Source organism: Micromonospora sp. NPDC049102, from assembly GCF_043197485.1.
Taxonomy (GTDB): Bacteria; Actinomycetota; Actinomycetes; order Mycobacteriales; family Micromonosporaceae; genus Micromonospora.
Genome location: NZ_JBICTE010000011.1, coordinates 55,935 through 113,605, shown reverse-complemented (window position 1 = coordinate 113,605; position 57,671 = coordinate 55,935). Strand labels below are relative to the sequence as shown.

The window sequence follows — 57,671 nt, the reverse complement described above, 5'->3', positions numbered from 1 at the left end:
GCAGGTGCAGCCGCTGTTCCGGCCGTAGCAGCCCGTCGGCGACCAGCGAGGCGCAGAGGTCCAGCACCGGTCCGGCCGGGCCGACGGCGTCGGCGCCGAAGCCGCGCTCGGGTGGCAGCAACCACAGCACGGCGTCGTCGCGCCGCCAGCCACGCGCCGGGCTGCCCGGCGAGAGCGAGTGCCGGACGAACGGATGCGCGCCGGCGGCGGCCAGGATCGTGGCCCGGTCGTGGAGCGCCTGGTCCTCGATGATCATGTTGGTCAGCCTAGGAGCCGACGTACCGGCCGACCGCGCCGGGCCGCCAGTGCGCCTCGCGCGCCGCGCCTCGCCCGAGATCATCACAACTTCCGGGATTCTGCTGCTTCAGCGGCGCCGGAGACAGCAACATCCCGGACGTTGCGCGGATCTTGATGAGGGAGCTGCCCGCACCCGCTCCACGGTGGAGATTGGCGAGCCGACCGATTGGGTACATCACGCGACGACCCACTGGGAACCCCCACCGGAGGACCGACATGCTCGCCATTCTCGCCGCCATCGTCTTTGGCTTCGCACTGCTGCTCGACCTGCTCGACACCGACTTCGGCGCGCCCGACCTGTTCAACTGGAACACCCTCGTACTCATCGGCCTCTTCCTGCTCTCGCTCTACCTCGGCGGCGTCGGCAGCGGCCCGCGCGGCGGTGGCGGCGGCCGCTGGTACCGGGGTCGCCGTCCCGGTCGTGGCTGACCGAGACCGATCAGCGGTGGCCCGGTCCGCAGCGCGATTCCAGCGTCGTGGGTCGGGCCCGGTACTGTCTTCGTGATGGAGTCCGACGCTCTCTTCTCCCTCGGTGCCCCCACCGGGTCGCGCGGCGCGCCCGAGGGTCCCGCCGGTGTCGACGGCTTCACTCCGGTAGCGGACGATTCGCCCCTGCCTGTCCGCATGCGGCCCGCCAGCCTGGACGAGTTGATCGGGCAGGACCACCTGCTCGCCCCCGGCGCGCCGCTGCGGCAACTGGTCTCCGGCGGCGCCGGAATGTCGGTCATCCTGTGGGGACCGCCGGGAAGCGGCAAGACCACCATCGCGCACCTGGTGGCCGGCGCCACCGACCGCCGCTTCGTCGCCCTGTCGGCGCTGTCCGCCGGCGTCAAGGACGTCCGCGCGGTGATTGAGACGGCCCGCCGCCAGCGCCGTTCGGGCGGCCCGCAGACGGTGCTGTTCATCGACGAGGTGCACCGGTTCAGCAAGACCCAGCAGGATTCGCTGCTCGCCGCCGTCGAGGACCGCACGGTCACGCTGCTCGCGGCGACCACCGAGAACCCGTACTTCTCGGTCATCTCACCTCTGCTCTCGCGGTGCGTGCTGCTCACCCTGCAACCGCTCGACGACGACGCCGTACGCGGCCTGTTGCGCCGCGCCGTCGCCGACGAGCGTGGCCTCGGCGGCACCCTCACCCTGGCCGCCGAAGCCGAGGACCATCTCGTCCGGCTCGCCTCCGGTGACGTCCGCAAGGCGTTGACCGCGCTGGAGGCGGCGGCCGCCTCCGCCTCGGCCCTCGGTGTCGAGCGCATCGACCTGGCCACCGCCGAGCAGGCGGTCGACGTGGCGGCGGTGCGCTACGACCGGGACGGCGACGCCCACTACGACGTTGTCAGCGCGTTCATCAAGAGCATGCGTGGCTCGGACGTCGACGCCGCGGTGCACTGGCTGGCCCGGATGCTGGTCGCCGGTGAGGACGCCCGGTTCATCGCCCGGCGACTGGTGATCTTCGCCAGCGAGGACGTGGGCATGGCCGATCCCACCGCGTTGAGCGTGGCCACCGCCGCCGCGCACGCGGTGGAGTACGTCGGCCTGCCCGAGGTGCAGCTCAATCTCGCCCAGGCCGTGATCCACCTGGCCACCGCGCCGAAGTCGAACTCGGCCACCACCGCGATCGGCGCGGCCATCGCCGACGTACGGGCCGGTCGGGGTGGTTCGGTGCCCCGGGGTCTGCGCGACGCGCACTACGCCGGTGCCCGCGGTCTGGGGCACGGCACCGGCTACCGATACCCGCACGATGACCAGCGCGGCGTCGTCACCCAGCAGTACGTCCCGGACGACCTGGTGGGCGTCGACTACTACCAGCCCGGCCCGCACGGTGCGGAACGGTCCGTGGCGACGCGGCTGCCGTTGCTGCGCCGGATCGTACGCGGGCTGCCGGCACCACCGGCCCGCCCGGAATCCCCGACCGCCACGCCACCCACGGCGACCGCCGTAGCCGGGTCGTGCGACGGCTCACCGGTAACGCCGCAGGCCGCGCCAGCGCTTGCCGTTCGGAACGGCCGGGCGGCGACGGGTGTGGACGGTCCCGGCACGACGCAGGACGACGGCACGAACGCCGCAGGAGAGGGTCAACAGTGAGATCGCGTGGTGCGGACCGCCCCGACGAGGGCCCGGACGAGCGGCGTGATCCCCGCGCCAAGGGCCGCCGCTGGGGTCGAGGGCGAGCCGAGGCCGAGCCGGAGGAGCCGGTGGCCGGCGAGGAGTTCGGCTGGATCGACGACCTGCGCTCGGCCAAGCAGCAGCGCGGCGAGTTGGGTCCGGACGGGATGCCCGCCGAGCCCGTACCCCCGCGTGCCGGCCTGCCGACGCCGCCGGACGCGCCGCCCGGCCCACGTCGCCCGGACGCCGAGGCCGCCGGGGCGCGCCGCCCGGTCGACGGACCCTGGCCGGGCGAGGCGCCCCCACCCGGTCGTCGCCCGGACGCCCGCCCGCCCGCCGACCGGCCCCCTGTCGAACGGCCGCGTGATGCCGGGCCGCCCGGCGTCCCCGACCAGCCGGCGTCGCGTGGCACACAGCCGGTTCCCGGTGTCGGCCCGCACCCCGCCGCCCCGCCCCGCACACCGCCGGCCGCCCGTCCAGGCGCGGGTGACCCGGCGAACCCCGCAATCTCCCGCCCGGCCTCCGGCGCTCCCACCGGCCCGACGCGACCGCGTCCGACCGTGGGCCCGTCCGGCCCGCCCCCGGAGTCACCGGCCGCGGGTGCTCCGACCGGCCCCCGTCCAGAGGTTCCCGCGCCGACCGGCCGGGCGGAAGCCGTTCCGCCGCTGCGCCGGCCGGACGCCGTACCGCCGGGTCGTCGACCCGCGCCCGATCCGAGTGAGGGCGGCCGGCCGCGCAGCGGTGACGGACTGCCCCCGCCGGCACGGCGTACGACCGAATCGGCGCGGCCCGCCGCCGGCGCTCCCCGCTCGGACGGGCCTGCGCCCGGCGTCGCCGCGCAGGTCGCCGACGGTCTGCGACCCGACCCCGCGATCGCTCATGACCCGCGTACGGCCCGGCGTCGTCCCGGGCCCGTCGACCCGGGGGCACCGGAGCCAGGCCGCCCCGCCGGGGGCGGCCACCGCCGCGCCGCCGAACCGGACGAGCCGGTGGTGCCCCGCTCGGGTAACGCTCCACCGTTGCCCGACGCGACGCCCACCGGCGCTGTCCCCACCGGCGGCACGGCCTCCGATGGCACCGGTCGCCGTCGAGCGGTAGCCGACGAGCAGGACCGACGCGTGCCGACCGGCGCTGAGCCGCAGCCGGACCTGCGGGACCGTCCGGAACGACCGGCCGACTGGCTGCGCCAGGCCGGCCGGTTGCCGCACACCGACCCGGGCCTGCCGGTGGTCAACCGCCGAGGGAACGCCCCACCGGCCGGCGAGCGGCCCGTCGGCCGACGGGCCGCCACACCGCCTGCCGGTGACCTGAACGACCGCTCCGGTGGTCCGCTCGCCGTACCCGATCCGGCCGCGGAGCGTGCCACCGGCCGCCGTGCCGCCGGGCCGCCCGCCGACCCGGGCGCGGACGCGCCCACCGGCCGCCGGGCCGCCCGTGCTCCGGACTCCACCGGCGAGCACCCGACCGGTTCGGTGTCGCAGCCGTCGGTCACTGGTGAGCGTCCCGTCGGTCGCCGGGGTGCCCCGGGGACCGCCCCGGACCCGATCAACCGACGTCGCCGCCCGTCAGCCGAGCCCGCCTCCGAGGGACGGCCCGGCCCGGCGGGCGAGCGCGGCGACGACCCGTACGCCGGTCCGCCCGCCGGCGGACGACCCGCGCCCGGCGTTCCCGTGCGGGGCGCCCGCTCCGGCACGCCCGGCGGTCGGGCCCGGCTCGCGCCCGGTGACGCGCCGGTCTCCGGCGCCGGCCGCCGTGGGCCCGACGGTGCACCCCGACCCGACGTCGCCAACACCGACGGTCCGGCGCGTGCGGCGGTGCCGCCGGGTGCCGGCCCGGACGGTCCGTCCCGGTCCCGCCCCGACGGTGTGGCCCGTGCGGCGGTGCCGCCGGGTGCCGGCGCCGACGGTCCGTCCCGGTCCCGCCCCGAGGGTCCGGCGCGCGCCGCTGTTCCGCCGGGCGGTCCGGACGCCGCGACCCGCGCCGCTGCCCCACCCGGAGTCGATCCGCAGCGGGCGGCCCGTGGGGCGGCACGACCTGGCGTCGGTCCGGATGGTCCACCCCGGCCCGGTACGGCCCGGCCGCGCCCGGACGGCCCGGCGCGCGCCGCCGTCCCGCCGGGCGTCGGTCCGGATGGTCCGCCACGTCTGGATGGTCCACCACGTCCGGATGGTCCGCCGCGTCTGGATGGTCCGCCACGTCCGGACGGTCCGCCACGTCCGGACGGTCCGGCGCGCGCCGCCGTCCGCCCGCCAGGGGTCGACCAGCCGCCCGGCGGTGACGTCCGTCCGGGCGCCGAGCAGGCTGGCCCCGGGTCGCCCGCGGCCGCCCGTGCCGCTGCCCCGCGACCGGCGGACCGCGCTGCCGCCCGGGCCCTGCCGCCGCCTCGCGAGGGTGTGCGCCCCGAGCCCACCGGTGTCGCCAGCGTGCCGCCGTCCGGCCGTCTCGGCGAGCCGGTCGCCCGCGCCGCCGTCGTGCCCCCGGCCACGGCGGGTCCGATGGACCGGCCGCCCTCCGAGCCGACCGATGGGCCGCCGGCGCTGCGCGCGGCTGGCCACGACGGCTCCGACGACGACGATGCGGCCCCGGGCGCCCGATCCGAGCAGCACCGGCAGTCGCGTGAACGACGTCGGCTGCGGGTCGCCGTCCTGGCACTGGTCAGCGTCGTGCTGCTCGGTGCGGTGCCACTCTTCTTCGGCATCCGCACGCTGGGCAGGGACCCGGTCTTCGACAATCTGGACCAGCTCGCCGTGCCCGCGTGGGCCGCGACGAAGACGGTCGACGACGTCAGCGGCAGCCGCTGGTGCCTGCTCGACTGTCGGCTACGCGAGCGCACGGTCACCTCGGAGAAGTCGCCGGAGGAGACGGCGAAGGTCTACGAGGAGGCGCTGCGCAACGACGGTTGGCGACCGTGGAAGGTGAGCCGCTGCCCCGAGCAGGGGACGAAGGGCAGCTACACGTGCTGGCGTCAGGACGAGCTGACGCTCGACCTGTGGGTGCGCGCGCCGGCCTGCGTGCCGCCGCCGGTCGACGGGGAGCCGGCGATCGTGCCGTCACCCGCACCGTCGGCCGCTGCGGGGGAGTGCACCGGCTCGTTGGTGTCGGTGAAGGTGCGCAACGCGATCGACGACGAGCGGACCAGGCCGCAGCCCAGCACCGATCCGTCACTGACCGGGGAGGATCCGTTCCCGACGGTCAGCGGCGATCCGCTGGGCGACGTGACACCCTCACCGTCCTGAGCCGCTCTCCATCACGGACGGTAGGGTCTGGGGCTGGCGGACCCACCCGCGCCCGTCGACGGGCGACGGCCCGGTGGGTTCGGTGGGTTCGGTGGGCACCACGGTTGTTGCGTTCCGAGGACGTCGGGTCCGGCGGAAATCTGCTTGAGGAGGACACGCGTGGGCGACATTTTAGAGGTCGCGGCGCTGATCGCGGCGAGCGCGTTCGCGGTGCTGGTGCTCATCCTGACGCTGCCGATCCTGCGGCTGCGGCACACGGTCGACGCCACCACCCGGATGATCAACGACCTCAACGACCGGACGGCACCGCTGCTCGGCGACGTCAACACCACGGTGAAGAACGTCAACATCGCTCTGGAGCAGGTGCAGACCTCGCTCGACGGTGTGAACCTGCAGTTGGCCAAGGTCGACACGATGACCAGTCACGCCCAGAACGTCACCGCCAACGTCGCCAACCTGGCGACGGTGGTCTCCGCCGCAGCCGCGAACCCGCTGGTCAAGGTCGCCGCGTTCGGCTACAGCGTGCGGCGGGCCGCCGCGAGCCGTCGGCACGCCGAGACCGAGCGCGAGGTGCGCGACACCATCAAGCAGCAGCGGCGGGCCGCCCGGCGCGGCAACCGCTGACCGGCCCGGCCACAGGAGGTAGCACGACATGAAGCGTCTGTTCTGGCTCGGCATCGGCGTGGCCGTGGGCGTGGTGGTGGTCCGCAGGGCGACCCGGACCGCACAGGCGTACACCCCGGCCGGCATCGCCAGCTCGTTGTCGGAATCCGCTGGCAGCCTGGCGGAGTCGGTGCGTAGCTTCGTGGAGGACGTCCGGGTCGGGATGGCCGAGCGCGAGCAGGAGATCCACCAGGCGTTCGTCCAGGGCGAGGCGTTCGACGACCAGTTCGCCGAGCTGCGGGAGTCCCCGCGGATCGGCGATCGAGAGATTTTTCCGGAGGAACACCAGCGATGAAGACGGCGGAGATCAAGCGGCGGTACCTCGCGCACTTCGAGGCGAACGGTCATGCCGTGGTGCCGTCCGCTCCGCTGCCCGCCATCAGCGACCCGAACCTGTTGTTCGTCAACGCGGGCATGGTGCAGTTCGTGCCGTACTTCCTGGGCCAGCAGACCCCGCCGTACCAGCGGGCGGTCAGCGTGCAGAAGTGCATCCGTACGCCGGACATCGACGAGGTCGGCAAGACCAGCCGGCACGGCACGTTCTTCCAGATGAACGGCAACTTCTCCTTCGGCGACTACTTCAAGGCCGGGGCGATTCCGCTGGCGTGGGAGTTGTCGACGAAGCCGGTCGCCGAGGGTGGTTACGGGCTTGATCCGGAGCGGATCTGGCCGACGATCTACCTGGACGACGACGAGGCGTACGAGATCTGGCGGTCGGTGGGTGTGCCGGCCGAGCGGATCGTGCGTCGGGGCAAGGCGGACAACTTCTGGTCCATGGGCATTCCCGGGCCGTGTGGTCCGTCGTCCGAGCTGTTCTACGACCGGGGCCCGGAGTACGGCGCCGAGGGTGGTCCGGCGGTCGACGAGGACCGGTACATGGAGTACTGGAACCTCGTGTTCATGCAGTTCGAGCGGGGTCCGGGCACCAACAAGGAGGACTACCCGATCCTGGGTGAGTTGCCGGCGAAGAACATCGACACCGGCATGGGCCTGGAGCGGATGGCCTCGATCCTGCAGGGCGTCGACAACCTGTACGAGATCGACGAGGTCCGGCCGATCCTGGCGCGGGCGGCGGAGCTGACCGGTAAGCGGTACGGGGCGCACTCCGGGCACGTGGCGAGCGAGTCGCACCCGGACGACGTGCGGCTGCGGGTGGTCGCGGATCACGTGCGGACCGCGTTGATGCTGATCGGTGACGGTGTGACCCCGTCGAACGAGGGTCGCGGGTACGTGCTGCGGCGGATCATGCGTCGGGCGATCCGGTCGATTCGGCTGCTGGGTTGGCAGGACCGGGCGCTGCCCGAGCTGCTGCCGGTGGCGCGGGACTGCATGGCGCCGTCGTACCCGGAGCTGGCGACGGACTTCGACCGGATCGCGCAGTACGCGTACGCCGAGGAGGAGGCGTTCCTGTCGACGCTGCGTGCCGGGACGACGATCCTGGACACGGCGATCGCGGAGACCCGTACGGCGGGTGGCACGGCGTTGTCCGGGGCGAAGGCGTTCCAGTTGCACGACACGTACGGCTTCCCGATCGACCTGACCCTGGAGATCGCGGCCGAGCAGGGCCTGAAGGTCGACGACGAGGGCTTCCGCCGACTGATGGCCGACCAGCGCACGCGTGCCAAGGCGGACGCGCAGGCCCGCAAGACCGGGCACACCGACGTGTCGGCGTACCGGTCGGTGCTCGACGAGGGCGGCCCGGTGACGTTCACCGGCTACAGCGAGGTGGCCCGCGAGTCGCGGGTGCGCGCGCTGCTGGGCTCGGACGGGCGACGGGCGGCGGCGACCGAGGGCGAGACCGTCGAGCTGGTGCTCGACACGACCCCGTTCTACGCCGAGGGCGGCGGCCAGCAGCCGGACCACGGCATCATCACGGTCGGCGACGGTCAGGTCGAGGTGCTCGACGTGCAGCAGCCGGTGCCGGGCCTCATCGTGCACCGGGCCCGGGTGATCCGGGGCGAGGTGCACCCCGGCGACACCGGCTACGCCGAGATCGACGCCACCCGTCGACGGGCGATCTCCCGGTCGCACACCGCCACCCACCTGGTGCACCAGACCATGCGCAATTTCCTCGGCGAGTCGGCGACCCAGGCGGGTTCGCTGAACGCGCCGGGCCGCCTGCGGTTCGACTTCAACACCCCGACCGGTGTGTCGCCGACTGTCCTGCGCGACGTGGAGCAGCAGGTCAACGAGGTGTTGCTCGCCGACCTTGAGGTGCACGCCTTCATCACCTCGCTGGACGAGGCGCGGCGGATCGGCGCGATGGCGCTCTTCGGTGAGAAGTACGGCGAGGAGGTGCGGGTCGTCGAGGTGGGCGACTACGCCCGCGAGCTGTGCGGCGGCACGCACGTGGCCCGCTCGGCGCAGCTCGGTCTCGTGAAGATCCTCTCCGAGTCGTCGATCGGCTCCGGTGTGCGCCGGGTCGAGGCGCTGGTCGGCATGGACGCCTTCGGCTTCCTGGCCAAGGAACACCTGCTGGTGTCCCGGCTGGCCGAGCTGTACCGGGTGCCCAACGACCAGGTCGCCGACCGGGTGGAGCAGACGGTCACCCAGCTCCGCGACGCGGAGAAGGAACTGGAGAAGCTGCGCGCCCAGCTCGTGCTCGGCGGGGCGGGTGCGCTCGCCGCGCAGGCCAAGGACGTGCGCGGAGTGGCGTACGTCGGCACCGAGGCGCCGGAGGGCGCGGCCGGTAACGACGTACGGACCCTGGCGCAGGAGATCCGCGGCAAGATCGACCCGGCGCGACCGGCGGTCGTCGCGGTGGCGGCCCGGGCGAACGGCAAGGCGTCGCTGGTGGTGGCGGTCAACGCGGCGGCCCGCAGTCGGGGCATCGCCGCGTCGGACCTGGTGAAGGCGGCGTTCTCCGGGCGCGGCGGGGGAAGCCCCGACCTGGCCCAGGGTGGCGGACTGCCCGCGACCGAGGCGCCGAACCTCCTGCTCACGGTCGAGAAGGCGATCACCGAGGCGTGATGGACAGTCAGTGTCGACCAGGGCGGGCCATTCGGTCCGCCCTGGTTCGTCGACAGCCCGCGGGTGACCGACGGTGACCGGGTTTACACGGGGCGTTCGCCTCGGTGTGGACGTCGGGCAGGTGCGCGTCGGCGTGTCGCGCTCCGATCCGCACGGGGTGCTGGCCACGCCGGTGGTCACCCTCGCCCGCGACCTCACCGTCGCGCCGGACGCGGTGCCGACCGACATTGCCCAGATCGCGGCACTTGTGGTCGAGCACGAGGCCGTCGAGGTGGTCGTCGGTCTTCCGGTCAACCTGGCCGGTAAACACGGCCCGGCGGCGGTCAGTGTCAAGGCGTACGCTGACCGATTGGTCAATGTGATAGCGCCGATCCCGGTAACGCTTACCGACGAGAGGATGTCGACCGTGGTCGCTTCTCGTAGGCTTGCCGAGCGTGGCGTTCGTGGCAAGCGTCAACGTGCGGTTGTCGATCAGGCGGCCGCAGTGGAGATCCTGCAGAGCTGGCTGGACGCGCAGCGGAGGCGGACGTAATGATCGACGATCTGGATCTTGGGTTCGACGAGCCGGAGCGAGGTGAGAAGGGCCGGCACCGGCGTAGCTTCCGCAAGCGCAAGGGAGGCTCCGGCGGCGGCCGGGGCAAGACGTTCCTGGCTCTGTTGATGGCCCTGGCCCTGCTGGGCGCCATCGGCGGCGGCGCGTTCTACGGGTTCGACCGGATCCAGAACTACTTCGTCACGCCCGACTACGACGGCGCCGGATCCGGTGAGATCACCGTCGAGATCAAGAACGGTGCGTTGCTGGCCGACATGGCCGACGCCCTGGTCGCGGCCGACGTGGTCAAGAGCCAGAAGGCGTTCATCGAGGCCGCCGAGGCCAACTCACGCAGCAAGAACATCCAGCCGGGCACGTACAAGCTGCGCAAGCAGATGAGCGGCGCGAGTGCCGTGACGGCCATGCTCGACCTCAAGAACAAGATCGTCAACGGGTTGACCATTCCCGAGGGTCGCACCAGCAAGAACATCTACAAGCTGCTCTCCGACAAGACCAAGATCCCGGTCAAGGAGTTCGAGGCCGCCGCGAAGGACCCGGAGGGGCTCGGCGTCCCGGACTGGTGGTTCAAGCGCGACGACGGCAAGAAGGTCGTCAAGTCCGTCGAGGGCTTTCTCTACCCGGACACGTACGAGATCCCGCCGAAGGCCACCGCCGAGAGCATCCTCAAGCTGATGGTGGACAACTTCCTCTCGGTGACCGGTGAGATGAAGTTCGCCGACCGGGTGCAGAAGGAGCGCAAGGTCAGCCCGTACGAGGCGTTGATCGTGGCGTCGCTGGCCCAGGCCGAGGCCGGTAACAAGGACGACCTCGGCAAGGTCGCCCGGGTGGCCTACAACCGGGCGTACGGCGAGTTCCCGTGCACCTGCCTGGAGATGGACGTCACGGTCAACTACTACCTGGAGTCGATCGGCAAGCCGACCAAGTCGTCCAAGCAGATGACGGCGGCCGAGTTGGACGACCCGAAGAACCCCTACAACCGCAAGCTGTCCGGCATGATCCCGACCCCGATCAACAACCCGGGCAAGCAGGCCCTGGAGGGGGCGATGGCCACGCCGGTGGGCAAGTGGCTCTACTTCGTGGCGATCGACAAGCAGGGGCACTCGGCCTTCGCCGAGACGTACGCCGAACACCAGCGCAACGAGGCCAGGGCCCGGGAGGCCGGCATCATCTGACGCCGCACACTGCGAAAAGGCTCCCTTTCCGGCGACCGGCGACATCGGTCGCGCTCGAAGGGGAGCCTTTTCGCGTCAGATCGGCTGGCGTGCCACGGTCAGTGGCTCGTGCCCGTCCACGTGCCGGTGCGCGGGTTGAGGAACGTCCACACGCCGTTGCTGTTCTGCTTGCGCAACGCGAACGTGCGGTTGTAGCCGTAGTAGAAGTACCCGGTCTGCGTACTCGTGTCGTAGCCGGTGTTCCGGTTGACCGCGCCGTACGCCTTGCCCCAGGTCTGCGGCCCGACCTGCCCGTCGACGCCGATGCTCATCACGCCCTGCCAGGTCCTGGTCTTGGCGGCGGTGTTGGAGCCGAACTCGCCGTCGATGAAGCTGGTGCCGACGGTGCCGCTCAGGTCGTCGGCCCAGATGATGGCCTGCCACAGCCGCACGATGTTGCCGGCGCGCACGCACGAGCTGGACGTGCACAGCTGGTGGTTGTCCGACCAGCTGCCCGCCGCGCTGTCCGCCCGGGCGGGTGCGGCGGCCACCAGCGTGAGGCTGAAGGCCGCGGCAATCGCGATGAGGACGCGCAGAATCCGTTTGTTCATGGTTCCCCCCTGTTTCCGATCGATCGTCCTACCTCGGAAAGCTTTCACCGACATCGATGGAACGTCAAGCAAATACCATCGCCACCGCCGGTGCTGGCTGGTGCGGTCGTCCGTGCGCTCGGTAGGGTCGAGGCGACGTGTACGAAGGGGCGGACATGACGCGGACCGGGGCGGCCCGTCGGGCCGCGGTACTGGGCAAACCCATCGCACACTCGCTCTCCCCGGTGATCCACACCGCCGGGTACACCGCCGCCGGGCTGACCGGGTGGTCGTACACCCGGATCGAGTGCGCGGCCGCGGAGCTGCCGGATCTGGTCGCGGGCCTGGGCCCGGAGTGGGCCGGGCTGTCGGTGACGATGCCGGGCAAGGAGGCGGCGCTCGCGGTGGCCGACGCCGCGTCGCCTGTCGCCGTCGCCGTCGGCGCGGCCAACACGTTGGTACGCCGACAGGACGGCTCCTGGTACGCGGACAACACCGACGTCGGCGGCATGGTGGACGTGCTCACCGAGGCCGGCGTCACCGCCGGCGCGGCGATGACCGTGCTCGGTGCGGGCGGAACGGCCCGCGCCGCGCTCGCCGCCGCCGCACGGTTGGCCTGCTCGTCGGTGACGGTGGTGGCCCGTCGGGCCGAGGCGGTCGAGGGCCTGCGACCGGTCGCCGAGGCGGTCGGCGTTGCGGTGAGCGCCGGCGCCTGGGTGGACGCCCGTCGCCACCTCGCGGCCGACGTGGTCGTCTCCACGGTGCCGAAGGGCGTGGCCGACAGCCTCGCCGGTGAGGCGGACTGGCACGCCGGCGCGGTCTACTTCGACGCGCTCTACGACCCGTGGCCGAGCCCCCTGGCTGCGTCCGCGCTCGGGGCCGACGTGCGGGTGATGTCTGGACTGGATCTCCTTCTGGCTCAGGCGGTGGGCCAGTTCGAACAGTTCACGGGCGTACGCGCCCCGGTCCAGGCCATGCGCGCCGCGTTGAAGTCGGCCCGGCCCGACTGACACCCGGAGGTCCATTCTCTCCTTCCATCGACGACGGGCACATTCGTGTCGCGTGCGCCCGTGGGCTGCACGTGTGTCGGGTGCTCTCAGCTTCGGAGCGAACCGGTGAATATCCGGGCTCGCCGTGAACCAAGACCGGATCTTGTTCGTTTGGGGGCACGGCGATCTGGCTCTACGGGTGGGGGTGAGTGGGGATGAGTCAAGCGGGTCTTGATGGCGGGGCAACCGCCTGGGTGTTGGTGTCGGCCGTCTTGGTGCTCTTGATGACGCCAGGAGTGGCTTTCTTCTACGGTGGCATGGTTCGCGCCTCCAACGTCGCCGGCACCGTGATGCAGGGTTTCATGACGATCGGTGTCGTCACGGTCCTGTGGTTACTGCTCGGCTACTCCCTGGCCTTCGGGCCGAGCAACTCGTTCGTCGGCGGGTGGTCATTCGTCGGGCTCACCGATCTCGCGGCCGAGGTACCGGGGATCGACCTCGCCGGGGTACCGCCAATGGCCTTCGTGCTGTTCCAGATGATGTTCGCGGTGATCACCCCGGCGCTGATCCTCGGAGCTGGGGCGGAGCGATGGCGTTTCAGTGCCTCGATGATCTTCGTCGCGCTCTGGTCTCTGTTGGTCTACGCGCCGGTGGCACACTGGCTGTTCTCGCCGCTTGGTTGGGCGCACCAGCTCGGCGCGCTCGATTTCGCCGGTGGAGCGGTGGTACACGCCAACGCCGGTGCGGCGGCGCTTGTCGTCGCCGCGCGTCTGGGGCGTCGGGCTCGCGCGGAACACCGTCCGCACAATCTGCCGATGATGCTGCTCGGCACGGCGCTGCTCTGGGTCGGCTGGTTCGGCTTCAACGGGGGTTCGGCCCTCAGCGCCAGCGGCCTGGCTGTGCTCGCGGTCGTCAACACGCAGGCGGCCGCCGCAGTGGCGATGATCGCCTGGGCCCTCGTGGAGCGACTTCGGTTCGGCAAGCCGACCACGCTGGGGGCCGCGTCCGGGGCAGTGGCCGGCCTGGTCGCGATCACTCCGGCGGCCGGGTACGTGACGCCTACGAGTGCGCTGCTGATCGGTCTCGTGGCGGGCGTCCTGTGCCACTTCGCAGTGGGGCTCAAGGCGCTCCTCCGACTCGACGACGCGCTCGACGTTGCCGCCGTCCATCTGGGCGGCGGGTTGATCGGCGCGATCTCGGTCGGCCTCTTCGCCACCGCTTCGGTCAATCCTGGAATAGCGAACGGCCTGTTTTACGGGGGCGGGTATCGGCTGCTCGGAGTGCAGGCGCTGGCCGTCGGCGCGGTGGTGGTGTACTCCGCGGTGGTTTCCTTGATCATCATGGTCTTCGTGTCGCGGATTCGTGGCAACCGCATCGGTGGCCGCGCGGAGAGCGTCGGGTTGGACCTGTCACAGCATGGCGAGACCCCGTACGTGTTCCCGTCGACGCGGCAGCCGGCGGTCCGGTCGTGACCAAGCCAATTGCCCTTCGCCAGCGGCGCGGGCCATGGATCGCAGTCGCGTTGCTGCTGATCACCGTCCTGACCACGGTGTACGCGATGCTCGCCGTGCAGTCGCGCCGCCAGCTCGACGCCGACGCAGCTCGGGTCACGAGCGAGCAGCAGGGGGTGCGCTACCTGCGGGCAACCACCGACCTGATCAGCGAGTTGACCCGACTCAGGGCGCAGACGGTGCGCAATACGGTGGTCAACCCCGGCGCGCTCCAGCGGGCGGTCGTCGAGCTCGATGCGCTCGACGGACGCGAGGGCCAGGCGCTCGGCCTTGGTCAGCGTTGGCCCGGATTACGTCCGAAGGTCAAGCAGCTCATGGACGACAAGCCGACCGGGCGTCAAGCGCTCGACCGGTACAGCGAGGTACTCACTCTCGCGGTGGACATGGCCGCCAAGGTAGTGCGTCTCGCGCATCTGAACGGCAGTACGGACAGCTACGGAAACTACCTTGCCGATGCGAGCTTCGTTCAGTTGCCCATCGTGCTGACCGGCGCGAATTCGGTGGCTGACCAGGCTTACCTCGGCGACAAGTCCGGGTCGACCGCGGTCGCCATCGCGGTGACCCGCGCGCAGGTGGCGGCTGCGGCCGCCGCGATCGAGGCCGGTCTGCGGGTCGTGACCGAAGCCGCTGGTCACGCTGCGCTGATCGAGCCCCTCGACTCGTTCCGCGACACCGTCAGCCGGTTCGGCGACACTGCGCTGGCCGGTACGGCCGGGAAGAAGGCAGTCGCTGCCATTGCAGTACAGCTGCAGGACGCGAGCTTGAACGTGGCCGACGCGATGTCCATCGAGCTGGATCGGCTACTCAAGGACACCGTTCGCTCCCTCGACAGGCTCCGGCAACAGCAGATGGCCATGGTGATCGGCGGGGCATTGGTCGGGCTGCTGTTCTTCTGGTGGGCGGTGCCCGCCCGCGAACGGGAGTCGGGCGACGACCGGGACGAGGAGGTTGGAACGCAGCCGATCGCCGATATCGCGTCCCTGTCCGTCGCGATGCCGGAGGTTGATGCTCGGGAACTGCTCGCAACCGAAGAACTGCTTCGAGTCGGCCGCGGGGTACGACCTCGAGCGGATGACGAAGAGTTGTCAGATGCTTAGTGGACTCCGCATTACGCAGCGACTCAGTCTCCTCTCGCTGCTGTCGGTGGCCGTGGCGCTGTGCGCCACCGTGCCGCTCGTCGCGCGGGGCATCGACCAGGCGCGCTCGGCTGCCGTCGTCGCGGACAGTGCGAAGACTGCGCGGTCGGTGAGTCGGCTGATCCGGGACCTACAGCGAGAGCGCCTGCTCGTCGTGGGACGGCTCGGCGGAGCACCGGTCGGTCACGATGCGCTTCCTGTGCAGATGCAACAGGTGGACGACAGTTGGGAGAGCGTGGCACGTGCGCTGCCGTCCACCGCCGGCACCGAGCTCCGTACGGTGCTAGACCAACCGGGTCGCCTGCAAGAGCTTCGCGTCCCTGCTTCAGTGGACGCCCGCGACGCGGCGAAGCTCGTCCGTGGCTACGACGACCTGATCCGGGCACTGCTCGATGGTCTACGGCTGACCGCCTCAGCAGGTGTCGACGCGTCGGGGCTGCGACGGACGGCGGCGGTGGATTCCCTGCTGCGACTGGACGAGGCGGCCAGCCAGAGCCTCACCGCGGTGCTACTCGAGCTGGTGAACCCGAGCGAAGCCCAGCGGTGGGCGGCCTCGGCGGAGTCAGCGGCGCTGATCTATCGGGAGATTTTCCAGCAGCAGGGGGACGCGCACCACCAGGCGTTGGTAGCGGCGGCGGACACAGGACCAACGTTCGGGCGAGCACGAGCGGCGGTGGCCGCCGTGACGAGTCGTCGCGCGTCAGCACAGGTTCCTCCGATTAGTCGACAGACGTCGATGATTGAGGCTGCGCTCTCCACTCGGCAGGAGGTCCAGGACGAGATCACGCGCGATACGACGCGGCGAGCGGCGGACGCCGCAGTCGCTGCCCGTCGCGCCGCCGGCCTGGAGGTCGGGGTGGTCGTGGGACTGCTGGCCGCGATCTGGCTCTTCGCTGTCGCGGTGAACAGGTCTGTGGCACGGCCCCTGCGGCGGATGACGCGCGCGGCCAACGCGGTAGCCGACCTCGCTGCTCACGAGATGACACGAATCAACGAGCTCGAGTACGACGAAGAGGAACTTCAACCGAAGTTCGCCGCCGTGATGCTGCGGTCGGCGGACGAGATCGGCGAACTCGCATCAGCGTTCAACCGGGTGCAGGCGACCGCGGCGCTGCTGTTGCAGCAACAGGCACTCAACCGGCGCAACGTATCGGTGATGTTCGTCAACATCGCGAACCGCACTCGCAGTCTGGTTGAGCGGCAGGTAGCTCGTATCGACCAGTTGGAGCGCGACGAGTCCAATGAAGAGCGGCTTGCCCAGTTGTACCAGTTGGACCACCTGACAAGCCGGCTCCGGCGGGGGACGGAGAGCCTGCTCGCGATTGCCGGTCGACGGGACGATGAGCAGTTGGATGCGCACGTCCCGACACCTTTGATCGACGTCATTCGCTCCTCGATCGGCGAGATCGAGCGTTATGAGAATGTTCACCTGGAGTCGGTGGCCAATACGACGGTGGCGGCGGGCGCCGTGGCCGACCTGACCCTGATCCTTGCCGAGTTGCTGGAAAACGCGACATCATTCTCGCCGCCGTCCGCGCCGGTCGTCGTCTCGGCGAGCCTGACTCCGGAGTGCATGATTCGCATCGTCGACTCCGGTATCGGCATGAGGCCGGCCCGGATCGTCGAGGAGAACAGTCGACTTGTCTCGGTGGGACGGCCTGACGTCGCGCCGACCACCATGCTCGGATTGATCGTGGTGGGGCGACTGGCCCGGAGGCACGGGATGACGGTACGGCTGATGCCGTCGCCGGTCACCGGGGTGACCGTCGAGATCACGGTTCCGCAGCACATGTTGCTGCACCTGAACGTCGATCAACCGGCGGCCCGGCCGCGAGGAGGGGCTGAGCCCGCGCCGGTGCGACGGGCAGCGCAGAATGCCCCCGCCCCCGCCGCCGTGGGTGTCGAAGCGTCGCCCCGACCGCTGACCGAGGCGTTCGGTGACCGTGCCTTCAACTGGTGGACTGGCCGGTTGGACGCTGCTGCCCAGACGCCTGGCCAGCACGTTCCGTTGCCAACTGTTCCGCGTGGTGGTCAGCCGGAGACGGCGCCGCCCCTAACGGCAGCAGAGTCGGAAGCCACCGAAATGCGTGCTGGGCTGCGGCGACGCCGGCCGGGTGCAACCCAGGCGACCCTGGATTGGGATGGTCCGGCCCGGTCCGAGCCCGCAGGTTGGAGCGGGCAGCACGAAACTCTGCCGTACCCATCCCGACGTCCGGAGGCGGAGCGGGCCGAGTTGGACGAGATGGTCCGTGCGGAGGCGCGAGCTACGGGCGCGGTCGAGCCCGGTCGGCGTGGGCCAGGTCGTGACGCGCAGACGTCAGCCGGGTGGGCCGCGGATATCGGGCCGTTGCCGCCGCGCGTTGCCGCGTTCTCGACGGCTCGGGGGACCGCGCAGGTCAGCCCCGGCGGTTTGCAACGGCGTCGCCCGGGAGAGCATCTCAACCTGCAGTTGGCCGAGGAACTCAGCGCCGACACACGCTATCGGGCGGCAGAGCTACCCGCCGAAAGGCTGGGCGTGCGGCGTGATCCCGAGGCCGAACGGGCAGCACTCGACGACTTTCACGATGGGCTCGCTCGGGCGGCGACCCTCCACAACAACCGGAGCGGACGATGACAGCAGGCGGGCACCAGACAAGCAACGAGGCGCAGCAGTTCAACTGGCTGCTCGAGAGGTTCGCCAGCGATACCGCAGGCGTCCTGGAGGCGATCGCGGTCTCCTCCGACGGGTTGCTCGTGGCGCTCTCCGCCACCCTCTCTCGCACGGACGCCGACCGACTCTCCGCCATCACCTCTGCCCTCTCGAGCCTGGCGAGCGGCACCTCACGTGTGTACGACCTCGGCGCCACGAACAAGGTCATCATCGACATGCAGCGGGGCTATCTGCTGGTGAGCGCTATCAACACACGTTGTTCACTCGGAGTGCTCGCACAGAAGGACGCCAGCCTGGGCAACCTCGCCTATGAGATGGCGGTCTTCGCCAATCACGCCGGCCCGGTACTCACGCCGCAGCTTATCGACGAACTGAAGCTCACGGTCCGGGCCTGACCGGGGTGGTGGCAGACGGGGCTCACGAAACGGCAGGAGCACGACATCGCCAGGTGTCCCGGGTAAGGCCTTATCTGTTGACCGGCGGTCGAGTACGCCCCATGGGGGTGACGTTGAACGTGGCAGCGCAGGTGATGGCCACCCGGGACGGCCTGCTAGGGGCGTCCCGCCTGCACTACGAGCATCGGGACATCGTGGAGTTCTGCAGGCAGTGGGTAGCCATCGCGGAGATCTCCGCCCACGTCGGGCTGCATCTCGGAGTCACGCGAGTACTGGTCGCAGACCTGATCGCGCTGAAGTTTCTCACCACCCGCGGATTGGACCTCCCCGAGGACCGGCAGACGCAGATCATCGAAAGGGTTATCCGTGGACTTACCGCAATTCGCTGACCCGGCTGCCGAAAGCGCCCGGCCGCCCGTACCGGTGAAGATCGTCATCGCCGGTGGTTTCGGAGTGGGCAAGACCACTGCGGTCTCTCAGGTCTCCGAAGTTCCCGTGCTGACCACCGAGGCGCCGATGACCGAGGCTGCGGCCGCACTCGACCGCGCCGAGGAGGTGCCAGACAAGACGACCACGACGGTTGCGCTGGACTTTGGTCGCATCACCATCGACGACGAAATCAAGCTCTACCTCTTTGGCACGCCGGGCCAGGACCGTTTCGGTTTCATGTGGCGCGATCTGACCGAAGGGGCGCTCGGCGCTCTGGTGATCGTCGATGCGCGTCGCCTCGACGACTGTTATCCGGCAGTCGACTACTTCGAGCGAACCGGCATTCCCTTCGGGGTGGCCGTCAACCTGTTCGACGGCATGTTGACCCATGATCTTGACGATGTGCGGTGGGCTCTGGCGGTCTCCGACGACACGCCGCTGATCACCTTCGACGCCCGCGACCGTGGATCGGTGCTGGATGCGCTGCTGGTGGTGCTGCGCCGCAGTCTGACGATGCCGCGGCGGGCGGGCCTACCGGTCGACGTTGCGGGCCCGTGAGTCAGGGCCCGGTGCTGCCACCCGCCGCCTCCGGGAGCGACTCGCCTTCCGCGGGCTTTCTTAGCTGACGGTTAAGACGCGCTTACGGGAAACTGTCCTACCGACGACATGCCCTGGTCATCGATACGCTGCTGACGGTTGTCGCACCAGACACAGGGAGTTCTCCTTGACCAGGCATGGACTGCACCGCATCACCCGGTTCCGCAACGGCCCCCGACGCAAGGCGATCGCCATCGGCGTCGTCGGCGGTTCGGTGGTGGCCGGCATCGTGGCGACCATGATGCCCCTGTTGGCCAGCGACGACCTGTCGATCCGCGCGGTGGCGGACACCACCGCGACAATGGTCTCCCAGGACGGCGACAACTCCACCAAGGGAACCCTGGCGACCTGCGCGGCGCGCTGCGACGGCAACCCGCGCGGTGGTCGAGAGGCGGTCGTCGAGTTCACGGTGACCACGCTCCCCGCCGCCGCCGTCAACGTCCGGGCGACCCTGCGCATGCACGCATGGCAGCAGTTCGCCGCCACGGTGACCGCGCACGCCTCGTCGGCGAGCGCCCGCGAGGCGCGGCCGGTCCCGGCGAAGGCGGGAGCCGTGCTGGACACCCTGTCCGGTGTGGCCAAGGGCGCCAACGAGTGGGACGTCTCCAAGCTGGTCACCGGCAATGGCACCTTCACGGTGTCGCTGGCCCAGACCGGCCTGGAGACCCGCGTCTACTGGGCCTCGGTCGAGAACCGCAACACCGACCTACGGCCCAGCCTGGTGATCAAGTACGACCTGGGCAGTGGACCGACGTCGGCGCCGACCACGCGACCGGCGCCGCCGCCCTCGCCGACGGTCGCGCCGACGACCGCAGCACCCCGGCCCACGCCGACGGTCGCCCCGACCCGTACGCCGACGCCGACCGGGAGCCCCACCCTCCCGTCCGGCAAGTGCGGTCAGGTGTCCGACACGCTCGTGCCCTCCTGTGGCGCCTGGTGGGGGATGTACTCACCCGCCAACGCCGGCAGCGGCTGGGACCACGGTAAGGCGATCACCGACGTGGAAGCCCAGGTCGGGCGCAAGTTCGACATCGTGCACCGGTACCACGACTTCTCCAACGCCGGCAGCAACGGGGCGTTCCCCGACGCCTACGAGCAGGAGCAGATGCGCCAGGGCCGGCTGATGTTCTTCGCCTGGGAGTCGCGCGACTTCTCCGCCGGCACGACGCTGAAGTGGTCCGACATCTACAGCGGCCGGCAGGACGCGACAATCGACGCGGTCGCCGGTCGCATCCGGGCCGCCAAGGTGCCGGTGTTCATGGGCTTCGACCACGAGCCGGAGGACGAGCCGGGCAAGGGGAGCGACGCCGACTTCGTCCAGGCCTGGAAGTACGTGTACGAGCGGTTCGCCAAAGCGGGCGCCGACAATGCCGTCTGGGTGTGGACGATGATGGGTTGGTCCGGTCACTACTCGCGGTACGCCGGCCTCTACCCCGGTGACCGGTACGTCGACTGGGTGGCCTACGACCCGTACAACTTCCACGTCTGCAACGGCAGCACGGTGTGGAAGAGCCCGAGCACGACAGTGGACGGCTTCTACCGGTGGCTCGACGAGAACGGCATCGGTGCGGGCAAGCCACGGATGCTCGCCGAGTTCGGTACGAACTTCGACGCCAAGGACCCGGGCGCGAAGCAGCGCTGGTTCCAGGAGTTCCCGGCGGCCCTGAAGGCGCACCCGAAGATCAAGGCCACCATCTACTTCAATTCGCCGGGCATGACGACCCGCACGGCGACCTGTGACATGACGATGAACCACGACGCCTCCGCCGTGGCCGGGTTCACCCAGGCCGGCAAGGACGACTACCTGCGGCAGCCGACCGGGGGGAGTCGCTGACACGTGTGACGACACTGTGAACACAGCCGCCGTTCATCGGAGATCTACCGCTGATCTTCCGGCGTTCTGTCGGCTAGCAGATTCACGCACCGCCCAATCGGCGGATGCGCCTACCAGGCTGGGCGAGGCACGCTACCTCGGGTTCTCATCCATCTTGGAGGCGTAGCGTGCCCACACTCTCGCACTCATGGCGTTTGTCAGGACGACGTCGTACCCGGGCGGGGGTGGTCGCGCTGGCGGTCGCCGCCGCCGTGCTCAGTACGCCCACGGCCTCCTCGGCGGCGGTGGTACCGGCCCCCGGAACCGCGACCCTGGTGTCGGGGAATCCCGCCGACATCACCCCGCACGCCCGCGACGGTGAGACCCGCGCTTTCGCGCAGGTCGGCAACACCGTGTTCGTCGGCGGCAGCTTCACCCAGCTCCGGCAGACCGCCACGTCCGCGTGGGTCACGCAGCGCTACCTCTTCGCGTACGACCGCACCACGGGCACGATGTCCACCAGCTTCCTGCCGGTGCTCGACGGCGCGGTCAACACGCTGCTGGCGGGGCCCGGCGGCACGCTGATCGTCGGCGGCGCCTTCAAGAACGTCAACGGGGTCTCCCGCAAGAACTTGGTGGCGCTGAACCCGAGCACCGGCGCGATCATCGACAGCTGGGTGGGCCGCTCCGACGGCGGCACCGTCCGGGATGTGGCGCTGTCGGGCAACCGGCTCTACGTGGCCGGCGCGTTCAACTGGCTCAACGGCACCGCGCACGCCGGTCTCGGCCGGCTGAACGCGACCACCGGCGCGGTCGACCCCACGTTCTCCGTCGACGCCACAGTCGGGCGCAACAGCACCACCTCGTACGTGTGGACCATCGACGTCAGCCCCGACGGCAACACCCTGGCGGTCGGCGGCAACTTCACGCTCCTCAACGACCTGCCGCGCAACCAGATCGCGCTCGTCGACGTCTCCGGCACCCCGACGGTGCTGGACTGGAGCAGCGAGAAGTACGTCGCGCCCTGCGCGGCCCCGACGACCTTCGTGCACTACGTGCAGGACATCAAGTTCGGCGAGGACGGCACCTGGTTCGTGGTCGGCAGCAACGGCGGCGGTGGCTGGCCGACCGCGTACTGCGACGCGCTGGCCCGCTTCGAGACCGCGGCGCGCGGCACCGGTCAGGTCGGCACCTGGATCAACTTCACCGGCAACGACACCATCACCTCGGTCGAGGTGGCCGACAACGTCATCTACCTTGGTGGGCACTTCCGCTGGTTGAACAACCCGAACGCCAGCGACAACGCCGGTACGGGCGCGATCGACCGGCTCGGCATCGGCGCGGTCACCCCGGCCACCGGCATGCCGGTGAACTGGAACCCGCGTCGCAGTGGCAGCGCGTCGATGCCGTCCGGCACCACCGCCTGGGGCTCGTCGGTGCCGGTGCTCTGGCGCGGCTCGGACGGTCTCTACTTCGGGCACAACTCGGACGGCATGGGCGAGGAGTACCACGGGCGGCTCGGTATGTTCCCGCTCGCCGGCGGTCGCACCTTCACGGCGAAGAATCCGCCGAGCGGTAGCAGTGGCTACCTCTACCTGGGCACCGGCGCGGGCGCCGTGTCGAAGGTGCCGTTCGACAGCGCGACGCTGGGTGCGGCGACCACCGTCAGCCAGCCCACGTACACCGCGTCCGGCGCGACCTGGCGGGTCGACGATCGGATCTACTGGTCGCACACCGTGGCCGGTACGCCCACCGGTAGCCGGATCGACGTCTCGTTGTTCAACGGCGGCGCGATCGGCTCGCCGTGGGAGGCGTCCGGCTACAACGACTGGTTCAACCCGGCGGCTCTCACCGGCGCCTTCTACCTGGACGGTCGGCTCTACTACACCCGTACCGGCGCCAACGGCCTCTACTACCGCTACTTCGAGATCGACGGCAACTACCTCGGCGCCACCGAGTTCGCGTTGCCGACGAGTGGTGTCACCTGGTCGAGCGTGCGTGGCATGGCCTGGGTGGACGGTCGGATCGTCTACGGTGCGACTGACGGCGGGTTGCGCAGCGTCCCGTTCGACCCGACGGCCGCGCCGACCGCTGTCGTCAACGGCACCGCGACGACGCTCATCGCCGCAGCGACACCCGACTTGTCCTGGTCCGTCCCCTCAATGTTCTTCTCCGTGCAGTGACGGTCAACCAAACGTAACGGAGGATCGGTAGATTGTTCACGTCTGGTCGGCGGCGGTACCACCGCCGCCGGCCCCGCGATGTGGGGAGGGATCGTTGGTCGGCGGCGCTGGATTCCGCGCGAAACGGGCGGTCCACCTGGTTTTCGCGCTCAAACGCGCCTGGTACAGGTTGCGTTACCGGCGGTTGACCCTCGGGCGGGACGTGCAGATCCGAGGCCGGATCAGGTTGCGCAGGGGCGTACGGGTCAGCATCGGTGACCGTACCCGCCTCAACAAGCTGGTCCGCTTCGCCGGCCCCGGCGAGGTACGCGTCGGCGCCGACTGTCTGCTCAACGCCACCTGGATCGGCACCTGGACGTCGGTGACCGTCGGGGACCGGTGCCTGCTGTCCGACTGCGAACTGCTCGACAACGATTTCCACAACCTGCCGCCCGACCAGCGACACGCGCCACCGGGGCCGGCCACCCGCGCCCCGATCGTGCTGGAGGAGAACGTGTGGGTCGGCGCGCACGCCCTGGTGCTCAAGGGGGTCCGTGTCGGCCGGGACAGCGTCGTGGGCGCGGCAGCGGTGGTGCGGACCGACGTGCCGCCGGGCGTCGTCGTGGTGGGCAATCCTCAACAGACGGTGAAGAAGTTCCATGACTGACGCGACACCCGCCTCCTGGCCACCCGCCTCGTCGAGCCCCGACGCCACTCGTGTCGTCACGCTCTCCGACCTGCTGCGGGTGCCGATGCACCGGCTGCGCCTGGTGGCCGCCGTCGCCCTGGTCGGCCTGCTCGCCGCCCTGGGCTACGTGCTGCTGGTGCCGGCGGCGGTGACCGCCAGCGCGGTCGTGGCGGTCCGACCGGTGGTCACCGACGCCTTCACCCCCAGCGGCGCCGGCGCCGACCGCGCCGTCAACATGAACGTGGAGAGCGGCCTCGCCACCGGCACCGAGGTGGTCCAGCGGCTTGCCAACGCCCTCGGTGCCGCGCCGCGTGACATCCGCAACGGCCTCGAGGTCGAGGTGCCCACCGGCGGGCAGATCCTGCGCTTCACCTATCAGACGCACGACCCGCAGCGGGCCGTGCAGGGCGCCAACCTCGCCGCGCAGGCCTACCTCGACGTGCGACGCGCCATGTACGAGCAGCAGCGTGCCGAGATGCTGCGCTCCTACGACGCCAGCATCACCAAGGTCGTCGCCCAGCAGGCGGCGGTGCAGAAGCGCGCGAGCAGCGCCAAGGGCACCGCCGCCGGCGATGCGGCACTGGCCGAGCTGTCCGGCATCAACAACCAGCTCACCCAGCTCAACGCGGCCCGCACCGAGATCGCGGCGGTCGACATCAACCCCGGCTGGGTCACCCAGACCGCCGAACAGGCGCTGGTGACCTCCGCCGGGCATCGACCGCTCTACCTGGTCGCCGGCCTGCTGGGCGGCGCGTTGATCGGCGTCGTGCTGGCGTACGCGTGGGAGTCCGCGGACCGGCGGGTCCGCTCGGTCACCGACGGCCGTGAGGCCACCGGCCTGCCACTGCTCGGCACGGTACGCCGGCCGCCGTTCCGGGGCAGTCCGCGGGCGGTCGACGCGGACATCCGCTACGTGGCGATGGCGGTCACCGAACGGGTGCGCCAGCCGGCCCGGGTCGCGCTGGTCACCTCCCGCGAGGACGCCACGGCGCTCACCGCCGGGCTGGCCGTGGCGCTCGCCGCCGACGGTCGGGAGGTCTTCGTCGCCGACGACAGCGGCCGCGTCGAACGCCTGCGCGCCGGCGTCCTCGCCGACCGTGGGCGGCTGCCCGTCGACCCGTCCCGACCGCTGGTGCCCAAGCCACGTCCGGCCGGCACCCCGGCGGCGAGCGGTGCTTCCGCGGAGAACCCGGCACCCCGGCGGCCCTCCCCGCATCCGCCCGGTGCACGTCCGTCCACCGATCCGGACGCCACCCTCACCCTGCCCCGGGTGGCGTCGGCCCGCCCCGACAACGGAAAGCCGGCCTCGGCGGACGAGGTGACCGTGGGGGTGGGCAGCGTCCGCTTCGGCACCTGGCGGCAGGGCGCCGACCATGGCCTGGTGCTGTTCAACGCGCCGCCGGCGGAGTCCGACGAGCGCGGCGTGGCGGTCGCCCGGCAGGGCAGCGCCGTGGTGGTCATCGAGCGGGACCGCACGCGTCAGAGCGACCTGCGGCGGCTCGTCGAGCGGCTGCGTGCCGCCGGAGTCACCCCGCTGGGCTTCGTCCTCACCCGCAACGGCCGGGCCTGACCGGTGTCGGTCACCCGCGCCCCGGCGACCGAGCAGCCACCCGGCGGCACACCGAGCGCCGCCGTGCCGCCGCCGACACCGACTCCGGCCCGGTTGCCGCTCTGGCCCCTGGCGTTGATGTTCGGGCTCGTGCCGCTGTGGTGGTTGCTCGGGGCGTTCTACCTGGGCTGGCCACTGCTGGGCGCACTGCTGCTCGCGTTGCTGCTCGCCCGGGGCCGGGTGCCGCTGCCTCCGGCGGCCGGCATCTGGCTGCTGTTCCTGGCGATCGTGGTCGTCAGCGCCACACAACTTCCCTCGCCGGCCTCGCTGCTGACGTTCGCGCTGCGGCTGGCCTTCTACCTGACCGCGTTGGTGGTCGGCGTCTACGTCTACGTCGCCGCCCGGGAACGGGCCGACCTCGTGGCGGTGCTCACCCCACTCTGCGCGTTCTGGTTCGCGCTGGTGGTGCTGGGCTGGCTCGGGGTGCTGGTGCCCCGGTTCGCGTTGGCCACCCCGATGGAGGTGCTGCTGCCGGCCGGCGTCGCCCGTACCCCGTTCATCCAGGACATGGTGCACGCGACCACGGCGGAGTACAGCCCCCGCTCGCTCAACCCGATCTACCGGCCCGCCGCGCCGTTCGCGTACACCAACAACTACGGCAGCGCGTACGCGATGACGCTGCCGTGCGTGGTGGCGTACACCATGCTGCGCCGTCGCGGGCTGTTGCGGTGGACGCTGCTGGCGTCGTTGCCGCTGTCGTTGGCCCCGGCGTTCCTCACCCTGAACCGGGCGATGTTCCTCAGCCTCGGCGCGGGGCTCGCGGTGCTGGGGGTTCGGGCCAGCCTGCGCGGCAACGTCCGCGTCGCCGCGTCCATCGTCGGCGTGGTGGTGATCGGAGGGTTGGCCACGCTCTTCATCCCGATCACCGAGTTGATCAACAAGCGCGTCGACTCCAGCGACACCAACACCGACCGGTTGTCGCTCTACACGGAGGTGATCCGCCGGGTGCAGGATTCCCCGTGGCTGGGCTACGGCGCTCCGGTGAACGTGGACACCGTCTCGGCGGACGCGCCGATCGGCACCCAGGGACAGCTGTGGATGGTGCTCTTCAGTCACGGCGTACCGGCGCTGCTCTGTTTTCTCGGTTGGTTCGTGGCCGCCGCGGTGACCTGCGCGCGGGCGACGTCGGCGGCCGGTCAGTGGCTGGCGGTGGTGCCGGTGGTGTGCCTCGTACAGATCCCGTTCTACGGCATGGCCAACCAGAACCTGGCGGTCGCCTTCTTCGCGGTCGGCTTCGCCATGGCGCTCACCGAACGCGAACGCGCGCCCCGCCCGCAGCCGGGGCGTCCGCCGCTCGCGCCCGCCCTGGCGGTGCCGGCGTGACCGCCGCCACCCGGGAGCCGGCCGGCGTCGGCCGGGACGGCCCGTCGGGCGGCGCGGCTGCCGACACCGGCGCGGTCGAGACGCGCCGCAGCGCCCGCAGCGGGGTTGCCGGGCTGCTCGGCGCGGCCACCAGCGGCCTGTTCGGGTTCGTGCTGGCCGTGGTGATCACCCGGGGGTACGGGACAACCGGCGCGGGGGCGTTCTTCGCCGCGATCGGCGTGGTGACCGTGGCCACCGCGGTCTGCACGCTCGGTGCGGAGACCGGTCTCATGTGGGCGGTGCCCCGGCGGCGTCTCGGTGTCCGGGGGGACGCGGCCCGGGTGCTGCCGGTGGCGCTGATCCCACCGCTGCTGGCCGGGATGGTCGTCGCCGTCGTGGGAGCGCTGAGCGCCGACACGCTCGCCCCCCGCCTGCTGCGTGGGTCGGGCGACGCGGGCCACGGGTTGCTGACGCTGACCTTCGCCGCCGTACCGGTGGTGGTGGCGATGACCCTGCTGCTGGCCGCGTTGCGCTGCGTGCGACCCATCCGCGCGTACGTCGGCGTGCAGTTCCTCCTGCTCCCGGTGGCCCGCCCGGCGCTGGTCGGCGCCGCCGCGCTGGTGGGTGGCGGCCTGCTCGCCGGCATGACCGGCTGGTTGGTGCCGGCGGCGCTGGCCCTGCTGGTCTGCCTGGTGCTGGTGGCCGGGCCGCTCGGGCTGGGCCGGGGCGCTGCGTGGCGGCCGGACCGCGCCGACTGGTCGACGTTCTGGCGCTTCGCGCTGCCGCGGGCCGCCTCGGCGGCCATCGACGCGGGCAGCATGTGGGTCGGTGTGCTGCTGACGTCGGTGCTGGCCGGGCCGGCCGACGCGGGCGTGTTCGGCGCGGTCGGCCGCTACGTGCTGGCCGGCCAGCTCGCCATGCAGGGCCTGCGGGTCGCGGTGTCACCGCAACTGTCCCGACTGCTGGGGCGCGGCGAGCGGGCGGCCGCGGCTGCCGTGCACCGGCACCTGACCATCTGGGGGCTGGTGCTGTCCTGGCCGGTCTACCTGCTGCTGGCGGTGTTCGCGCTGGCGTTCCTGCAACTGTTCGGCCCGGAGTTCACCGCCGGTGTGCCGGCGATGACGGTGCTGGCGCTGGCGATGCTGGTGAACACCGGCGTGGGCAACGTGCAGAGCCTGCTGCTGATGGGCGGGCGCAGCGGCCTGCACCTGGTGTCCACCCTGGCCGGGCTCACCGTGACCGTCTCGCTCGGGCTCTGGCTGATTCCCGGTCACGGCGCGACGGGCGCGGCGCTGGCGTGGGCCGCCGGCATCGCCACCGAGAACCTCACCGCCTCCGGCTTCGCCCGGTCGGTGATCGGCGAGCCGCTGGTCGACGCCGCGACGCTGCGCGCGGCGGCGGCCACCGTCGGCGGTGTGGGGACCGCGGCGGCGGTCGGTGTGCTGGCGGGGGGACGTGGCCTACCCGGCCTGGCGGTGGCACTCGGCGTGCTGCTGGCCGGGTGCGTCGGCTTGTTGACGTTGCCCCGGGTGCGCGCCGGCATCCGGGTGACCATGAGGCAGATCCGTGGGTCCGACGGGGCGGCCACGGCCGCCGGGTCGGCCCGGCATCGACGAGAGGCAGGTGAGGGCCGTCGTGGCGTCCATCCGTGACCGGGTCAAGCAGTTGGTGCCGACCCAGGTGACCACCCGGGTGAGGGAGTCCCTGGTCGACTACGGGGTGCGCACCAGTGACCGGCGACCCCTGCCGGACTTCCTGATCATCGGCACCAAGCGGGGCGGCACCACCTCGCTGTGGAACTACCTCATCCAGCATCCGCTGGTGCCCCGGCTCTTTCCCGCCTGGAACACCAAGTCCGCGCACTACTTCGAGGAGCACTGGGGTCGCGGCGAGGCGTGGTACCGCTCGCACTTCCCGACCGAGCGGCAGCGCGAGGCACTCGCGAAACGGCACGGCGGGCCGGTCCGCGTCGGCGAGGCCGCGCCCCTGTACATGTTCCACCCGCTCGCCGCGCAGCGGGTCGCCGCGCTGATGCCCACCGTGAAGCTGATTGTGCTGCTGCGTGATCCGGTCGAGCGGGCGTACTCGCACTGGAAGGAGCGCCGCACGCACGGCATCGAGCCGCTGGACTTCGCCGCCGCGCTGGCCGCCGAGCCGGAGCGTACGGCGGGGGAGCGGGAGCGGCTCATCGCCGAGCCGGAGGCGTTCAGCGAGGCGTACGACTGGTACACGTACCGGGCGCGGGGGCGTTACCTGGAACACCTCGAGCCGTGGCTGGACCGGTTCGACCCCGCTCAGATCCTCTTCCTGCCCAGCGAGGACCTGTACCGCGACTCCCGCGCCACCTATCGGCGCACCCTCGACTTCCTCGGGCTGCCGCCGTACGAACTGCCGAACTTCAAGGTGTACAACGACCGGCGCTCGGCACCGCTGGAGCCGGCGGTACGCACCGAGCTGACCGAGTACTACCGCCCGTACAACGACGCGCTGCGTGAGCGGCTCGGGTTGGAACTCGACTGGGCGGACCGGGCGGCGTGACGACCGGGGTCGCCCCGGCCACGGACCCCCGGTCGCGGGCGGACGGGCTGGGTTGGGTGAGCCGTGCGGTGTTCCCGGACGACCGGGTCCAGCTGACCGTGGACGCCGCGGTGCCGGCCGGGCAGCGGACGGTGGCCCGGTACGCCGTGGTGCCGTCGGTGGCGCGGGCGCGGTTCCTCGTACCGCTGGGCTCGCCCCGGGCCGGCGCGGCGTCGCTGCTGGCGTACAACGCGTTACGGCCACCGAAGGTGCGGGCACTGCGGGCGGCGCTCGGTGGGCTGGCCCGCTGCGGTGCGGCGGGCCTCGCGCCGTTCCCCACGCTGACCGTGTCGGTGCCGGTGGGGGCGTCCGTTGCCGACCTGGTGCTGACCGAGCGGCTCGCCGCCGCGCTGGGCGGCACGCCCCTGCTGGCCGCGTGCGGTGTGCGTCCACCGGACCCGAACGTCAAGCCCACGCTGCAACTGTTCACCGTCGACGGTCGCCCCCGCGGCTACGCGAAGATCGGTTGGAACGACGCCACCCGCGCCCTGGTCACCGCCGAGGCCGGCGCGCTGCGGGCGCTGCGCGCCGTGACCGGTGTGCCCGACCACCCGGTGCCGCCGGGGCTGCTCACCGAGACGGCATGGGCCGGCCAGGTCGTCGCGGTGATCGAGCCACTGCCACCCGACGTACGCGGAGTGCCGGTCGACGACCCGCCGCGGATCGCGGCGCTGCTCGCGGTCGCCCGCCGGGGCGCCGCCCCCGGTGTGCCCCGCACGCTGACCTCATCGACGTTCCTGGCGCGACTGGCCGCCCAGGCGGAGCGGGCCGCATCGACCGCGCCGGCCGGGGCGCGGGCGGTGGCGGGGGTCGCCGCCCTGGCCCGTCGGCACGGCGACACGAGCGTCGAGTTCGGCCACTGGCACGGGGACTGGGTGCCGTGGAACCTGGGCACGCACGACGGCCGGCTGGTCGCCTGGGACTGGGAGCACAGTGGTCCGGACGTACCGGTCGGCTTCGACCTGGCCCACGACGCGTTCCAGCGCTCGTTGGTGCTGCGCGGCGAGCCGGCGGCCGTGGCCGCCGCGGCGGTGGACGCGCACCTGAGCCGGCACGGCGACCGGCTGGGCCTCGACGCGGCGGGGCGCGCTCTGGTGGCGGACGCGTACCTGCTGGAGATGTGGCTACGCACGTGGCGGCTGGCGGACGCCGGCGCCGGGTGGAACGCCGCGCTGCATCCCGCACTGTTGGACGTCATCGAGAAACGACATAGCGAGTGAACGGGAGAATTCTCGACGCCGGGTGCGCGTCGTAGCGTGACGACATAATGGCAGGTCGTGACGGTGGTCAATGTGCTGCGGGGTCGACAATGGGCCTGAGCACGCCGAAGGGAGATCGTCGCCTCCTCCGGTCGCGCTATTCAACGACCGGGAAACCTGTGATCTGCTTCTGCCTTGCGTGAACCGGAATTCCAAGCGGACTTGTGGGGAGTCGCGTGGACACGAACAACGACGACGAATCGCCGGTGCTGCTGCTGGTCGGATCCAGCGGTGGCCACCTGGCTCAACTTCTCGCCCTGCGCCCCTGGTACGAACGGTGGCGGCGCTGCTGGGTCACCTTCGACACCCCGGAGGCAGTGTCGCTGCTGACCGGCGAGGACCTGGTGCCGGCGCACCACCCGACCACCCGCAACGTACCCAACCTGCTGCGCAACGCGCTGCTGGCCTGGCGGGTGCTGCGGCGTCGGCGGGTCGCGGCCGTGGTCACCACCGGTGCCGGCGTGGCCGTGCCGTTCGTGGTGCTGGCCCGGCTGCGTCGCATCCCGACCGTCTACATCGAGGTGTACGACCGGATCGACACCCCGACGTTGACGGCCCGCCTCTGCCGCCCGTTCCTGTCCGCGATGCTCGTGCAGTGGGACGAACAGCGCCGGCAGTACCCGGAGGCCACCGTCGTGGGGACGCTGCTGTGAGCGGGGAGGAGGGCACCACCCGCCGCGCCCAGTCGCACCGGCCCGACGACGCCGAGTCGTCCCGGTTGCCGCGCCAGCGCGACACGAACCCCGTCGAGCAGCTCCAACTGCTCGTCGCGGTCGGCACCGACAAGCACCCGTTCGACCGACTGGTCAACTGGCTGGCGCAGTGGCACGAGGGGGCCGGCCCGATCGGCCTGACCGTGCAGCACGGGCACACCGACGCGCCGCCCCTGCCCGGCGCGGTGCCGTTCCTCGGCCACGACGCCCTGCAAGAGGCGATGGCGGACGCCGACCTGGTGGTGTGTCACGGCGGCCCGGCGACGATCCTGGAGGCGCGCCGGCACGGCCACCTGCCGATCGTGGTGCCCCGCGACCCGGCACGCGGCGAGCACGTCGACGACCACCAGCAGCTCTTCGCGCGTCGGCTCGGCGCGGCCGGGCTGGTGGCGCTCTGCGAGACGCGCGAGGAGTTGCACGACGCTCTCGTCGCCGGACAGGCCGACCCGTCCCGGTACGCGGTCCAGGCCGACCCGGCCGCACACGAGGCCCGTCGCGCGGCCGTCGCCCGGGTCGGGCAGATCGTCGACGACCTGGTGGCCCGGTCGAGCCGGCACCGACCCCGCTGGCGGACCTGGCCGCGCGCCGGCCAGCCGACGAAGGAGACCCGATGACCCGCCAGCCGAGCGTCAGCGTCGTGGTGCCCACCCGGGACCGCCCCGAACTGCTGCGCGCCGCCGTGGCCGCGATCCTCGCCCAGGAGTACGCGGGCACGATCGAGGCCGTGGTCGTGTTCGACCAGTCCACGCCGGACGAGTCGCTGGCCGGCCTGAGCGGGCCGGACCGGACGGTCCGGGTCATCGCCAACGGGCGCGCGCCCGGGCTGGCCGGTGCGCGCAACAGCGGCACCCTCGCCGCCGAGGGCGAGTTGGTCGCGTTCTGCGACGACGACGACGAGTGGCTGCCCGGCAAGCTGGCCGCCCAGGTCGAGGCGTTGGCCGCCGACCCGAACGCCGAGTTCGTCTGCTGCGGCATCCGGGTCAGCTACGACGGGCACACCGTCGACCGGGTGCTCGACAAGGACCGGATCACCCTGGACGACCTCCTGCGGGACCGGTTGACCGAGCTGCACCCGTCCACCTTCCTGATCCGGGCGGCGGCCCTGCGCGACGGCTTCGGCCTGGTGGACGAGGAGATCCCGGGCAGCTACGCGGAGGACTACGAGTTCCTGCTGCGCGCCGCCCGCAGCGCGCCTCTGATCAACCTGCGGACGCCGTCGGTGCTGGTGCGCTGGCACAAGCGGTCGTACTTCGCCCAGCGGTGGGACACCATCTCCGAGGCGTTGCAGTGGCTGCTGCGGCGCTACCCGGAGTTCGCCGGGCAGCCGGCCGGCGAGGCCCGGGTCACCGGCCAGATCGCCTTCGCGCGGGCCGCCTCCGGTGATCGGCGGGGCGCGCTGCGCTGGGCACGACGCACCCTGCGCAGCAATCCCCGCGAGCCGCGCGCCTACCTGGCGCTCGCGGTCGCCGGTCGGGTGGTTCGCGCCGACTCGGTGCTCCGCACCCTGCACAAGCGCGGCCGGGGCATCTGATCCGTCGTGCGGAGCGTCGCGTGCGGCCGCCCTGCGGACGGTCCCGGCCGTCCGCAGGGCGGGACGCGGCGGGCAGCGCGACGTGCCCGTCGCGCGCCGTGACAGACTGACCGCTGTGTTGCGCTGGTTGACTGCAGGTGAATCGCACGGCCCCGCCCTCGTCGCGTTGCTGGAGGGGGTGCCGGCCGGCATCGAGGTGAGCACCACCGAGATCGCCGGCGAGCTGGCCCGCCGTCGGCTGGGCTACGGCCGTGGTGCCCGGATGTCGTTCGAGCAGGACGAGGTCGAGGTGATCGGCGGGCTGCGGCACGGCGTCACGCTGGGCAGTCCGGTGGCGATCCGGGTCGGCAACTCCGAGTGGCCCAAGTGGCAGACGGTGATGGCCGCCGACCCCGTCGACCCCGACGAGCTGGCCCGACAGGCCCGCAACGCGCCGCTGACCCGCCCCCGGCCCGGCCACGCCGACCTGGCCGGCATGCAGAAGTACGGCCACACCGACGCGCGGCCGATCCTGGAGCGCGCCAGCGCCCGGGAGACCGCCGCCCGGGTGGCCGTCGGCACCGTCGCCAAGGCGCTGATCCGGCAGGCACTCGGCATCGAGATCGTCTCGCACGTCGTCGAGTTGGGGCCGGTGGCCGCGAAGCCCGGGCTACGTCCGACCCCGCAGGACGCCGACCGCATCGACGCCGACCCGCTGCGCTGCCTCGACCCGCAGGCCAGCGCCCTGATGGTGGCCGAGGTCGACGCCGCGAAGAAGGCCGCCGACACCCTCGGCGGCGTGGTGGAGGTGCTGGCGTACGGGGTGCCGCCGGGTCTGGGTAGTCACGTGCAGTGGGACCGCAAGCTCGACGCCCGACTGGCCACCGCGCTGATGTCCATCCAGGCGATAAAGGGTGTGGAGATCGGCGACGGGTGGCAGCAGGCCCGCTCCCGTGGCTCCGAGGCGCACGACGAGATCATCCCGTCGGCCACCGGAGTCCGTCGCGTCACCGACCGGGCCGGCGGTCTGGAGGGTGGCATCACCACCGGCGAGCCGCTGCGGGTCCGCGCCGCCATGAAGCCGATCTCCTCGCTCAACCGGGCGCTGGCCACCGTGGATGTCCTCACCGGCGAGCCGGCGACCGCGATCAACCAGCGCTCCGACGTCTGCGCCGTGCCCGCCGCCGCGATCGTCGCCGAGGCGATGGTGGCCCTCGTGCTGGCCGAGGCGGCCACCGAGAAGTTCGGCGGCGACTCGGTCGCCGAGATCCGCCGCAACGTCGCCGGCTACCTAGACGCGTTGGTCATCCGCTGATGGCGCCGGTCGTCGTCCTGGTCGGGGTGCCCGGCTGCGGCAAGACCACCGTGGGGCAGGCGCTCGCCGCCACCCTCGGCGTGGAGTTCCGGGACACCGACACCGACATCGAGCAGATGGCCGGCAAGAGTATCCCGGAGATCTTCATCGACGAGGGCGAGGAGCACTTCCGGGCCCTGGAACGGGCCGCCGTCGCTGCGGCGCTCGCCGCGGGCACCGGCGTGCTCGCTCTCGGCGGCGGTGCCGTCCTGGCCGAGGAGACCAGGGCCGCCCTGGTGGGGCACCGGGTCGTCCACCTGTCGGTGGAGCTGCCCGACGCGGTACGGCGAGTCGGCCTTGGCGCGGGCCGGCCGCTGCTGGCGATCAACCCGCGAGCCACCCTCAAGCACCTGATGGACCAGCGCAAGCCCCTCTACGCCGAGGTCGCCACCGACACGGTGGCCACCGACGGCCGGACGCCGGCCGCGGTCGTCGCCGAGGTCGCCGCCCTGCTCCCGCACTGACCTGCCCCCACCCCACCCCCGCCCCCCACCCCCCGCCCTCGCCCTCGCCCCGCCCCTTTGCGCGATCTTGCAGTTGCTGCGCCGACGTACCGGGGCATTTCCGGTATCTCGACAACCACAACCGCAAGATCGGCGCGGTGTCAGAGTCGGGCGACCAGGTCGAGCACGTCGGCCAGCGCCTTCGGCTCGCTGAGCATCGGCCAGTGCCCGGTGGGCAGCTCGTACAACGGGCCCTCGGCCAGGCCGGTGAAGAACGGGTGCCGTTGGGCGATCATCTCGCGCACCACGGTGAGCGGGAAGGTGCTGGCCACCAGGGCGGTCCGCACCGGGCGGCCGCCGGTACGCCGTACCGGGTCGGTGGCCGTGCGCAGCGGCTGCCCGGTGGTGCGGGCGCGCAGCAGCGCCAGCGTCGGCTCGTCCAGGCCGGCCAGGTTCGTCGGGTCGGCCGCCGGATCCCAGGCCGGCGGCGGCAGCAGGTCACCGTCGCCGATCAAAGCGCGCAGTCGTTGCTGTTCCTCCGGCGGCACGGTGTCGAACTGTGCGGTGCCGTCCGGCAACGGTCCACTCTCCACATAGATCACCCGGTCGATCCGGTCCGGGACGAGGTCGGCTGCCTGGGCCACCGGCATACCGCCGCCCGAGTGCCCGACCAGCAGCACGTCGTGCAGATCCTCGACCTCGATCAACGAGACGATGTCGGTGGTGTGCGTCCGCAGGGTCACCTGCGGCCCGGCGAGGTGCTGGCGCTCGGCCAACCCGGTCAACGTCATCGGGTACACGTCGTGCCCCTGCGCGCGCAGCAGACCGGTCACCTCCCGCCACGCCCAGGCACCCAACCAGAACCCCGGCACCAGTACGAACGTCGCCATCTGTCGCTCCTTCTCTCGGGTACCGACCGACCGTACGATCGAATCCGGACAGAACCCGCCCGGTTTCGAGGAGTGGCCCGTTGTCTCATCCCGCCGGTCGGGTGCTGGCCCTGCTCGAGCTGCTCCAGGCTCGGCACCGGGCGACGGCGGGCGACCTCGCGAGCCGGCTCGGTGTGGACGAACGGACCGTGCGCCGCTATGCGGCCACACTGGTCGAGCTGGGCATCCCGGTGCTCGCCGACCGGGGCCGCCCGGAACCGGCGGCGGGTGAGTCTGGACTACCGCTCGTGGCGCGGTGAGCGGTCGCATCGTGACCTCGACCCGTACGGGCTGGTCTTCCACGCCGGCCGCTGGTACGTCACCGGTCACGACCACCGGCGCGGCGAGGTGCGCACGTTCCCGCTGCACCGGAGTGCGACCGTCACGCCGGGCACGGCGACGTTCACGGTGCCGGACGACTTCGACGCGGTGGCGTGGCTGACCCGGTCGCTGGCCGGCGTGCCGTATCGGCACGAGATCGAGGTGCTGCTGGAGACCGATCTGGTCGCCGCCCGGCGGCGCATCCCGGCCAGTGTGGCCGAGCTGACCCCCAGCGGCGACGGTGTGCTGCTCCGGGCCCGAGCGGAGAGCCTTCCCGGCATGGCGGCGCTGCTCGCGCGGCTCGGCTGTCCGTTCACCGTGCGCCACCCGGACGCGTTGCGCGCCGCCGTGGCCGAGCACGCGCTTCTGCTGGCCGCCTGGGCCGCCCGGCCAGCAGGTGGACAGACGCCCTCGCCACGTCGTCCGCTGGACTAGGCTGCCGGCGATGGACGAGGTGACCCGGATTCCGGTCGGCGGCGAACGACCGTACGACGTGCTGGTCGGACGCGACCTGCTGGACGCGCTGCCCGGGCTGCTGCCCGGCGCGACCAGGGCGGCGGTGCTGCACACGCCCCCGCTCAAGACCCTGGCCTACGCTGTCGGTGAGCGGCTGCGCGCGGCCGGCGTCGACCCGCTGCCGATCGAGGTGCCCGACGCCGAGTCGGGTAAGCAGATCGACGTGGCGGCCGCCTGTTGGGACCGGCTCGGCGCGGCCGGCTTCACCCGTACCGACGTGGTGGTCGGGGTGGGTGGCGGCGCGGTGACCGACCTGGCCGGGTTCGTCGCGGCCTGCTGGTTGCGCGGGGTGCGCTGGGTGCCGGTCGCCACCTCGCTGCTGGGCATGGTGGACGCGGCGGTGGGTGGCAAGACCGGAATCAACACCGCCGCCGGCAAGAACCTGGTCGGCGCGTTCCACCCGCCGGTCGGCGTGCTCGCCGACCTGGCCACCCTCGACAGCCTGCCCGCCGTCGACCTCGCCGCCGGGCTCGCCGAGGTGGTCAAGTGCGGGTTCATCGCCGACCCGGTGATCCTGGATCTCGTCGAGCAGGACCCGGTGGCGGCCACCGACCCGCGCGGGCCGGTGGCCCGCGAGCTGATCGAGCGGGCCGTCCGGGTCAAGGCCGACGTGGTCGCCGGTGACCTGCGCGAGTCGGGCGTCCGTGAGGTGCTCAACTACGGCCACACGCTGGCGCACGCGATCGAGCAGAACGAGGGCTACCGCTGGCGGCACGGGCACGCGGTCGCGGTCGGCCTGGTGTACGCCGCCACGCTGGCCCGGCTCGCCGGCCGGCTGGACGCCCCGACCGCCGACCGGCACCGGAGCGCCCTGACCGCGCTCGGCCTGCCGGTGAGCTACCCCGCCGACGCCTGGCCGCGACTGCTGGCCGCGATGCGGGTGGACAAGAAGGCGCGCGGCAGCCGGCTGCGGTTCGTGGTGCTGGACGGGCTGGCCCGCCCGGCGATGCTGGAGGGTCCGGACGACGCCCTGCTCGAAGCCGCCTACCGCGAGCTGGCCACTCCATGAGGGTGTACGTGCTAAACGGGCCGAACCTGGGCCGGCTGGGCACCCGGGAGCCGGCCGTGTACGGCTCGACTACCTACGCCGACCTGGTGGCGCTGTGCGAGGCCACCGGTCGGGAGCTGGGGCTCGACGTGACGGTCCGGCAGACCGACGCGGAGCACGAGCTGCTCGGTTGGCTGCACGACGCCGCCGACGAGGACGCCGCCGTGGTGCTCAACCCGGCCGCGTGGTCGCACTACTCGTACGCGGTGCGCGACGCCTGCGCGATGCTGCGCGGGCCGCTGGTGGAGGTGCACATCTCCAACATCCACACCCGCGAGGAGTTCCGGCACCACTCGGTGATCTCGGCGGTGGCGACCGGGGTGATCTGCGGTCTCGGCATCGACGGCTATCGTCTCGCGCTGCACCACCTGGCCTCCCGTCCGGCCTGATCGGTCAGCCGCCCGAGTTTTCATCCACCGTTTTCACCGACCGTGAGGTCGTCTGCCGGCGGTGACGTCACTGTTGGTTGTCGCCTTACTCCCGCCCCGAGGGGCTCGCCCTGCTGGTGCACGCCCTTTGCTCTGCTTCAACCGGCGCAACACCTACTCTGACCTGCGGGTCCATTGATTGGTCGGTGTGCGGGCGGATTGCGTGTGCAGCACGGACCGTGACTGTTGCGTCCGTTGAAGCAGAGCAAAGGGGCGGAGGCGCGCGGCCGGGGGGTGAGTCGAAGGTGACGGAAAGTAACCGTTCGTGCGTATTGGGTATCCGTGCACGCGGACGGACGACCACGGCGGGTAACGCGGCTCGGCGCAGCTAGTAGACTCCTAGGGTCTGTCCGCCAATTGATGATCAAGGCAGGAAATGGCCTCCACCAACGACCTCAAAAACGGCCTGGTACTCAACCTCGACGGCGAGCTCTGGGCCGTCGTCGAGTTCCAGCACGTCAAGCCCGGTAAGGGTGGTGCCTTCGTGCGCACCACGCTGAAGAACGTGCTGTCCGGGAAGGTGGTCGACAAGACCTTCAACGCGGGCACCAAGGTCGAGACCGCGACCGTGGACAAGCGCACGATGCAGTACCTGTACGCCGACGGCGAGGACTACGTCTTCATGGATCTGGAGACGTTCGACCAGATCACCGTGCCCGGCGGCACCGTCGGGGAGGCAGCCAACTACCTGCTGCCCGAGGCGGAGGCGACCGTCGCCACCCACGAGAGCGTGCCGCTCTACATCGAACTGCCCACCAGCGTCGTGCTCGAGGTCACGTACACCGAGCCGGGTCTGCAGGGCGACCGCTCCACCGGCGGCACCAAGCCGGCGACCGTCGAGACCGGTGCCACCGTGCCGGTCCCGCTGTTCATCACCACCGGTGAGAAGATCAAGGTCGACACCCGCGACGGCCGTTACCTCGGCCGCGCCTGATGGCTGAGGGTCCCAAGCAGCAGATGCCGGCGCGCCGCAAGGCGCGCAAGCGGGCGCTGGACGTCCTCTACGAGGCCGACCTGCGGGATCGGCCGCCAGTCGAGGTCCTGGCCGGTTATCTCCAGCGCATCGAGCAGCCCCGCCCGGAGCACCTGGGCTACGCGGTGGGGTTGGTCGAGGGGGTCGCCGAGCACCTCGACCGGATCGACGAGTTGATCGCCAGCTACGCCGAGGGCTGGACCCTGGACCGGATGCCGGTCGTCGACCGCAACCTGGCCCGGATCGCCGTCTACGAGCTGCTCTACGTCGACGAGATCGACGACGCGGTGGCGATCAGCGAGGCGGTCGAGCTGGCCCGGCAGATGTCCACCGACGATTCGCCGCGGTTCCTCAACGGCGTGCTCGGTCGCATCGCGGAGTACGCGACCCGCTGACCAGCTCGCGTACCCGCGCCACGAAAAGGGCCCGTGCCGACGGCACGGGCCCTTTCGGGTGAAGCGACAGATCAGGAGGCGAAGAACGCCCGGGGGTCGGCCACCAGCACGCCGTGCTCGGTGAGCCGCTCGATCAGGCCCGACGGTGAGGCGTCGTACACGATCGCGAGCGCACGGAGGTCGTCGGCGCGGATGGAGAGCACCCGGCCGTTGTAGTCACCGCGCTGCTGCTGGATGGCGCGGGCGTAGCGGGCAACGTAGGCCAGGTCCTCGGAGGCCTCGTCGTAGAGCCGCTCCAGGTCCAGGACGATCTTGCTGGTGGGCTCGTGCCGGACACCGCTGCCGTCGGGCAGCAGCTCCGAGACGGGCACTCGGTAGAACTCGGCCAGCTCGGCCAGACGGGACACCGTCACGGCCCGGTCGCCACGCTCGTACGAGCCGACGACCACGGCCTTCCACCGCCCGTTCGACTTCTCCTCCACACCCTGCAGGGAGAGGCCCTGCTGCTGGCGGATGGAGCGCAGGCGGGCGCCCAGAGATTTGGCGTATTCAGAGGGCATTCGGACACTCCCAGTGCTGCTCGGGGTTCTCCCGTCGATCGCTACGGAGCGTGACGGTACGGGGAATGGGACACCTGGTCAAGTGGTCGTGACCTTACCGTTGGGGAGCGCCGGGGCGGCCATCGGCATTTGGTGGATCTGACCCGGTGGTCAGCGGCCGCCGTCGGTCGGCGCGGTGACCACTGGTAACGTGGCGTGAAGCCCCGGTCAGGGCGGCTTCTGCTCCCCGGCCGGTGGTGCCCGACATCCTTTAACGACCCGTCCCGTGAGGCGGGGAAGGAGGTCCGCCGTGGCGTACCCGCCGGCTGCCCGCCCGTCACCACCGCGACAACCCTCGGTGAAGGTGATCCTCGCCAGCGCCGACGTACAGCGGGTGGTCGACCGCATCGCCCACCAGATCCTGGAGAAGACCCAGGGCGCGGCCGACACCGTGCTTCTTGGGATCCCCACCCGTGGCGCCCCCCTCGCGCGGCGGCTCGCCGGCCGGATCAGCACCTTCGAGGACGTCGTCGTCCCGGTCGGTGTGCTCGACATCACGCTCTACCGCGACGACCTGCGCCGGCACGCCACCCGCGCGATCGGCCCGACCCAGGTGCCCACCGGCGGCATCGACGGCAAGCGGGTGATCCTCGTCGACGACGTGCTCTTCTCGGGGCGCACCGTGCGGGCCGCCCTCGACGCGCTCAACGACGTCGGCCGCCCGGCCTCCGTCCAACTCGCCGTCCTGGTCGACCGTGGCCACCGCGAGCTGCCGATCCGCGCCGACTACGTCGGCAAGAACATCCCCACCGCGCTCGCCGAGAGCGTCAAGGTGACGCTCGCCGAGACCGACGGGACGGACGAGGTCAAGCTCTTCGGGGGAGCCCACTCATGATCAAGCACCTGCTCTCCGGCGCGGACCTGGACGCCGACACCGCCACCGAGATCCTGGACACGGCCGCCGAGATGGCCACCGTCGCCGGGCGGGAGATCAAGAAGCTGCCCGCGCTGCGCGGCCGGACGGTGGTGAACCTCTTCTACGAGGACTCCACCCGGACCCGGATCTCGTTCGAGGCGGCGGCGAAGCGGCTCAGCGCCGACGTGATCAACTTTTCCGCCAAGGGGTCCAGCGTCGCCAAGGGCGAGAGCCTGAAGGACACCGCGCTGACCCTGCAGGCGATGGGCGCGGACGCGGTGGTCGTACGACACCCCGCCTCCGGCGCCCCGCACCGGCTCGCCAACTGGGTCGACGGGTCGGTCGTGAACGCCGGCGACGGCACCCACGAGCACCCCACCCAGGCGCTGCTCGACGCGTACACCATGCGGTCCCGGTTGGGCCGACTGGCCGGCCTGTCGGTCGCGGTGGTGGGGGACGTGCTGCACTCCCGGGTGGCCCGCTCGAACGTGCTGCTCCTGTCGACCCTCGGCGCGAAGGTCACCCTGGTCGGCCCGCCCACCCTCATTCCCGTCGACATCGCCGGAGCGCTCGCCCCCGGCATCGACGTGTCGTACGACCTCGACGCGGTGCTGCCGAACGTGGACGCGGTGATGATGCTGCGTGTGCAGCGGGAGCGGATGCAGGACTCCTACTTCCCCTCCGCCCGTGAGTACGCCCGCCGCTACGGTCTGGACGGCCCGCGGATGCGCCGCCTGCCCGAGCACGCCATCGTCATGCACCCCGGCCCGATGAACCGGGGGATGGAGATCACCCCCGAGGTCGCCGACTCACCCCGCTCCACCATCGTCGAACAGGTCACCAACGGGGTCTCCGTACGGATGGCTGTTCTATACCTGCTGCTCGGAGGGAACAACCGGTGACCGCGTACCTCATCACCAGCGTGAGCATCGTCGGCGCCGCGCCGACCGACCTGCTGATCCGCGACGGCGTCGTGGCCGAGGTCGGTCCGGGGCTGTCCGCGCCGGACGCCACAGTCATCGACGGCACCGGCCTCGTCGCCCTGCCCGGCCTGGTCGACCTGCACACCCACCTGCGCGAGCCGGGCCGCGAGGACGCCGAGACCGTCGAGTCCGGGTCACGGGCGGCGGCGCTGGGCGGCTACACGGCGGTCTGCGCGATGGCCAACACCTCGCCGGTCGCGGACACCGCAGGCGTGGTCGAGCAGGTCTGGCGACTCGGCCGGGAGGCCGGGCTGGTCGACGTACAGCCGATCGGCGCGGTCACCGTCGGTCTGGCCGGCGAGCGCCTCGCCGAGCTGGGCGCGATGGCCGACTCCGCGGCCCGGGTGCGCATCTTCTCCGACGACGGGCACTGCGTCGCCGACCCGCTGCTCATGCGCCGCGCCCTGGAGTACGTCAAGGCGTTCGACGGGATCATCGCCCAGCACGCCGAGGAACCCCGCCTCACCGAGGGCGCCCAGATGCACGAGGGTGAGGTCTCCACCCGGCTCGGGCTGATCGGCTGGCCGGCGGTCGCCGAGGAGGCGATCATCGCCCGGGACGTGCTCCTCGCCGAGCACGTGGGCAGCCGACTGCACGTCTGCCACGTCTCCACCGCCGGCAGCGTCGAGGTGCTGCGCCAGGCCAAGGCCCGCGGGGTACGCGTCACCGCCGAGGTCACCCCGCACCACCTGCTGCTCACCGACGAGGCCGTGAGCGGGAGGAGTGAGCTTGCGAGCCCCGCACTCGGGAACATTTGGAGTCCAGCGGGGAGCTACGACCCGGTCTTCAAGGTCAACCCTCCGTTGCGTTCGTCCGCCGACATCGCCGCGCTGCGCGCCGCGCTCGCCGACGGGGTGATCGACATCATCGCCACCGACCACGCCCCGCACGCCGTGGAGGACAAGGAGTGCGAGTGGGCGTACGCCCGGCCGGGGATGCTCGGCCTGGAGACGGCACTGTCCATCGCACTGGACGTGCTCGGCCCCGAGTGGGACCTGATCGCCGAGCGGATGTCCCGCACCCCCGCCCGGATCGCGGGGCTCACCGGGCACGGCGTCGACCCGGCGCCCGGCGTACCGGCCACCCTGACCCTGGTCGACCCGGCCGTCCGGCGCACCATCGAGCCGTCGGAGCTGGCCAGCCGCAGTCGTAACACCCCGTACGCCCGCATGACGCTGCCGGGTCGCATCGTGGCGACCTTCCTGCGCGGCGAGCCGACGGTCCTGGACGGAAAGGCCATCAAATGAGTAAGCGCAGGCCCGCGATCCTCGTGCTCGAGGATGGGCGCACGTTCCCCGGTGAGGCGTACGGCAGCGTCGGGGAGACCTTCGGCGAAGCGGTCTTCACCACCGGCATGACCGGTTACCAGGAGACGCTGACCGACCCGTCGTACCACCGCCAGGTGGTCGTGCAGACCGCCCCGCACATCGGCAACACCGGGGTCAACGGCGAGGACGACGAGTCCAGCCGGATCTGGGTGGCCGGTTACGTCGTCCGCGACCCGGCCCGGATCGGCTCGAACTGGCGGGCCACCGGCGGCCTCGAGGACCGCCTCGCCACCGAGGGCGTGGTGGGCATCAGCGGTGTGGACACCCGCGCCCTGACCCGGCACCTGCGCGAGCGGGGCGCCATGCGGGTCGGCATCTCCAGCGTCGAAAAGGACCCGCAGAGCCTGCTGGCCCGGGTCCGGCAGTCACCGCAGATGGTCGGCGCGGACCTGTCCGCCGAGGTGAGCACCCCCGAGCCGTACGTCGTCGACGCGATCGGCGAGCACCGGTTCACGGTGGCGGCGCTGGATCTGGGCATCAAGCGCAACGTGCCGCGTCGGCTCGCCGCACGCGGGGTGACCACCCACGTGCTGCCGGCCTCGTCGAGCATCGAGGACCTGCTCGCCACGGGCGCCGACGCGATCTTCCTGTCGCCCGGCCCGGGCGACCCGGCCACGGCCGACGCCCCGGTCGCGGTGGCCCGGGAGGCGCTGCGGCGGGAGGTGCCGCTGTTCGGCATCTGCTTCGGCAGCCAGATCCTCGGGCGGGCGCTCGGCTTCGGCACCTACAAGCTGGGCTACGGCCACCGGGGGATCAACCAGCCGGTGCTCGACCGGGCCACCGGCAAGGTCGAGGTGACCAGCCACAACCACGGCTTCGCGGTCGACGTGTCGGGCCGCGAACAGCGGCTCGGTGCGGTCCAGGTGCCGGGTGCCGGCGTCGGCGCGGTGGTTCCCGACCAGGTGATCGACACCGACTTCGGTGGCGTGCGGGTGTCGCACGTCTGCCTCAACGACAACGTGGTCGAGGGGCTGCGGGCCGTGGACGTGCCCGCCTTCACCGTCCAGTACCACCCGGAGGCGGCGGCCGGTCCACACGACGCGGACTACCTCTTCGACCGTTTCGCCGAGCTGATCGAAGGCCGGCAGCACAGCAAGGGGCGCAGCAATGCCTAAGCGGACCGACCTCAAGCACATCCTCGTCATCGGCTCCGGGCCGATCGTCATCGGGCAGGCCTGCGAGTTCGACTACTCCGGCACCCAGGCGTGCCGGGTACTGCGCAGCGAGGGCATCCGGGTCAGCCTGGTCAACTCCAACCCGGCCACGATCATGACCGACCCGGAGTTCGCCGACGCGACCTACGTCGAGCCGATCACCCCGGAGTTCGTGGAGCTGGTCATCGCCAAGGAGCGGCCGGACGCGATCCTGGCGACCCTCGGTGGGCAGACCGCGCTGAACACGGCCGTCGCCCTGCACGAGAACGGCGTCCTGGAAAAGTACGGCGTCGAGCTGATCGGCGCGAACATCGACGCCATCAACCGGGGCGAGGACCGCCAGCTCTTCAAGGAGATCGTCGCCAAGGCCGGCGTACGTCTCGGCGTCGACGACCCGACCGGTCTGGTGCCCCGCTCCCGGGTGTGCCATTCGATGGACGAGGTCGAGGCGACGGTCGCCGAGCTGGGCCTGCCGGTGGTGATCCGGCCGTCGTTCACCATGGGCGGCCTGGGTTCGGGCATGGCGCACACCCCGGAGGACCTGGCCCGCATCGCCGGCGACGGCCTGGCGGCCAGCCCGGTGCACGAGGTGCTCATCGAGGAGAGCGTGCTCGGCTGGAAGGAGTACGAGCTCGAGCTGATGCGCGACCGGCGCGACAACGTGGTGGTCGTCTGTTCGATCGAGAACATCGACCCGATGGGCGTGCACACGGGCGACAGCGTCACCGTGGCTCCGGCCATGACGCTTACCGACCGGGAGTACCAGCGCCTTCGTGACCTGGGCATCGCGGTGCTGCGCGAGGTCGGGGTGGACACCGGCGGCTGCAACATCCAGTTCGCGGTCAACCCGGTCGACGGCCGGATCGTCGTGATCGAGATGAACCCCCGGGTGTCCCGCTCCTCGGCGCTGGCCTCCAAGGCGACCGGCTTCCCGATCGCGAAGATCGCCGCGAAGCTGGCCATCGGCTACACCCTCGACGAGATCCCCAACGACATCACGCTGAAGACCCCGGCGGCGTTCGAGCCGACCCTGGACTACGTGGTCGTGAAGATCCCCCGGTTCGCGTTCGAGAAGTTTCCCGGCGCGGACCCGGAGCTGACCACCACCATGAAGTCGGTGGGCGAGGCGATGAGCCTCGGGCGCAACTTCACCGAGGCGCTGAACAAGGCGATGCGGTCGATGGAAACCAAGTCGGCCGGTTTCTGGACCACTCCGGACCCAGCGGATGTCACTCTGGCGGACACGCTCGCCGCGTTGCGGATCCCGCACGACGGCCGGCTCTACACGGTGGAACGGGCGTTGCGCCTCGGCGCGTCGATCGCCGAGGTCACCGAGGCGTCCGGCGGCGTCGACCCCTGGTTCCTGGACCAGATCGCCGCGCTGATCGAGCTGCGGGCCGAGATCATCGACGCGCCGGTGCTCGACGCCGAGCTGCTGCGTCGCGCCAAGCGGGCCGGTCTGTCCGACCGGCAGCTCGCCGCGCTGCGCCCGGAGCTGGCGGCCGAGGACGGCGTACGTGCCCTGCGGCACCGCCTCGACGTGCGCCCGGTCTACAAGACCGTCGACACGTGCGCGGCCGAGTTCGAGGCCACCACGCCGTACCACTACTCGTCGTACGACTCCGAGACCGAGGTCGTGCCGTCGGACCGTCCGAAGGTGCTGATCCTGGGCTCCGGCCCGAACCGGATCGGGCAGGGCATCGAGTTCGACTACTCCTGCGTGCACGCCGTCCAGGCGTTGCGGACGGCCGGTTACGAGACCGTCATGGTCAACTGCAACCCGGAGACGGTCTCCACCGACTACGACACCGCCGACCGGCTCTACTTCGAGCCGCTGACGTTCGAGGACGTGCTGGAGGCCTGGCACGCCGAGGACTCGTCCGGCCGGGCGGCCGGCGGCCCGGGTGTGGTCGGCGTGGTCGTGCAGCTCGGCGGGCAGACCCCGCTGGGGCTGGCGCAGCGGCTCAAGAACGCCGGCGTGCCGATCGTCGGCACCTCCCCGGAGTCGATCCACCTGGCCGAGGAGCGGGGCGCGTTCGGCGCGGTGCTGGCCCGTGCCGGGCTGCGCGCGCCGGCGCACGGCATGGCCACGTCCTACGACGAGGCCAAGACGATCGCCGACGAGATCGGCTACCCGGTGCTGGTTCGTCCGTCGTACGTGCTCGGTGGGCGGGGCATGGAGATCGTGTACGACGACCCGACGCTGCGCGACTACATCGGACGGGCCACCGACATCTCCGGCGACCACCCGGTGCTGGTGGACCGGTTCCTCGACGACGCCATCGAGATCGACGTGGACGCCCTGTGCGACGCCGACGGCGAGGTCTACATCGGTGGCGTGATGGAGCACATCGAGGAGGCGGGCATCCACTCCGGAGACTCGTCCTGCGCGTTGCCGCCGATCACCCTCGCGGGCTCGCACCTGGCCGAGGTCCGCCGCTACACCGAGGCCATCGCCCGTGGTGTCGGCGTGCGGGGGCTGCTCAACGTGCAGTACGCCCTCAAGGACGACGTCCTCTACGTCCTGGAGGCCAACCCCCGCGCGTCGCGGACCGTCCCGTTCGTCTCCAAGGCGACGGCGGTGCCGCTGGCCAAGGCGGCGGCCCGGATCGCGCTCGGCGCGACCATCGCCGAGCTGCGCGCCGAGGGACTGCTCCCGGCCACGGGGGACGGTGGAACGATGCCCGCCGACGCGCCGGTCGCGGTCAAGGAGGCGGTGCTGCCGTTCAAGCGCTTCCGGACCCGCGCGGGCAAGGGGATCGACTCGCTGCTCGGCCCGGAGATGAAGTCGACCGGTGAGGTGATGGGCATCGACACCAACTTCGGGCACGCGTTCGCCAAGAGCCAGTCGGCCGCGTACGGCTCGCTGCCGACGGCCGGGAAGATCTTCGTCTCGGTGGCCAACCGGGACAAGCGCGGCATGATCTTCCCGATCAAGCGGCTGGCCGACCTGGGCTTCGAGATCGTGGCCACCGCCGGCACCGCCGAGGTGCTGCGCCGGCACGGCATCGCCTGCGAGCAGATCCGCAAGCACTACCAGGCGGGCGAGGGCGACGACGCGGTGTCGCTGATCGGCGGCGGCCACGTGGCACTCGTGATCAACACGCCGCAGGGCTCTGGTGCGAGTGCCCGCTCGGACGGCTACGAGATCCGCAGCGCGGCCGTGACCGCGGACATCCCCTGCATCACCACGGTTCCCGGCGCGGCCGCGGCCGTGATGGGCATCGAGGCGCGCATCAGGGGCGACATGCAGGTCCGTCCCCTGCAGGATCTGCACGCCACCCTGCGGGCGGCGCAGTGACGCTGTTCGAGCGGGTCGTACGGCCGCGGTTGTTCCGTCTCGGCGGCGGTGACGCCGAGACGGCGCACGAGTGGACGCTGCGGCGGTTGGCCGCCCTGTCGCGGCGTCCGGCGGCCCTGGCCGCGCTGCGGGCCAGGTACGCCGTCGACGCGCCGCGCACGGTGTTCGGCGTGCGGTTTCCCAACCCGGTCGGGCTGGCCGCCGGCATGGACAAGGACGGCGCGGCACTGCCGGCCTGGCCGGCGCTCGGGTTCGGTTTCGTCGAGGTGGGCACGGTGACGGCGCACGCCCAGCCGGGTAACCCACGGCCCCGGCTGTTCCGGCTGCCGGCCAGCGAGGCGGTGGTCAACCGGATGGGCTTCAACAACGCCGGCGCCGCCGCGTTGGCCGTCCGACTGGCGGCGCTGCCGCGCCCGCTCGGGGTGCCGTTGGGCATCTCCCTGGGCAAGTCCAAGGTGACACCACTCGACGAGGCGGTCGAGGACTACCTCGCCTCGTACCGGGCACTGCGTGGGCACGGCGACTACTTCGCGGTGAACGTGTCCTCACCGAACACCCCGGGTCTGCGGTCGTTGCAGGACCGCGCCCACCTGGACGCGCTGCTCGGCGCGCTGGTGGGGGAGAAGCCGGTGCTGGTCAAGATCGCGCCGGATCTGACCGAGGCGGCGATCGCCGAGCTGCTGGAGGTCTGCCTGGCCCGGGGCGCCGCCGGGGTGATCGCCACCAACACCACCCTGGCCCGTACCGGGCTGGCCCCGGCCGACTCCGCGCGCGGTGCGGAGACCGGTGGCCTGTCTGGTCGACCGCTCACCGGCCGCGCGCGGGACGTGGTGGCCTTCGTGCACCGGGAGACCGGAGGCCGGCTGCCCATCGTCGGGGTCGGCGGAGTGCTCGACCCGGACGACGCCACCCGCATGTTCGACGCCGGCGCCTCGCTGGTCCAGCTCTACACGGGCTTCATCTACCGGGGGCCGGCCCTGGTACGCGCCGCGGCACGCGCGAGCGACACGGCGTCGACACCGGCTCCCGCCGCCGGCCGGTGATCCGCCCTCGGCCCGGCGTCACCGCCGGGCCCGTGTGTCGGTCGGCCGGGGACCGCGACAGGTCACTGCGCCCTTTGCTCTGCTTCAACGGAGGAAACGGCAGGCGTCCGGTATCCGGACACCCACTGTCGCCTCCGCTGAAGCAGAGCAAAGGCGGCGGATGGAAGGTGCGGGCCGCCCGCCCGGGCCGCCCCCCGGCCCGCCGCCTGGACGGCCGCCCGAACGGCGCTGCCGTCGCGGATCACCCCCGCCGGGCCGGTCGGCCCGTTCGGGTCCGGAAGGAGCACGCGTGACACCCGAGGAGATCCTGGCCGTCGACCGGGCGCACGTCTGGCATCCGTACGCCGCGCTGCCGCCGGCGAACGCGCCGTTCGTGGTCCGCAGCGCCGAGGGGGTACGGCTGACCCTGGCCGACGGTCGGGAGCTGGTGGACGGGATGTCGTCCTGGTGGGCGGCTGTCCACGGCTACCGGCACCCGGTGCTGGACGCGGCCGTGACGGACCAGCTCGGGCGGATGAGTCACGTGATGTTCGGTGGACTCACCCACGAGCCCGCGGTGCGGCTCGCGCGGACCCTGGTCGAGGTGGCCCCCGAGGGGCTGGAGCACGTGTTCCTGGCCGACTCCGGCTCGGTCGGCGTCGAGGTGGCCGTGAAGATGTGCCTGCAGTACCAGCGGGCCGTCGGCCGGCCGGAGCGGCGTCGCCTGGCCACCTGGCGGGGCGGCTACCACGGGGACACCTTCCACCCGATGAGCGTCTGCGACCCCGAGGGCGGGATGCACCACCTCTGGGGCGACGTGCTGCCCCGGCAGGTGTTCGCCCCGGTGCCGCCGGGCGGGTTCGCCGATCCGCCCGACGAGGCGTACGTGGCGGCGTTGGTGGACGCCGTCGAGCGGCACGCCCACGAACTGGCCGCGGTCATCGTGGAACCGGTGGTGCAGGGCGCGGGTGGGATGCGCTTCCACCACCCCGGTTACCTGCGGGTGTTGCGGGAGGTGACCCGCGCCCACGGGGTGCTGCTGATCTTCGACGAGATCGCGACCGGGTTCGGCCGTACCGGTGCCATGTTCGCCGCCGAGCATGCCGGAGTGTCGCCGGACGTGATGTGCGTGGGCAAGGCCCTCACCGGGGGGTACCTGACCCTCGCCGCGACGTTGTGCACGCCGGAGATCGCGCGGGGGATCTCCGTCGACGGTGTGCTGGCCCACGGTCCGACGTTCATGGGCAACCCGCTGGCCTGCGCGGTCGCCAACGCCTCCATCGGGCTGCTGAGGGCCGGTGACTGGGCGGCGCAGGTGTCCAGGATCGGTGCGGGCCTGCGTACCGGCCTGGAACCGTTGCGTGCCGCGCCGGGCGTGGCCGACGTGCGGGTGCTCGGGGCGATCGGCGTGGTCCAGCTCGACCACGAGGTCGACCTCGGCGCCGCCACCGCGGCGGCCGCCGACCGCGGCGTCTGGCTGCGGCCCTTCCGGGACCTGATCTACACGATGCCGCCGTACGTCACCGACGACGCCGACCTGGCCCGGATCGCGGCCGGGATCGCGGCGGCCGTGGCGGCCGGCTGAGCGGGCATCGACGAGTACCCCGGGAGGCGGTCCCGCCACCCGGACGGAGAAGAGGGGAAGTACGCCGATGGAGAGCTTCGGCACCCGGCTGCACCGCGCCGTCACCGAGCGCGGACCGCTCTGTGTGGGCATCGACCCGCATCCCGGTCTGCTGGCCCGCTGGGGCCTCGCGGACGACCTCGACGGTCTGGACCGGTTCACCCGGACAGTGGTGGATGCCCTCGGTGACCGGGTTGCGGTTGTCAAGCCTCAGTCGGCCTTTTTCGAGCGATTCGGATCCCGCGGTGTGGCGATTCTTGAGTCAACTATCCGACAGTTACGAGAAGCCGGATCGCTCGTTCTGCTCGACGTCAAGCGCGGCGACATCGGCTCAACGGTCAGCGCGTACGCCTCCGCGTATCTTGATCCATCCAGCCCGCTGTATGTCGACGCTGTCACGGCCAGTCCCTACCTGGGAGTAGGTTCGCTGGCGCCGATGTTCGAGTTGGCCACCCGACACGGCGGCGGGGTTTTCGTGCTGGCCCTCACCTCGAACCCCGAGGGCGCAGCCGTGCAGCGGGCTCGTACGGCCGACGGGCGCACTGTCGCGCAGACCGTGATCGACGAGATTTCCCAGCTCAACATCGGTGCGGACCCCCTCGGTAGCTTCGGTCTGGTGGTCGGGGCCACCATCGGTGACACCGGCCACGACCTCTCCGGCGTGGGGGGTCCGCTGCTCGCTCCGGGGCTCGGCGCGCAGGGTGCGGGCGCTGCCGATCTGCGTACCGTCTTCGGCTCCAGCCTCGCCGCGGTGCTCCCGTCGTACTCCCGTGAGGTCCTGTCGGCAGGGCCGGACGCCGATGCGCTGCGGGCCGCCGCGGACCGCGTGCTGGGTGAGTGTCGGGCCGTTCTGGCTGCCCGCTGACTGACTGACGGCTCGGTCACTTTGCGATGATCTTCGCGCGCCCACGTTGCCGAAAGCTCCGTTGGCCGCTAGTTTTCCCCGCGCTGGGAACCATGGACCCCTTGGTTCACAGCGACACCACGTTTCACAGATGCGGCGGTGCGCCCCGCCCGCCGCGATAGGGACCTGAGGAGAACTGGTGCCGCTCCCGTCACTGACCCCCGAACAGCGCGCTGCCGCGCTCGAGAAGGCTGCGGAGATCCGCAAGGCCCGTGCCGAGCTGAAGGAGCAGCTCAAGCAGGGCAAGACCACCCTTGGTGCCGTCCTCGAGCGCGCCGAGAGCGACGACGTCGTCGGCAAGCTCAAGGTTTCGGCCGTCCTGCAGGCGATGCCGGGCATCGGCAAGATCCGGGCTACCCAGATCATGGAGAAGCTCAAGATCGCTGACAGCCGTCGTCTGCGCGGCCTCGGCGAGCAGCAGCGCAAGGCACTGCTTGGAGAGTTCGCCGCCAACTGAACCTGGCAGCGTGTAGAAACAAGCAGTGAGCACGGATGACGAGGCGCGCCCGGCGGCTCGGCTCACTGTCCTGGCTGGACCTTCGGGTTCCGGCAGGGAGAGTGTCGTCGAGTTCGTTCGGGCGCGTTTCCCGTCCGTGTGGGTCCCGGTGCCGGCAACGACAAGGCCGCGCCGGGAACCGGAGGTCGACGGCGAGCAGCGGGTCTTTCTGGCCCCGGCCGAGTTCGAGCGGCGGATGGCCGCCGGCGAGCTGCTGGAGTGGTCCCGGATCGGCGCGTACCGCCGGGGCACCCTGCACCCACCGTTGCGCGCCCGGCTCGACGCCGGGCAGCAGGTCCTGCTCGCACTCGACGTGACCGGGGCCCGGCTGGTGCGGGTGCGACTGCCCGACGCCCGGTTGGTGCTGCTGATCCCGCCCGGACGCCGACCCGACGCCGCCGTGGCCACGGCCTTCGCGCACACCCTCACGCACGACAGCACCGATCGGGTGGCTGACGAGCTGGTAGGCTTACTCGGTTCAACTCATCCGGATCCGGCCTGGTCGCGCGTGCGCGGCTGAGGGCCGGCCGCCGTCGGGACTCAGCACCGCGTCCGCGCGGCTCGAAAGACGCAGAGGTTAATTCGTGGGATCCATCGCCAACCCCGAAGGCATCACCAACCCGCCGATCGACGAGCTCCTCGAGAAGACGACGTCGAAGTACGCGCTTGTCATCTTCGCCGCCAAGCGTGCGCGCCAGGTCAACGCCTACTACAGCCAGCTCGGCGAGGGCCTCCTGGAGTACGTCGGTCCGCTCGTCGAGACCACCCCGCAGGAGAAGCCGCTTTCCATCGCCATGCGCGAGATCAACGGCGGCCTGCTCACCGCCGAGCCGACCGACCAGCCGTAGGTCCGTACCCGTCGATGTCCGCCTCGATCGTCCTCGGGGTCGGCGGCGGCATCGCCGCCTACAAGGCCTGCGAGCTGCTGCGACTCTTCACCGAGTCGGGCCACCGGGTCCGCGTCGTGCCGACCGCGTCGGCGCTGAGGTTCGTCGGCGCGCCGACCTGGGCGGCACTCTCCGGCCAGCCGGTCGCCGACGACGTCTGGTCCGACGTGCACGAGGTGCCGCACGTCCGCCTCGGCAAGCAGGCCGATCTGGTGGTGGTCGCGCCGACGACGACCGACCTGCTCGCCAAGGCCGCCCACGGGCTCGCCGACGACCTGCTGACCAACACGTTGCTGACCGCGCGCTGCCCGGTGGTGCTGGCCCCGGCCATGCACACCGAGATGTGGGAGCACCCGGCCACCGTCGCCAACGTCGCCACGCTGCGCTCCCGGGGCGTCCGGGTGATCGAGCCGGCCGTCGGGCGGCTCACGGGCGTCGACACCGGCAAGGGTCGGCTACCGGACCCGGCGGAGATCTTCGCGGTGGCCCGCCAGGTCCTGGCTCGGGGTGCCTCCGCGCCGGCCGACCTGACCGGTCGCCGGCTGGTGGTCACCGCCGGTGGCACCCGTGAGCCGCTGGACCCGGTCCGCTTCCTCGGCAACCGGTCCTCCGGCAAGCAGGGCTACGCCTTCGCGCGCTCGGCGGTCGCCCGGGGCGCCCGGGTCACGCTGATCGCGGCCAACGTGTCCCTCGCCGACCCCGCCGGGGTCGATCTGGTCCGGGTCGGCACCACCGCCGAGCTGCGCGAGGCCACCCTGAAGGCCGCCGACGAGGCCGACGCGGTCGTGATGGCGGCGGCTCCGGCCGATTTCCGACCGGCGACGTACGCGACTGGCAAAATCAAGAAGTCGGACGACGGTGTCGCTCCCACCATCGAGCTCGTCACGAACCCGGACATCGCGGCGGAGCTCGGCCAGCGCAAGCGACCGGAACAGGTGCTGGTGGTGTTCGCCGCCGAGACCGGCGACGCGGAGGCCAACGGCCGGGCGAAGCTGGCCCGGAAGCGGGCCGACCTCATCGTGGTCAACGAGGTCGGTCCGGACCGGGTCTTCGGCGCCGACACCAACACGGTGACGGTCATCGGCGCGGACGGCTCGGTGAGTCGTCTGCCGGAGCAGGCCAAGGAGGCTGTGGCCGACACCGTGTGGGACCTCGTCGTGGAGCGGCTGGCCAATCGCTCCTGACGGGTGGAACAGGCGCGACCGATCCCGACACCGGCCGCAGCGGTGACTAGACTGCCGCGGAACGACATCACACGCTTAGGAGTGCCGTGACACGCCGCCTTTTCACGTCCGAATCGGTCACGGAAGGCCACCCGGACAAGATCGCCGACCAGATCAGCGACGGCATCCTCGATGCGCTGCTCGCCGAGGACCCGCACAGCCGGGTCGCGGTCGAGACCATGATCACCACCGGACAGGTGCACATCGCCGGCGAGGTCACCACCAAGGCGTACGCCGACATCCCCACCATCGTCCGCCGGACCATCCTCGACATCGGCTACGACTCGTCGAAGAAGGGTTTCGACGGCGCCTCCTGCGGGGTCAGCGTCTCGATCGGCGCGCAGTCCGAGGACATCGCGCAGGGCGTCGACAACGCCTTCGAGCTGCGCACCGGCGCGTCGGAGAGCGCGTTGGACGCGCAGGGCGCCGGCGACCAGGGCATGATGTTCGGCTTCGCCTGCTCCGAGACGCCGGAGCTGATGCCGCTGCCGATCGCCCTGGCCCACCGGCTGGCCCGCCGGCTCGCCGCGGTCCGCAAGGACGGCACGATTCCCTACCTGCGCCCGGACGGCAAGACCCAGGTCACCATCGAGTACGAAGGGCTGCGCCCGGTCCGTCTGAACACGGTGGTGGTCTCCAGCCAGCACGCCGCGGACATCTCGCTGGAGTCGCTGCTCACCCCCGACGTCCGTGACTCCGTGATCGCCCCGGAGCTGGAGAGCCTCGGTCTGGACACCGACGGCTACCGGCTGCTGGTCAACCCGACCGGCCGGTTCGAGATCGGTGGCCCGATGGGCGACGCCGGTCTGACCGGCCGCAAGATCATCGTTGACACCTACGGCGGGTACGCCCGGCACGGTGGCGGCGCGTTCTCCGGCAAGGACCCGTCCAAGGTGGACCGCTCGGCCGCGTACGCGATGCGGTGGGTGGCCAAGAACGTGGTCGCCGCCGGCCTGGCCGAGCGCTGCGAGGCGCAGGTCGCCTACGCCATCGGCAAGGCGCACCCGGTGAGCCTGTTCATCGAGACGTTCGGCACCGAGACCGTGCCGGTCGCCTCGATCGAGAGCGCCGTCTCCGAGGTGTTCGACCTGCGGCCGGCCGCGATCATCCGGGACCTCAACCTGCTCCGCCCGATCTACCAGCAGACCGCCGCGTACGGCCACTTCGGCCGGGAGCTGCCGGACCTGACCTGGGAGAGCACCGACCGGGCCGCCGACCTCAAGTCGGCTGCGGGAGCCTGACCGCCACCAGGCCCAGCGACCGGCGACCCGCGGACGGGTCGCCGGTCGCTCGCGTCTGCGTGGACGTGCCGCTGGCCCACCTGGACCGCCCGTTCGACTACCTGGTGCCGGCCGAGCTGGACGACGTGGCGGTGCCCGGCACCCGGGTCAAGGTCCGCTTCGCGGGGCAGGTGGTCGACGGCTGGCTGCTGTCCCGTGCGGACGACTCCGGGCACACCGGTCGGCTCGCCTACCTGGAGAAGGTCGTCTCGCCCGAGCCCGTGCTGACGCCCGAGGTCGCCGGCCTGGCCCGCGCGGTCGCCGACCGGTACGCGGGCAACCTCGCCGATGTCCTCCGGCTCGCCGTGCCACCCCGGCACGCCCGCGTCGAGAAGGAGCCCCACGACGAGCAGCCCACGCCGGCGGACGTCGCCACGCCGGGGGAGCCCGTCGACCCGCGCGGCTGGCGGGACTATCCGGCCGGGCCGGCACTGCTGCGGGCGCTCACCGAGGGTCGGCCGGCCCGCGCGGTCTGGTCCGCGCTGCCCGGTGAGGACTGGGCCGCCCGCTATGCCGACGCGGTCGCCGCCACCGTGGCCGGTGGGCGCGGCGCCGTGGTCGTGGTGCCCGACGCGCGTGACCTCGACCGTCTCGACGCGGCGCTGACCGCCGTGCTGGGACCGGGGCGGCACGTCAGTCTCTCCGCCGCCCTCGGGCCGGCCCGGCGCTACCGGGCGTTCCTCGCCGCCCGGCGGGGACAGGTGCCCGTGGTCGTCGGTACCCGGGCGGCGATGTTCGCCCCGGTGCGTCGGCTCGGTCTCGTCGCCGTCTGGGACGACGGGGACGACCTGCACTCAGAACCCCGCGCCCCCTATCCGCACGCCCGTGACGTCCTGCTCACCCGGGCGCAGCTCGGCGAGACCGCCGCGCTTGTCGGCGGGTACGCGCGTACGGCCGAGGCGCAGTTGCTGCTGGAGACCGGCTGGGCGCGTGAGGTGGTCGCCGACCGGGCGACGGTGCGGGCCCGGATCGCGACCATCGCACCGACCGGCGACGACCCGCAGCTCGCCCGTGACCCCGGTGCGGCCACCGCCCGGCTGCCCAGCCTGGCCTGGACGGCCGCCCGCGACGCGCTCCGGGCGGACCTGCCGGTGCTCGTGCAGGTGCCCCGCCGTGGCTACCTGCCCTCGGTCTCCTGCGCCGACTGCCGTACCCCGGCCCGTTGCGCGCACTGCGCCGGCCCGCTCGCCCTGCCGTCGGCGGGCGGTACCCCCGCGTGCCGCTGGTGCGCCCGGGTCGCCGCCGCGTACGCCTGCCCGCAGTGCGGCGGCCGGCGGTTGCGGGCGGCGGTGACCGGCGCCCGGCGTACCGCCGAGGAGCTGGGCCGGGCCTTCCCCGACGTGCCGGTGCGGACCTCGGGACGGGAGGAGGTCCTGACCGACGTGCCTGGCACGGCGGCCCTGGTCGTCGCCACCCCCGGGGCCGAGCCGGTCGCCGCGGGCGGCTACGGCGCGGTGCTGCTGCTCGACTCGTGGGCCCTGCTGACCCGGGCCGACCTGCGCGCCGGCGAGGAGGCGCTGCGCCGCTGGCTGGCCGCGGCCGCCCTGGCCCGCCCGGCGCCGGCCGGCCGCGTGGTCGTCGTCGCCGACGGCGCGCTCGCCCCGGTGCAGGCGCTGCTGCGCTGGGACGCCGCCTGGTTCGCCGGCCGGGAGTTGGCCGAGCGCCGCGAGCTGGGCTTCCCACCGGCCGTACGCATGGCGAGCGTCACCGGCCCGGCCGAGGCGGTGGCCGACCTGCTCGACGCGGCGCGGCTGCCCGCCGACGCCGAGGTGCTCGGGCCGGTGCCGGCCGACGAGGGGCGCGAGCGGATGCTCCTGCGGGTGCCCCGGGCGCGGGCCGCCGCGCTCGCCGAGGCCCTGCACTCGGCCGCCGGGCTGCGCGCCGCCCGCAAGGCCACCGACCCGGTTCGTCTCCAGGTCGATCCGCTGAGCCTGTTCTGACCGTTTCGCGGGAGCTGCCGACGGGCACGAACCCCGGTGCGGGGGCCGGTCCCCGCACACCGCGTCCGGCAAAGCGCTGGCGACGAGGTGGTAGCATCGCCCGTCATGCTCGGGCTGTCGATGATGTCAGGAAGCCGGTTATCAGGGGTGGACCAGTCGTGACCGTTCGACAATCGATCGTCTTCAACGGCGACCTCGGCAGCGGCAAGAGCACGGTGTCGGTGGAGATCGCCAAGCGGCTCGGTATGCGCCGGGTCAGCGTGGGTGATCTCTATCGGGAGATGGCGCAGCAGCGGCAGATGACCGCCCTGCAACTCAACCTGCACGCCGAGCTGGACCAGGCCGTCGACGGGTACGTCGACCAGCTCCAGCGCGACATCGCCGCCTCCGGCGAGCACCTGATCATGGATTCGCGGCTGGCCTGGCACTTCTTCACCGACGCGCTCAAGGTGCACATGATCACCGAGCCGGGTGAGGCGGCCCGCCGGGTGCTGGCCCGCCCGTCCGGCCCGGCGGAGAGCTACGGCTCGCACGAGGAGGCCAAGGCCAAGCTCCGCGAGCGCAGCGCGAGCGAGCGGAACCGGTTCATCCTCCGCTACGGGGTGGACAAGGCGCGGTTGCGCAACTACGACCTGATCTGTGACACCACCCGGGCCTCCGCCGCCGAGGTGGTCGAGCACATCGTCGCCGCGTACGAGGGCACGCTCGGCGCCGACGTGCTGCGCGACGGTCCGCCGCTGCTGCTGCTGGACCCGGCCCGGGTC

The 57,671-nt window shown here is 71.8% G+C and carries 53 protein-coding genes (2 of these 53 cut by a window edge); 49 read left to right on the top strand and 4 right to left on the bottom strand.

Annotated features, from left to right (window positions below; translation table 11 throughout):
• A protein-coding gene (locus tag ACGFH9_RS14165; RefSeq protein ID WP_393218573.1) for a GNAT family N-acetyltransferase crosses the window boundary here: on the bottom strand, nucleotides 1–256 show its 5' end (the start). 494 nt of this gene lie to the left of the window's left edge; only the first 256 of its 750 coding nucleotides appear in the window; it begins with the start codon at nucleotides 254–256; the stop codon falls past the left edge of the window.
• A gap of 257 nt (nucleotides 257–513) precedes the next feature.
• On the opposite strand from ACGFH9_RS14165, the gene ACGFH9_RS14160 reads away from it, so the two are divergent.
• The 8 genes from ACGFH9_RS14160 to mltG all read left to right on the top strand — a co-directional run bounded on the left by ACGFH9_RS14160 (nucleotide 514) and on the right by mltG (nucleotide 10,994).
• Nucleotides 514–726: a hypothetical protein gene (locus ACGFH9_RS14160; RefSeq protein WP_393218571.1), complete on the top strand. Its 213-nt coding sequence runs from the start codon at nucleotides 514–516 to the stop codon at nucleotides 724–726.
• Nucleotides 727–801: 75 nt separating this feature from the next.
• A complete protein-coding gene (locus tag ACGFH9_RS14155) occupies nucleotides 802–2,379 on the top strand; it encodes a replication-associated recombination protein A (RefSeq protein WP_393218568.1) in 1,578 nt (525 codons plus the stop codon).
• Nucleotides 2,380–4,895: 2,516 nt separating this feature from the next.
• Nucleotides 4,896–5,636, top strand: coding sequence for a hypothetical protein (locus tag ACGFH9_RS14150; protein ID WP_393218690.1), 741 nt, complete (start codon nucleotides 4,896–4,898; stop codon nucleotides 5,634–5,636).
• Nucleotides 5,637–5,795: 159 nt separating this feature from the next.
• On the top strand, nucleotides 5,796–6,260 hold the full coding sequence (locus ACGFH9_RS14145) for a DUF948 domain-containing protein (RefSeq protein WP_355243069.1): 465 nt from the start codon (nucleotides 5,796–5,798) through the stop codon (nucleotides 6,258–6,260).
• Between the two features lie 28 nt (nucleotides 6,261–6,288).
• Complete coding sequence (locus ACGFH9_RS14140; protein ID WP_355243072.1) at nucleotides 6,289–6,594, top strand: hypothetical protein; 306 nt, start codon at nucleotides 6,289–6,291, stop codon at nucleotides 6,592–6,594.
• Complete coding sequence (gene alaS / locus ACGFH9_RS14135; RefSeq protein ID WP_355243075.1) at nucleotides 6,591–9,269, top strand: alanine--tRNA ligase; 2,679 nt, start codon at nucleotides 6,591–6,593, stop codon at nucleotides 9,267–9,269. The genes ACGFH9_RS14140 and alaS overlap by 4 nt, the downstream gene beginning before the upstream one ends.
• 73 nt (nucleotides 9,270–9,342) lie before the next feature.
• Nucleotides 9,343–9,801 (top strand): Holliday junction resolvase RuvX, encoded by a 459-nt coding sequence (gene ruvX / locus ACGFH9_RS14130; RefSeq protein WP_393218560.1) that lies wholly within the window; start codon nucleotides 9,343–9,345, stop codon nucleotides 9,799–9,801.
• Complete coding sequence (gene mltG / locus ACGFH9_RS14125) at nucleotides 9,801–10,994, top strand: endolytic transglycosylase MltG (RefSeq protein WP_393218557.1); 1,194 nt, start codon at nucleotides 9,801–9,803, stop codon at nucleotides 10,992–10,994. The genes ruvX and mltG overlap by 1 nt, the downstream gene beginning before the upstream one ends.
• A gap of 98 nt (nucleotides 10,995–11,092) precedes the next feature.
• Here mltG and ACGFH9_RS14120 read toward each other — a convergent pair whose 3' ends face one another.
• A complete protein-coding gene (locus tag ACGFH9_RS14120) occupies nucleotides 11,093–11,584 on the bottom strand; it encodes a peptidoglycan-binding protein (RefSeq protein ID WP_393218555.1) in 492 nt (163 codons plus the stop codon).
• 155 nt (nucleotides 11,585–11,739) lie between these two features.
• Here ACGFH9_RS14120 and ACGFH9_RS14115 point away from each other — a divergent pair, with 155 nt between their 5' ends.
• The 20 genes from ACGFH9_RS14115 (at nucleotide 11,740) to ACGFH9_RS14020 (ending at nucleotide 34,721) form a co-directional block, all read left to right on the top strand.
• Entirely contained in the window at nucleotides 11,740–12,573 is an 834-nt protein-coding gene (locus ACGFH9_RS14115) for a shikimate dehydrogenase (RefSeq protein ID WP_393218552.1), read from the top strand.
• Between the two features lie 194 nt (nucleotides 12,574–12,767).
• Complete coding sequence (locus ACGFH9_RS14110; protein WP_393218549.1) at nucleotides 12,768–14,024, top strand: ammonium transporter; 1,257 nt, start codon at nucleotides 12,768–12,770, stop codon at nucleotides 14,022–14,024.
• A complete protein-coding gene (locus tag ACGFH9_RS14105) occupies nucleotides 14,021–15,160 on the top strand; it encodes a hypothetical protein (RefSeq protein WP_393218546.1) in 1,140 nt (379 codons plus the stop codon). Before ACGFH9_RS14110 ends, ACGFH9_RS14105 begins: the two co-directional genes overlap by 4 nt.
• Nucleotides 15,161–15,206: 46 nt before the next feature.
• Nucleotides 15,207–17,813, top strand: a complete 2,607-nt coding sequence (locus tag ACGFH9_RS14100; RefSeq protein ID WP_393218543.1) for a nitrate- and nitrite sensing domain-containing protein — start codon at nucleotides 15,207–15,209, stop codon at nucleotides 17,811–17,813.
• Nucleotides 17,810–18,244, top strand: a complete 435-nt coding sequence (locus ACGFH9_RS14095; protein WP_393218540.1) for a roadblock/LC7 domain-containing protein — start codon at nucleotides 17,810–17,812, stop codon at nucleotides 18,242–18,244. Before ACGFH9_RS14100 ends, ACGFH9_RS14095 begins: the two co-directional genes overlap by 4 nt.
• Nucleotides 18,245–18,345: 101 nt before the next feature.
• Nucleotides 18,346–18,633, top strand: a complete 288-nt coding sequence (locus tag ACGFH9_RS14090; protein ID WP_393218538.1) for a DUF742 domain-containing protein — start codon at nucleotides 18,346–18,348, stop codon at nucleotides 18,631–18,633.
• Between the two features lie 34 nt (nucleotides 18,634–18,667).
• Nucleotides 18,668–19,231: an ATP/GTP-binding protein gene (locus ACGFH9_RS14085; protein ID WP_393218535.1), complete on the top strand. Its 564-nt coding sequence runs from the start codon at nucleotides 18,668–18,670 to the stop codon at nucleotides 19,229–19,231.
• Nucleotides 19,232–19,397: 166 nt separating this feature from the next.
• The gene (locus ACGFH9_RS14080; protein ID WP_393218533.1) at nucleotides 19,398–21,104 is read left to right on the top strand and encodes a glycosyl hydrolase; all 1,707 of its coding nucleotides are present in this window, start codon (nucleotides 19,398–19,400) and stop codon (nucleotides 21,102–21,104) included.
• Nucleotides 21,105–21,328: 224 nt separating this feature from the next.
• Nucleotides 21,329–23,266 carry a hypothetical protein gene (locus tag ACGFH9_RS14075; RefSeq protein ID WP_393218531.1) on the top strand — a complete coding sequence of 646 codons (1,938 nt, stop codon included), beginning with the start codon at nucleotides 21,329–21,331 and terminating at the stop codon, nucleotides 23,264–23,266.
• A 94-nt stretch (nucleotides 23,267–23,360) separates the two neighbouring features.
• On the top strand, nucleotides 23,361–23,912 hold the full coding sequence (locus ACGFH9_RS14070; RefSeq protein WP_355243108.1) for a DapH/DapD/GlmU-related protein: 552 nt from the start codon (nucleotides 23,361–23,363) through the stop codon (nucleotides 23,910–23,912).
• On the top strand, nucleotides 23,905–25,503 hold the full coding sequence (locus ACGFH9_RS14065; RefSeq protein WP_393218528.1) for a lipopolysaccharide biosynthesis protein: 1,599 nt from the start codon (nucleotides 23,905–23,907) through the stop codon (nucleotides 25,501–25,503). Before ACGFH9_RS14070 ends, ACGFH9_RS14065 begins: the two co-directional genes overlap by 8 nt.
• Nucleotides 25,504–25,506: 3 nt before the next feature.
• Nucleotides 25,507–26,865 carry an O-antigen ligase family protein gene (locus tag ACGFH9_RS14060; RefSeq protein ID WP_393218526.1) on the top strand — a complete coding sequence of 453 codons (1,359 nt, stop codon included), beginning with the start codon at nucleotides 25,507–25,509 and terminating at the stop codon, nucleotides 26,863–26,865.
• Nucleotides 26,862–28,496: a lipopolysaccharide biosynthesis protein gene (locus ACGFH9_RS14055; protein WP_393218523.1), complete on the top strand. Its 1,635-nt coding sequence runs from the start codon at nucleotides 26,862–26,864 to the stop codon at nucleotides 28,494–28,496. The genes ACGFH9_RS14060 and ACGFH9_RS14055 overlap by 4 nt, the downstream gene beginning before the upstream one ends.
• Nucleotides 28,480–29,382, top strand: coding sequence for a sulfotransferase domain-containing protein (locus ACGFH9_RS14050; RefSeq protein ID WP_393218688.1), 903 nt, complete (start codon nucleotides 28,480–28,482; stop codon nucleotides 29,380–29,382). The genes ACGFH9_RS14055 and ACGFH9_RS14050 overlap by 17 nt, the downstream gene beginning before the upstream one ends.
• Nucleotides 29,379–30,641 carry a hypothetical protein gene (locus ACGFH9_RS14045; RefSeq protein ID WP_393218521.1) on the top strand — a complete coding sequence of 421 codons (1,263 nt, stop codon included), beginning with the start codon at nucleotides 29,379–29,381 and terminating at the stop codon, nucleotides 30,639–30,641. The genes ACGFH9_RS14050 and ACGFH9_RS14045 overlap by 4 nt, the downstream gene beginning before the upstream one ends.
• Before the next feature lie 215 nt (nucleotides 30,642–30,856).
• Nucleotides 30,857–31,333, top strand: coding sequence for a UDP-N-acetylglucosamine--LPS N-acetylglucosamine transferase (locus ACGFH9_RS14040; RefSeq protein ID WP_393218518.1), 477 nt, complete (start codon nucleotides 30,857–30,859; stop codon nucleotides 31,331–31,333).
• Nucleotides 31,330–32,007, top strand: coding sequence for a glycosyltransferase (locus ACGFH9_RS14035; RefSeq protein WP_393218516.1), 678 nt, complete (start codon nucleotides 31,330–31,332; stop codon nucleotides 32,005–32,007). Before ACGFH9_RS14040 ends, ACGFH9_RS14035 begins: the two co-directional genes overlap by 4 nt.
• Complete coding sequence (locus ACGFH9_RS14030; RefSeq protein WP_393218513.1) at nucleotides 32,004–32,924, top strand: glycosyltransferase family 2 protein; 921 nt, start codon at nucleotides 32,004–32,006, stop codon at nucleotides 32,922–32,924. Before ACGFH9_RS14035 ends, ACGFH9_RS14030 begins: the two co-directional genes overlap by 4 nt.
• 115 nt (nucleotides 32,925–33,039) lie before the next feature.
• Nucleotides 33,040–34,218 (top strand): chorismate synthase, encoded by a 1,179-nt coding sequence (gene aroC / locus ACGFH9_RS14025; RefSeq protein WP_393218510.1) that lies wholly within the window; start codon nucleotides 33,040–33,042, stop codon nucleotides 34,216–34,218.
• A complete protein-coding gene (locus tag ACGFH9_RS14020) occupies nucleotides 34,218–34,721 on the top strand; it encodes a shikimate kinase (RefSeq protein ID WP_393218508.1) in 504 nt (167 codons plus the stop codon). The genes aroC and ACGFH9_RS14020 overlap by 1 nt, the downstream gene beginning before the upstream one ends.
• Before the next feature lie 140 nt (nucleotides 34,722–34,861).
• Here the strand turns inward: ACGFH9_RS14020 and ACGFH9_RS14015 are convergent, their stop codons facing one another.
• On the bottom strand, nucleotides 34,862–35,590 hold the full coding sequence (locus ACGFH9_RS14015) for an alpha/beta fold hydrolase (protein ID WP_393218506.1): 729 nt from the start codon (nucleotides 35,588–35,590) through the stop codon (nucleotides 34,862–34,864).
• An 80-nt stretch (nucleotides 35,591–35,670) separates the two neighbouring features.
• Here ACGFH9_RS14015 and ACGFH9_RS14010 point away from each other — a divergent pair, with 80 nt between their 5' ends.
• The 6 genes from ACGFH9_RS14010 to nusB all read left to right on the top strand — a co-directional run bounded on the left by ACGFH9_RS14010 (nucleotide 35,671) and on the right by nusB (nucleotide 39,310).
• Nucleotides 35,671–35,889, top strand: coding sequence for an HTH domain-containing protein (locus tag ACGFH9_RS14010; protein ID WP_393218503.1), 219 nt, complete (start codon nucleotides 35,671–35,673; stop codon nucleotides 35,887–35,889).
• Nucleotides 35,858–36,385 carry a WYL domain-containing protein gene (locus ACGFH9_RS14005; protein ID WP_393218501.1) on the top strand — a complete coding sequence of 176 codons (528 nt, stop codon included), beginning with the start codon at nucleotides 35,858–35,860 and terminating at the stop codon, nucleotides 36,383–36,385. The genes ACGFH9_RS14010 and ACGFH9_RS14005 overlap by 32 nt, the downstream gene beginning before the upstream one ends.
• 10 nt (nucleotides 36,386–36,395) lie before the next feature.
• Nucleotides 36,396–37,475 carry a 3-dehydroquinate synthase gene (gene aroB / locus ACGFH9_RS14000; RefSeq protein WP_393218498.1) on the top strand — a complete coding sequence of 360 codons (1,080 nt, stop codon included), beginning with the start codon at nucleotides 36,396–36,398 and terminating at the stop codon, nucleotides 37,473–37,475.
• Nucleotides 37,472–37,903 carry a type II 3-dehydroquinate dehydratase gene (aroQ, locus tag ACGFH9_RS13995; protein ID WP_393218496.1) on the top strand — a complete coding sequence of 144 codons (432 nt, stop codon included), beginning with the start codon at nucleotides 37,472–37,474 and terminating at the stop codon, nucleotides 37,901–37,903. The genes aroB and aroQ overlap by 4 nt, the downstream gene beginning before the upstream one ends.
• Nucleotides 37,904–38,318: 415 nt before the next feature.
• Nucleotides 38,319–38,876, top strand: coding sequence for an elongation factor P (gene efp, locus ACGFH9_RS13990; protein ID WP_355243144.1), 558 nt, complete (start codon nucleotides 38,319–38,321; stop codon nucleotides 38,874–38,876).
• A gap of 23 nt (nucleotides 38,877–38,899) precedes the next feature.
• The gene (gene nusB, locus ACGFH9_RS13985; protein ID WP_355243328.1) at nucleotides 38,900–39,310 is read left to right on the top strand and encodes a transcription antitermination factor NusB; all 411 of its coding nucleotides are present in this window, start codon (nucleotides 38,900–38,902) and stop codon (nucleotides 39,308–39,310) included.
• A 71-nt stretch (nucleotides 39,311–39,381) separates the two neighbouring features.
• Here nusB and ACGFH9_RS13980 read toward each other — a convergent pair whose 3' ends face one another.
• Complete coding sequence (locus tag ACGFH9_RS13980) at nucleotides 39,382–39,870, bottom strand: transcriptional regulator (RefSeq protein ID WP_007458348.1); 489 nt, start codon at nucleotides 39,868–39,870, stop codon at nucleotides 39,382–39,384.
• A 289-nt stretch (nucleotides 39,871–40,159) separates the two neighbouring features.
• On the opposite strand from ACGFH9_RS13980, the gene pyrR reads away from it, so the two are divergent.
• The 15 genes from pyrR to ACGFH9_RS13905 form a co-directional block, all read left to right on the top strand.
• The gene (gene pyrR / locus ACGFH9_RS13975; RefSeq protein ID WP_393218492.1) at nucleotides 40,160–40,744 is read left to right on the top strand and encodes a bifunctional pyr operon transcriptional regulator/uracil phosphoribosyltransferase PyrR; all 585 of its coding nucleotides are present in this window, start codon (nucleotides 40,160–40,162) and stop codon (nucleotides 40,742–40,744) included.
• Nucleotides 40,741–41,667 (top strand): aspartate carbamoyltransferase catalytic subunit, encoded by a 927-nt coding sequence (locus tag ACGFH9_RS13970; RefSeq protein ID WP_355243150.1) that lies wholly within the window; start codon nucleotides 40,741–40,743, stop codon nucleotides 41,665–41,667. The genes pyrR and ACGFH9_RS13970 overlap by 4 nt, the downstream gene beginning before the upstream one ends.
• Nucleotides 41,664–42,995 (top strand): dihydroorotase, encoded by a 1,332-nt coding sequence (locus tag ACGFH9_RS13965; protein WP_393218489.1) that lies wholly within the window; start codon nucleotides 41,664–41,666, stop codon nucleotides 42,993–42,995. The genes ACGFH9_RS13970 and ACGFH9_RS13965 overlap by 4 nt, the downstream gene beginning before the upstream one ends.
• Entirely contained in the window at nucleotides 42,992–44,191 is a 1,200-nt protein-coding gene (gene carA, locus ACGFH9_RS13960; protein WP_393218486.1) for a glutamine-hydrolyzing carbamoyl-phosphate synthase small subunit, read from the top strand. Before ACGFH9_RS13965 ends, carA begins: the two co-directional genes overlap by 4 nt.
• Nucleotides 44,184–47,531: a carbamoyl-phosphate synthase large subunit gene (carB, locus tag ACGFH9_RS13955; protein WP_393218483.1), complete on the top strand. Its 3,348-nt coding sequence runs from the start codon at nucleotides 44,184–44,186 to the stop codon at nucleotides 47,529–47,531. Before carA ends, carB begins: the two co-directional genes overlap by 8 nt.
• Complete coding sequence (locus ACGFH9_RS13950) at nucleotides 47,528–48,574, top strand: quinone-dependent dihydroorotate dehydrogenase (protein ID WP_393218481.1); 1,047 nt, start codon at nucleotides 47,528–47,530, stop codon at nucleotides 48,572–48,574. Before carB ends, ACGFH9_RS13950 begins: the two co-directional genes overlap by 4 nt.
• Nucleotides 48,575–48,863: 289 nt before the next feature.
• The gene (locus tag ACGFH9_RS13945) at nucleotides 48,864–50,138 is read left to right on the top strand and encodes an adenosylmethionine--8-amino-7-oxononanoate transaminase (protein ID WP_393218478.1); all 1,275 of its coding nucleotides are present in this window, start codon (nucleotides 48,864–48,866) and stop codon (nucleotides 50,136–50,138) included.
• Between the two features lie 67 nt (nucleotides 50,139–50,205).
• Entirely contained in the window at nucleotides 50,206–51,042 is an 837-nt protein-coding gene (gene pyrF / locus ACGFH9_RS13940; RefSeq protein ID WP_393218475.1) for an orotidine-5'-phosphate decarboxylase, read from the top strand.
• 178 nt (nucleotides 51,043–51,220) lie between these two features.
• Nucleotides 51,221–51,538 (top strand): integration host factor, actinobacterial type, encoded by a 318-nt coding sequence (gene mihF, locus ACGFH9_RS13935; protein WP_007458370.1) that lies wholly within the window; start codon nucleotides 51,221–51,223, stop codon nucleotides 51,536–51,538.
• 25 nt (nucleotides 51,539–51,563) lie between these two features.
• A complete protein-coding gene (locus ACGFH9_RS13930) occupies nucleotides 51,564–52,097 on the top strand; it encodes a guanylate kinase (RefSeq protein WP_393218472.1) in 534 nt (177 codons plus the stop codon).
• A 64-nt stretch (nucleotides 52,098–52,161) separates the two neighbouring features.
• Nucleotides 52,162–52,425, top strand: a complete 264-nt coding sequence (gene rpoZ / locus ACGFH9_RS13925) for a DNA-directed RNA polymerase subunit omega (RefSeq protein WP_074318577.1) — start codon at nucleotides 52,162–52,164, stop codon at nucleotides 52,423–52,425.
• Nucleotides 52,426–52,439: 14 nt separating this feature from the next.
• Nucleotides 52,440–53,648, top strand: a complete 1,209-nt coding sequence (coaBC, locus tag ACGFH9_RS13920) for a bifunctional phosphopantothenoylcysteine decarboxylase/phosphopantothenate--cysteine ligase CoaBC (RefSeq protein WP_393218469.1) — start codon at nucleotides 52,440–52,442, stop codon at nucleotides 53,646–53,648.
• Nucleotides 53,649–53,734: 86 nt separating this feature from the next.
• Nucleotides 53,735–54,928, top strand: a complete 1,194-nt coding sequence (gene metK, locus ACGFH9_RS13915) for a methionine adenosyltransferase (RefSeq protein ID WP_355624166.1) — start codon at nucleotides 53,735–53,737, stop codon at nucleotides 54,926–54,928.
• The gene (locus ACGFH9_RS13910) at nucleotides 54,925–56,907 is read left to right on the top strand and encodes a primosomal protein N' (RefSeq protein WP_393218685.1); all 1,983 of its coding nucleotides are present in this window, start codon (nucleotides 54,925–54,927) and stop codon (nucleotides 56,905–56,907) included. The genes metK and ACGFH9_RS13910 overlap by 4 nt, the downstream gene beginning before the upstream one ends.
• A 158-nt stretch (nucleotides 56,908–57,065) precedes the next feature.
• A protein-coding gene (locus ACGFH9_RS13905; RefSeq protein WP_393218466.1) for an AAA family ATPase crosses the window boundary here: on the top strand, nucleotides 57,066–57,671 show its 5' portion. Its footprint extends 378 nt past the window's final position; the window shows 606 of its 984 coding nt (coding positions 1–606); the start codon lies at nucleotides 57,066–57,068; its stop codon lies off the right edge, out of view.

Excerpts from the sequence above, each read along its gene's own strand:
- ACGFH9_RS14160 (WP_393218571.1), top strand. The coding sequence starts at position 514 with ATGCTCGCCATTCTCGCCGCCATCGTCTTTGGCTTCGCACTGCTGCTC.
- ACGFH9_RS14155 (WP_393218568.1), top strand. The coding sequence starts at position 802 with ATGGAGTCCGACGCTCTCTTCTCCCTCGGTGCCCCCACCGGGTCGCGC.
- ACGFH9_RS14150 (WP_393218690.1), top strand. The coding sequence starts at position 4,896 with ATGGACCGGCCGCCCTCCGAGCCGACCGATGGGCCGCCGGCGCTGCGC.
- ACGFH9_RS14140 (WP_355243072.1), top strand. The coding sequence starts at position 6,289 with ATGAAGCGTCTGTTCTGGCTCGGCATCGGCGTGGCCGTGGGCGTGGTG.
- alaS (WP_355243075.1), top strand. The coding sequence starts at position 6,591 with ATGAAGACGGCGGAGATCAAGCGGCGGTACCTCGCGCACTTCGAGGCG.
- mltG (WP_393218557.1), top strand. The coding sequence starts at position 9,801 with ATGATCGACGATCTGGATCTTGGGTTCGACGAGCCGGAGCGAGGTGAG.
- ACGFH9_RS14120 (WP_393218555.1), bottom strand. The coding sequence starts at position 11,584 with ATGAACAAACGGATTCTGCGCGTCCTCATCGCGATTGCCGCGGCCTTC.
- ACGFH9_RS14115 (WP_393218552.1), top strand. The coding sequence starts at position 11,740 with ATGACGCGGACCGGGGCGGCCCGTCGGGCCGCGGTACTGGGCAAACCC.
- ACGFH9_RS14110 (WP_393218549.1), top strand. The coding sequence starts at position 12,768 with ATGAGTCAAGCGGGTCTTGATGGCGGGGCAACCGCCTGGGTGTTGGTG.
- ACGFH9_RS14095 (WP_393218540.1), top strand. The coding sequence starts at position 17,810 with ATGACAGCAGGCGGGCACCAGACAAGCAACGAGGCGCAGCAGTTCAAC.
- ACGFH9_RS14090 (WP_393218538.1), top strand. The coding sequence starts at position 18,346 with ATGGGGGTGACGTTGAACGTGGCAGCGCAGGTGATGGCCACCCGGGAC.
- ACGFH9_RS14065 (WP_393218528.1), top strand. The coding sequence starts at position 23,905 with ATGACTGACGCGACACCCGCCTCCTGGCCACCCGCCTCGTCGAGCCCC.
- ACGFH9_RS14030 (WP_393218513.1), top strand. The coding sequence starts at position 32,004 with ATGACCCGCCAGCCGAGCGTCAGCGTCGTGGTGCCCACCCGGGACCGC.
- ACGFH9_RS14020 (WP_393218508.1), top strand. The coding sequence starts at position 34,218 with ATGGCGCCGGTCGTCGTCCTGGTCGGGGTGCCCGGCTGCGGCAAGACC.
- ACGFH9_RS14015 (WP_393218506.1), bottom strand. The coding sequence starts at position 35,590 with ATGGCGACGTTCGTACTGGTGCCGGGGTTCTGGTTGGGTGCCTGGGCG.
- aroB (WP_393218498.1), top strand. The coding sequence starts at position 36,396 with ATGGACGAGGTGACCCGGATTCCGGTCGGCGGCGAACGACCGTACGAC.
- aroQ (WP_393218496.1), top strand. The coding sequence starts at position 37,472 with ATGAGGGTGTACGTGCTAAACGGGCCGAACCTGGGCCGGCTGGGCACC.
- efp (WP_355243144.1), top strand. The coding sequence starts at position 38,319 with ATGGCCTCCACCAACGACCTCAAAAACGGCCTGGTACTCAACCTCGAC.
- nusB (WP_355243328.1), top strand. The coding sequence starts at position 38,900 with ATGCCGGCGCGCCGCAAGGCGCGCAAGCGGGCGCTGGACGTCCTCTAC.
- ACGFH9_RS13980 (WP_007458348.1), bottom strand. The coding sequence starts at position 39,870 with ATGCCCTCTGAATACGCCAAATCTCTGGGCGCCCGCCTGCGCTCCATC.
- ACGFH9_RS13970 (WP_355243150.1), top strand. The coding sequence starts at position 40,741 with ATGATCAAGCACCTGCTCTCCGGCGCGGACCTGGACGCCGACACCGCC.
- carA (WP_393218486.1), top strand. The coding sequence starts at position 42,992 with ATGAGTAAGCGCAGGCCCGCGATCCTCGTGCTCGAGGATGGGCGCACG.
- carB (WP_393218483.1), top strand. The coding sequence starts at position 44,184 with ATGCCTAAGCGGACCGACCTCAAGCACATCCTCGTCATCGGCTCCGGG.
- pyrF (WP_393218475.1), top strand. The coding sequence starts at position 50,206 with ATGGAGAGCTTCGGCACCCGGCTGCACCGCGCCGTCACCGAGCGCGGA.
- coaBC (WP_393218469.1), top strand. The coding sequence starts at position 52,440 with ATGTCCGCCTCGATCGTCCTCGGGGTCGGCGGCGGCATCGCCGCCTAC.